The sequence below is a fragment of the Spirosoma montaniterrae genome, from assembly GCF_001988955.1.
GTDB lineage: Bacteria > Bacteroidota > Bacteroidia > Cytophagales > Spirosomataceae > Spirosoma > Spirosoma montaniterrae.
Map to the genome: position 1 here is coordinate 2,592,532 of NZ_CP014263.1, position 57,671 is coordinate 2,650,202.

47 protein-coding genes (2 of these 47 only partly in view) are annotated in these 57,671 nt (G+C 54.6%); 16 read left to right on the plus strand and 31 right to left on the minus strand.

The window, feature by feature from the left end; translation table 11 throughout:
• The 10 genes from AWR27_RS11320 to AWR27_RS11365 all read right to left on the minus strand — a co-directional run.
• Positions 1–581 carry the 5' end (the start) of an outer membrane protein assembly factor BamB family protein gene (locus tag AWR27_RS11320; protein ID WP_077131275.1) on the minus strand. 1,645 nt of this gene lie to the left of the window's left edge, so the window shows 581 of its 2,226 coding nt (coding positions 1–581); the start codon lies at positions 579–581; the stop codon falls past the left edge of the window.
• A gap of 38 nt (positions 582–619) precedes the next feature.
• Complete coding sequence (locus AWR27_RS11325) at positions 620–1,573, minus strand: hypothetical protein (RefSeq protein ID WP_077131276.1); 954 nt, start codon at positions 1,571–1,573, stop codon at positions 620–622.
• A 124-nt stretch (positions 1,574–1,697) separates the two neighbouring features.
• Positions 1,698–2,927, minus strand: a complete 1,230-nt coding sequence (gene dgoD, locus AWR27_RS11330) for a galactonate dehydratase (RefSeq protein ID WP_077131277.1) — start codon at positions 2,925–2,927, stop codon at positions 1,698–1,700.
• 164 nt (positions 2,928–3,091) lie between these two features.
• Positions 3,092–4,435, minus strand: a complete 1,344-nt coding sequence (locus AWR27_RS11335; RefSeq protein ID WP_077131278.1) for an enolase C-terminal domain-like protein — start codon at positions 4,433–4,435, stop codon at positions 3,092–3,094.
• Positions 4,436–4,627: 192 nt separating this feature from the next.
• Entirely contained in the window at positions 4,628–6,166 is a 1,539-nt protein-coding gene (locus AWR27_RS11340; protein ID WP_077131279.1) for a SusD/RagB family nutrient-binding outer membrane lipoprotein, read from the minus strand.
• A 108-nt stretch (positions 6,167–6,274) separates the two neighbouring features.
• Positions 6,275–9,406 (minus strand): SusC/RagA family TonB-linked outer membrane protein, encoded by a 3,132-nt coding sequence (locus AWR27_RS11345; RefSeq protein WP_077131280.1) that lies wholly within the window; start codon positions 9,404–9,406, stop codon positions 6,275–6,277.
• Positions 9,407–9,428: 22 nt separating this feature from the next.
• Positions 9,429–10,682 (minus strand): mandelate racemase/muconate lactonizing enzyme family protein, encoded by a 1,254-nt coding sequence (locus AWR27_RS11350; RefSeq protein WP_077131281.1) that lies wholly within the window; start codon positions 10,680–10,682, stop codon positions 9,429–9,431.
• 65 nt (positions 10,683–10,747) lie between these two features.
• Positions 10,748–11,779 carry a LacI family DNA-binding transcriptional regulator gene (locus AWR27_RS11355; protein WP_077131282.1) on the minus strand — a complete coding sequence of 344 codons (1,032 nt, stop codon included), beginning with the start codon at positions 11,777–11,779 and terminating at the stop codon, positions 10,748–10,750.
• A gap of 213 nt (positions 11,780–11,992) precedes the next feature.
• A complete protein-coding gene (locus AWR27_RS11360; RefSeq protein WP_077131283.1) occupies positions 11,993–12,445 on the minus strand; it encodes a YybH family protein in 453 nt (150 codons plus the stop codon).
• A gap of 27 nt (positions 12,446–12,472) precedes the next feature.
• Positions 12,473–13,042: a hypothetical protein gene (locus AWR27_RS11365; RefSeq protein ID WP_077131284.1), complete on the minus strand. Its 570-nt coding sequence runs from the start codon at positions 13,040–13,042 to the stop codon at positions 12,473–12,475.
• 215 nt (positions 13,043–13,257) lie between these two features.
• Here AWR27_RS11365 and AWR27_RS11370 point away from each other — a divergent pair, with 215 nt between their 5' ends.
• From AWR27_RS11370 to AWR27_RS11380, 3 genes are read left to right on the plus strand one after another with little or no spacing between them, the layout of a single operon-like run.
• On the plus strand, positions 13,258–14,358 hold the full coding sequence (locus tag AWR27_RS11370; RefSeq protein ID WP_077131285.1) for a Nif3-like dinuclear metal center hexameric protein: 1,101 nt from the start codon (positions 13,258–13,260) through the stop codon (positions 14,356–14,358).
• A gap of 19 nt (positions 14,359–14,377) precedes the next feature.
• Positions 14,378–15,133 (plus strand): zinc ribbon domain-containing protein, encoded by a 756-nt coding sequence (locus AWR27_RS11375; protein WP_077131286.1) that lies wholly within the window; start codon positions 14,378–14,380, stop codon positions 15,131–15,133.
• A 51-nt stretch (positions 15,134–15,184) separates the two neighbouring features.
• Complete coding sequence (locus tag AWR27_RS11380; RefSeq protein ID WP_083732998.1) at positions 15,185–16,669, plus strand: tetratricopeptide repeat protein; 1,485 nt, start codon at positions 15,185–15,187, stop codon at positions 16,667–16,669.
• A 208-nt stretch (positions 16,670–16,877) separates the two neighbouring features.
• Here AWR27_RS11380 and AWR27_RS11385 read toward each other — a convergent pair whose 3' ends face one another.
• A complete protein-coding gene (locus tag AWR27_RS11385) occupies positions 16,878–18,065 on the minus strand; it encodes a phosphoglycerate kinase (protein WP_077131288.1) in 1,188 nt (395 codons plus the stop codon).
• Between the two features lie 101 nt (positions 18,066–18,166).
• Between AWR27_RS11385 and AWR27_RS11390 the strand changes: the two genes are divergently transcribed.
• Positions 18,167–20,560: a M20/M25/M40 family metallo-hydrolase gene (locus AWR27_RS11390; protein WP_077131289.1), complete on the plus strand. Its 2,394-nt coding sequence runs from the start codon at positions 18,167–18,169 to the stop codon at positions 20,558–20,560.
• 2 nt (positions 20,561–20,562) lie between these two features.
• Here AWR27_RS11390 and vapC read toward each other — a convergent pair whose 3' ends face one another.
• Genes vapC through AWR27_RS11410 form a run of 4 tightly spaced genes read right to left on the minus strand, consistent with a single transcriptional unit; the run spans position 20,563 to position 23,396 of the window.
• Complete coding sequence (vapC, locus tag AWR27_RS11395; RefSeq protein ID WP_077131290.1) at positions 20,563–20,964, minus strand: type II toxin-antitoxin system VapC family toxin; 402 nt, start codon at positions 20,962–20,964, stop codon at positions 20,563–20,565.
• Positions 20,961–21,182 carry a type II toxin-antitoxin system VapB family antitoxin gene (locus tag AWR27_RS11400; protein ID WP_077131291.1) on the minus strand — a complete coding sequence of 74 codons (222 nt, stop codon included), beginning with the start codon at positions 21,180–21,182 and terminating at the stop codon, positions 20,961–20,963. The genes vapC and AWR27_RS11400 overlap by 4 nt, the downstream gene beginning before the upstream one ends.
• 41 nt (positions 21,183–21,223) lie before the next feature.
• The gene (locus AWR27_RS11405; protein ID WP_077131292.1) at positions 21,224–22,429 is read right to left on the minus strand and encodes a hypothetical protein; all 1,206 of its coding nucleotides are present in this window, start codon (positions 22,427–22,429) and stop codon (positions 21,224–21,226) included.
• Positions 22,416–23,396: a DUF2157 domain-containing protein gene (locus AWR27_RS11410; RefSeq protein ID WP_077131293.1), complete on the minus strand. Its 981-nt coding sequence runs from the start codon at positions 23,394–23,396 to the stop codon at positions 22,416–22,418. The genes AWR27_RS11405 and AWR27_RS11410 overlap by 14 nt, the downstream gene beginning before the upstream one ends.
• A 27-nt stretch (positions 23,397–23,423) precedes the next feature.
• Between AWR27_RS11410 and AWR27_RS11415 the strand changes: the two genes are divergently transcribed.
• Complete coding sequence (locus AWR27_RS11415; RefSeq protein WP_077131294.1) at positions 23,424–25,109, plus strand: VRR-NUC domain-containing protein; 1,686 nt, start codon at positions 23,424–23,426, stop codon at positions 25,107–25,109.
• A 32-nt stretch (positions 25,110–25,141) separates the two neighbouring features.
• Here the strand turns inward: AWR27_RS11415 and AWR27_RS11420 are convergent, their stop codons facing one another.
• The 4 genes from AWR27_RS11420 to AWR27_RS11435 all read right to left on the minus strand — a co-directional run bounded on the left by AWR27_RS11420 (position 25,142) and on the right by AWR27_RS11435 (position 32,071).
• A complete protein-coding gene (locus AWR27_RS11420) occupies positions 25,142–26,557 on the minus strand; it encodes a glucoamylase family protein (protein ID WP_077131295.1) in 1,416 nt (471 codons plus the stop codon).
• 123 nt (positions 26,558–26,680) lie between these two features.
• Entirely contained in the window at positions 26,681–28,198 is a 1,518-nt protein-coding gene (locus AWR27_RS11425; RefSeq protein WP_077131296.1) for a RagB/SusD family nutrient uptake outer membrane protein, read from the minus strand.
• A 20-nt stretch (positions 28,199–28,218) separates the two neighbouring features.
• Positions 28,219–31,209: a SusC/RagA family TonB-linked outer membrane protein gene (locus AWR27_RS11430; protein WP_077131297.1), complete on the minus strand. Its 2,991-nt coding sequence runs from the start codon at positions 31,207–31,209 to the stop codon at positions 28,219–28,221.
• A gap of 115 nt (positions 31,210–31,324) precedes the next feature.
• Positions 31,325–32,071 carry a class I SAM-dependent methyltransferase gene (locus tag AWR27_RS11435; RefSeq protein ID WP_077131298.1) on the minus strand — a complete coding sequence of 249 codons (747 nt, stop codon included), beginning with the start codon at positions 32,069–32,071 and terminating at the stop codon, positions 31,325–31,327.
• A gap of 163 nt (positions 32,072–32,234) precedes the next feature.
• Between AWR27_RS11435 and AWR27_RS11440 the strand changes: the two genes are divergently transcribed.
• Positions 32,235–32,621: a c-type cytochrome gene (locus AWR27_RS11440; RefSeq protein WP_077133934.1), complete on the plus strand. Its 387-nt coding sequence runs from the start codon at positions 32,235–32,237 to the stop codon at positions 32,619–32,621.
• Positions 32,622–32,857: 236 nt separating this feature from the next.
• Here AWR27_RS11440 and AWR27_RS11445 read toward each other — a convergent pair whose 3' ends face one another.
• The 4 genes from AWR27_RS11445 to AWR27_RS11460 all read right to left on the minus strand — a co-directional run bounded on the left by AWR27_RS11445 (position 32,858) and on the right by AWR27_RS11460 (position 36,777).
• Positions 32,858–33,502, minus strand: coding sequence for a YceI family protein (locus AWR27_RS11445; RefSeq protein WP_077131299.1), 645 nt, complete (start codon positions 33,500–33,502; stop codon positions 32,858–32,860).
• A gap of 86 nt (positions 33,503–33,588) precedes the next feature.
• The gene (locus AWR27_RS11450) at positions 33,589–34,044 is read right to left on the minus strand and encodes a MarR family winged helix-turn-helix transcriptional regulator (protein ID WP_077131300.1); all 456 of its coding nucleotides are present in this window, start codon (positions 34,042–34,044) and stop codon (positions 33,589–33,591) included.
• A 167-nt stretch (positions 34,045–34,211) separates the two neighbouring features.
• Entirely contained in the window at positions 34,212–36,170 is a 1,959-nt protein-coding gene (locus AWR27_RS11455) for a BamA/TamA family outer membrane protein (protein ID WP_077131301.1), read from the minus strand.
• A gap of 52 nt (positions 36,171–36,222) precedes the next feature.
• Positions 36,223–36,777, minus strand: a complete 555-nt coding sequence (locus AWR27_RS11460) for a GNAT family N-acetyltransferase (protein WP_077131302.1) — start codon at positions 36,775–36,777, stop codon at positions 36,223–36,225.
• A gap of 104 nt (positions 36,778–36,881) precedes the next feature.
• Here AWR27_RS11460 and AWR27_RS11465 point away from each other — a divergent pair, with 104 nt between their 5' ends.
• The gene (locus AWR27_RS11465) at positions 36,882–37,454 is read left to right on the plus strand and encodes a Maf family protein (RefSeq protein ID WP_077131303.1); all 573 of its coding nucleotides are present in this window, start codon (positions 36,882–36,884) and stop codon (positions 37,452–37,454) included.
• A 207-nt stretch (positions 37,455–37,661) separates the two neighbouring features.
• Here the strand turns inward: AWR27_RS11465 and AWR27_RS11470 are convergent, their stop codons facing one another.
• Positions 37,662–38,141: a hypothetical protein gene (locus AWR27_RS11470; RefSeq protein ID WP_077131304.1), complete on the minus strand. Its 480-nt coding sequence runs from the start codon at positions 38,139–38,141 to the stop codon at positions 37,662–37,664.
• 163 nt (positions 38,142–38,304) lie between these two features.
• On the opposite strand from AWR27_RS11470, the gene AWR27_RS11475 reads away from it, so the two are divergent.
• The 8 genes from AWR27_RS11475 to AWR27_RS11510 all read left to right on the plus strand — a co-directional run bounded on the left by AWR27_RS11475 (position 38,305) and on the right by AWR27_RS11510 (position 49,254).
• Positions 38,305–41,130: an alpha-amylase family glycosyl hydrolase gene (locus AWR27_RS11475; protein ID WP_077131305.1), complete on the plus strand. Its 2,826-nt coding sequence runs from the start codon at positions 38,305–38,307 to the stop codon at positions 41,128–41,130.
• A gap of 145 nt (positions 41,131–41,275) precedes the next feature.
• On the plus strand, positions 41,276–42,784 hold the full coding sequence (locus AWR27_RS11480) for an alpha-amylase family glycosyl hydrolase (protein WP_077131306.1): 1,509 nt from the start codon (positions 41,276–41,278) through the stop codon (positions 42,782–42,784).
• Positions 42,785–42,862: 78 nt separating this feature from the next.
• Entirely contained in the window at positions 42,863–43,801 is a 939-nt protein-coding gene (locus AWR27_RS11485; protein WP_077131307.1) for an aspartate carbamoyltransferase catalytic subunit, read from the plus strand.
• Positions 43,802–43,910: 109 nt separating this feature from the next.
• Positions 43,911–45,767 carry a CocE/NonD family hydrolase gene (locus AWR27_RS11490; protein WP_157579321.1) on the plus strand — a complete coding sequence of 619 codons (1,857 nt, stop codon included), beginning with the start codon at positions 43,911–43,913 and terminating at the stop codon, positions 45,765–45,767.
• Positions 45,768–45,834: 67 nt separating this feature from the next.
• Entirely contained in the window at positions 45,835–46,413 is a 579-nt protein-coding gene (locus AWR27_RS11495) for a Uma2 family endonuclease (protein WP_083732818.1), read from the plus strand.
• 159 nt (positions 46,414–46,572) lie between these two features.
• Positions 46,573–47,676 (plus strand): vWA domain-containing protein, encoded by a 1,104-nt coding sequence (locus tag AWR27_RS11500; protein ID WP_077131309.1) that lies wholly within the window; start codon positions 46,573–46,575, stop codon positions 47,674–47,676.
• Positions 47,677–47,758: 82 nt separating this feature from the next.
• Positions 47,759–48,565 carry a serine hydrolase gene (locus AWR27_RS11505; protein WP_077133936.1) on the plus strand — a complete coding sequence of 269 codons (807 nt, stop codon included), beginning with the start codon at positions 47,759–47,761 and terminating at the stop codon, positions 48,563–48,565.
• Positions 48,562–49,254 carry a uracil-DNA glycosylase family protein gene (locus tag AWR27_RS11510; RefSeq protein ID WP_077131310.1) on the plus strand — a complete coding sequence of 231 codons (693 nt, stop codon included), beginning with the start codon at positions 48,562–48,564 and terminating at the stop codon, positions 49,252–49,254. The genes AWR27_RS11505 and AWR27_RS11510 overlap by 4 nt, the downstream gene beginning before the upstream one ends.
• Positions 49,255–49,258: 4 nt before the next feature.
• On the opposite strand, the gene AWR27_RS11515 is transcribed toward AWR27_RS11510, so the two are convergent.
• Positions 49,259–49,783, minus strand: coding sequence for a lipocalin family protein (locus AWR27_RS11515; protein WP_077133937.1), 525 nt, complete (start codon positions 49,781–49,783; stop codon positions 49,259–49,261).
• A 169-nt stretch (positions 49,784–49,952) separates the two neighbouring features.
• On the opposite strand from AWR27_RS11515, the gene AWR27_RS11520 reads away from it, so the two are divergent.
• On the plus strand, positions 49,953–51,299 hold the full coding sequence (locus AWR27_RS11520; RefSeq protein WP_077131311.1) for an alpha-L-fucosidase: 1,347 nt from the start codon (positions 49,953–49,955) through the stop codon (positions 51,297–51,299).
• Between the two features lies 1 nt (position 51,300).
• Here AWR27_RS11520 and AWR27_RS11525 read toward each other — a convergent pair whose 3' ends face one another.
• The 6 genes from AWR27_RS11525 to AWR27_RS11550 form a co-directional block, all read right to left on the minus strand.
• Positions 51,301–52,617, minus strand: a complete 1,317-nt coding sequence (locus AWR27_RS11525; RefSeq protein ID WP_077131312.1) for an aspartate aminotransferase family protein — start codon at positions 52,615–52,617, stop codon at positions 51,301–51,303.
• 9 nt (positions 52,618–52,626) lie between these two features.
• Entirely contained in the window at positions 52,627–53,985 is a 1,359-nt protein-coding gene (locus AWR27_RS11530) for an NAD-dependent succinate-semialdehyde dehydrogenase (RefSeq protein ID WP_077131313.1), read from the minus strand.
• Positions 53,986–53,994: 9 nt separating this feature from the next.
• A complete protein-coding gene (locus AWR27_RS11535; protein WP_077131314.1) occupies positions 53,995–55,467 on the minus strand; it encodes an aldehyde dehydrogenase family protein in 1,473 nt (490 codons plus the stop codon).
• Positions 55,468–55,470: 3 nt separating this feature from the next.
• On the minus strand, positions 55,471–56,583 hold the full coding sequence (locus AWR27_RS11540; protein WP_269466605.1) for an ABC transporter ATP-binding protein: 1,113 nt from the start codon (positions 56,581–56,583) through the stop codon (positions 55,471–55,473).
• Positions 56,584–56,587: 4 nt separating this feature from the next.
• Positions 56,588–57,406 (minus strand): ABC transporter permease, encoded by an 819-nt coding sequence (locus AWR27_RS11545; protein WP_083732819.1) that lies wholly within the window; start codon positions 57,404–57,406, stop codon positions 56,588–56,590.
• A gap of 111 nt (positions 57,407–57,517) precedes the next feature.
• Positions 57,518–57,671 carry the 3' portion of an ABC transporter permease gene (locus AWR27_RS11550; protein WP_198045130.1) on the minus strand. Its footprint extends 701 nt past the window's final position, so 154 of the gene's 855 nt are visible here — the last part of the coding sequence; its start codon lies off the right edge, out of view; the stop codon is at positions 57,518–57,520.

Sequence of the window (57,671 nt, forward strand, 5' to 3'; positions counted from 1 at the left end):
GCGTATTCAGCCACGTCATGGCCGATGGTCTCGCGCGACCCCAGCCCCTCGTGTAAATCAACAGTCCCGTTCTGTCCGAAACTGTCGATAAGTCGGCCCGTTTGCGCGTCGATGGCGTACAGCGACGAACCCACCGAGTACAGAACGCGCTTATCGGCTCCGTCTTCCCAATAAACTACCCCCCGAATCGGATGAAAACGGGGCGGCTTGGCGGGGTCGGCAAAGGGGTCAAATCGCCAGCGTTCGCGTCCTGTAGCGGCATCTACGGCGAAGAGTTTCAGCCGGGGCGTGGTGCCATACAAAACGCCCCCAACCATAATCGGCTGGCATTGAATCTCCAGGCCCGGCTCAGCGGGATTGCTGTTTTCGCCCGTGTCGAACGTCCAGGCCACGCGCAGTTTCGCCACGTTACCCGCGTTGATCTGCGTTAATGGCGAATACCGATTCCCGGCTGCGTTGCCGCCATACTTCGGCCAGTCGGCATCGCCCACCGGCTCGTCGTGCGGTAGATGACCGGGCAACTGCAAGCCCACAAGGCTGAGCAGAATAGCGATGAGGAGCAGAAAAATAGTCGATTTCATTGAGGAGTTTTTAGACACCCTTCAGGCGGGGGGTGATTTTACTTATACAATTCATACCGTATGGTCCAGCTAATCTCCTGCCCCGGTGCGGCCCGCAGTTTGATGTAGGGTTCTGGACATGACGTGGTTGAGCAGGCCCAGAACACGAGTTTTTCCATTGGCTGATCGGCAGTAGCCCGCACACCGGCCCCGGTTTTTCGGTTTTCGATACGAATGTCGTAGTCAGCCGCTGTTGGTCGAAATCCCTGTAAACCTGCGCTGTAGACAAATTCATCGTTTGCCAGTTCACGACTGTAAACTAATCGATTACCGTCGGCATTGATGATACTTCCAAACCCTTTACCTTCGGCTTTTACGGGAAATGGAAACCGGATTTCTATGCCCGGCCCCGTTGGTTGGTTGTCGATTACGAAGAAATTATGGTTATACACGCTCGTTTCAATGGGTTTCTGACCTGTGTTTTTAAGCCGGTGCGTCAATACCAGTTCAGGTTTGTTTTCGGATAAGCCAACGGTTTTCGTGTACTGATAGGCATAGCCCGTTGAGTCGGTCAGGTCGTGGCGGAACATGACGCGGTCTTTGTGCCTGTCAACGGTCCACCGACCCGGATCGGCAAGAGCATAATCCGTGGCAAACGAATACGCTTTTTCGTCGGGTTTACGCAGCACACCTACACCAATTTTCACGAACGTTTCACCGGGTTTGGCGTCGTCGTAACCCAATGGTGTAAACTCCTCAACCGGGCCGTTGATGGCGTCGTGTTTGCGCGGGTTGCTGGCATCGAACCACACATCGACAAACCGATGCCCGGCATAGTCGAGACTTTTGAACGCGCCCGACCAGTCGAAGCGAACGCCCCGGTAGTAGCCATTCTGCACGTCGGGCAGGTAAAGCGCAGCCGTTACGCGCCCGTTGGAAATGGTGGCCTGTGGCGGTTCGGTGGCGTAGTTCAGGTACAGCAGCAGCCCTGCCGAAAGAAGGTGTATTTTCATAATAAAGGGTTGTGAAACAGAAGGGTTATGACACAGAGATTCGCGGAGTAAAAGGAGATACCCTGAGACCTCCGTGAATCTCTTTTTTCTCTGTGAATCTCTGTGTCATAACTTTTTTCGTTCCTCACCAGTCTACTACCGAACCATCGAGGGCGTTGTAGGTTTCGGGGTTTTTCCAGTCGTGACCAATTTTATCTTTCATCTGATCGTCGTCGAGTTCGATGCCTAATCCCGGCTTTGTCGGAATCAGCACGGTGCCATCTTTTTGCAGTTTGAACGGATTTTTGAGGTAGCCTTCCCCGAGCGTCACCTGTTCCTGCACCAGAAAGTTGGGGACAGATGCCGCCAATTGCAAACCCGTTGCCAGCGAAATTGGCCCCATCGGATTGTGCGGGGCAATGGGCGCGTAATAGGCTTCGGCCATGCCCGCAATCAGCCGCCCCTCGGTGATGCCTCCGGCGTGGCACAAATCAGGTTGCAGAATACTGGCCGCACCTTTTTCGAGAATCTCCCGAAAGCCCCACTTGGTAAAAATCCGCTCACCGGTAGCAATGGGCAGGTGCGTACCCCGCGCAATGTCGGCCATCACGTCCACATTCTGTGCCTGGCAGGGTTCTTCCACGAACATGGGCTGATACGGCTCTAATTCTTTGATGAGCACCTTCGCCAACTGGGGCGAAATGGCTCCGTGGAAATCGATGGCGATGTCCATGTCTGGCCCACCGGCATCGCGCAGCGACGCAAAATTATCGATAGCGTATTTCACAAATCGCGGATTCTCGACAATGTTGGCCGGATTTTTCTTCGCCACGCCCGTTTTAATGACCGTGAAACCCTCCTGCACCCGCTTCTTCATGTCGTCGGCGTTGGCAGCCCGGCCATACACGCGCACCCGGTCGCGGGTGGGACCACCGAGCAGTTCATAAATCGGCACGTTGAGCAGTTTGCCTTTAATGTCCCACAAAGCCTGATCGATGCCGCTGAGCGCACTCGTCAGAATTGGCCCGCCCCGGTAGAAGGCGTGCCGGTAAATGGCCTGCCAGTGATGCACCACCCGACGCGGGTCTTTCCCGATCAGGTACGGTTCCACTTCTTTGATAGCCGTTTGAATGGTCAATGCCCGCCCCTCAAGCAGCGGTTCGCCCAAACCTACGATGCCTGCATCGGTATGAATTTTCAGAAAAATCCAGCGCGGTTTCACCAGAAACGTTTCGAGCCGGGTAATTTTCACGTTGCCATAATCGCGAAACGGTTCGGGCTTTTCGGCATACGACGTTTCGGGCAGAAAGAAGCTTGTACCGGCCAGACCGAGTACCGATTGAATGGCGTTGCGCCGGGAGAGATTTGTTTTCATGGATTTACCCCACCCCTGCCCCTCGCGCAACGGCGCACCGCCGTTAGGGAGGGGTAAGTAGCAGGATCAGTGGTTTTAGAGTTCACTCAGTAAGCTTTCAACCTGGGCTTAGGTCTTGTCATTTCACCCCTCCCTAACGGGGAGGGGCAGGGGGTGGGGTAAACTCAAGGTCTGATAATGGTACCATCGGCTTTCCGTACCTGCCAGTTCGACTTGGTGGTGATGGGGTATTTGGCCGCTTCTTTCTCATCGATGTCCACACCTAATCCCGGTACTTCGTTGACCGACATATAGCCGTTTTTCATAGTTGGGCAACCCGAAAAAACAGCTTTCATCTTGTCTGAAAAATTTACGGCCTCCTGAATACCGAAGTTCCAGACGGCCAGATCGATGTGCGCGTGGGCCGCGTGACCAACGGGCGAGACATCGCCGGGGCCGTGCCAGGCCGTTCGGACGTTGAACCACTCGCCCAACCGCGCCACTTTCATGGCGGGCGTGATGCCACCAATCTGCGATACGTGGCAACGGATGAAGTCGAACATACGGTTTACCATCGGCTCCTTGAATTCGTTGATGTTGTTGAACAACTCACCCATAGCAATCGGCACGGTGGTCGATTGCCGCAGTTGCCGGAACCATTCCATGTTTTCGGGCGAAAACGGGTCTTCGATAAAAAACGGGCGGTATTGCTCCACGGCCTTAATCATGTTGATGGCGTCCATCGGCTGCACCCGCTCGTGAATATCGTGCAACAGTTCAATTTCGTCGCCACAGCGTTTGCGCACCACCTCGAACATGGCGGGCACTGATTTCAGGTACACGCGCTCGTTCATGTACTGGTCGGTTTCCATGCCGAAGCCCGCTTCCTTGAAATCGGGTTTCTGATTCAGCGCACCCACTGCCCCGTAGCCGCCCTGCTGAATACGAATGTACTTGAAGCCCAGCCCCATCAGCCGCTGTACGTCGTCGGCTACAGCTTCGGGCGTGGTGCCGCCTGCGTGACTGTAGCAGGGCACGGCAAACCGGGCTTTGCCACCCAGCAGTTTGTAAACGGGCATACCGGCGCGTTTTCCCTTAATGTCCCATAAGGCTTCGTCCAAACCGCTGAGTGCATTGTTCAGCACCGGACCGTTGCGCCAGTACGAACTGACATAAGCCGCCTGCCACATATCTTCGATATTATCGACGTCGCGACCCACGCAGAACTCGTTGAGGTAGGTGTTGATAGCCGTTACGACTGCCACGGCCCGTTGCGTGAAGGTAGCGCAGCCCAGCCCATAAAGCCCCGGCTCGGTGGTTTCAACTTTCACCACAATCAGGTTGGAGCCTTGCGGGGCGGTGGCGATGGCTTTCACGCTCTTCACGCGCACGGGGGCCATACCGTTGGCGTAGGCTGGTTTCGTCTGATTTTGCGCCTGCGCCGATACATCGGCAGTAAACAGTCCGCTCAGGCCGGTAGCTGCGCCGGTGCTGAGGAGTTTGAGGGTATTGCGTCGAGATTGATTCATATTAGTTATTCCCTCACCCCCGGCCCCTCTCCCGTTTTGGGAGAGGGGAGGGAGTAGATGGCATTGGCGTTTGTTTACGGTAATTGTTTGCTTGCCGTAGCAAGATAGCTGCACGATGCACCCCTCTCCCGTTTTGGGCGGTCCGCCGTTGCGGGAGGGGCCGGGGCCGGGCCGGCGTTCCGGTGAGGGACGCTACTTATCCCACCACACCCGCGTGTCCAGCGTATTCGGACCTTGTCGTTTGATGGCTTCGTTCAGGTTGCCGGAGTTAACCACGATTTCGCCATCGGGGTAGATGAGTCGACGGATGAAATCGCCCCGCACCTCGGAACCGGGATAGGGGTTCTTTTTGAGAGCCGGGAAACCGCTGCGCCGGAAATTGGCCCAGGCTTCGTTGCCATCCAAGAAGCTCGCCACCCAGTACTGCGTGTTAATCTGCTCCAGTGCCCGGCTGGCGGTGAACGCCTGACTATCGAGATACGCTTTGATACTGGCTTCGGGAATCGCCGAGGTCGGCCCATACTGCGCCATTTGCTCTAAATGCGCCCGAACACCCCGCGTGTAATAATCAGCCGCCGACCCCGACACCCAGCCGCGCACGGCAGCTTCGGCCAGCAACAGTTGCGTTTGGGCATACGTAATGTGAAAACCGGGCGAGTCGAGCCGCAGCACGGTGGTCAGGTTGGGCTGCGAGAAATCCCACAGGCTGGCTACGCCGTATTGCCCCAGCACCTGCGTGATGGTGACGTCGTTGAAACCCATCGGCATACCAATCTGCACGTTTGGGGCCGACGACGCCCGTGCGGCTGTTTGCTCCTGCCCGCCCCGCGCGCCAACGTGTCGCACCGCAAAAATGGGCAGGCGCGGGTCGTTGTTGGTTTTCAGGTAGTTCACAAAGGGTTCGGCAAGGTAGAAATTGGTACGCTCACGGGCGGCTAAGTGGTTGCCAACCTGATTGTTCCAGACCGCCGTATGGCGAATAATCGAGTTGTCGGCATTTGACTGAAACACCCCGCCTGCAACGGCCTTCGCTACGTAAGACTGCGCCGTAGCGGGATCAACTTTCGAGTGGCGCATGGCCGCCCGCAGCATGAACGAGTAGCCGAGTTTTTTCCAGTTCGTTACATTGCCCCCGTACAGAATGTCGGTTGTGATAGGAGCCTGCGCGATGGTAAGTGCGGCTGTGGCTTCTTCCAGTTCTTTCAGGATGTCTTTGTAGATAGCCTGCTGCGCGTCGTATTTGGGCGAAATGATTTCGTTGGTATAGCCCTGCCCAGCCTCGAAATACGGAATATCGCCGTAGGTATCGGTCAAAATCATGAAGACATACGCCTTCCAGATGCGGGCTGCGTTGTAGGTATTCACCTGCAACGGGTCGCTTTTGCTCTGGTCAATTACGGCCACCAACTGCTTCAGCACGTTGCGGTAGAAATTGTTCCAGACCACCGCCGTGTTGGCGTTGTTCACCTGGTCGTAGTTGGCCCCGGAGAGCGAACTACCGTAGGGCGTAATAATCTGCTGGACAATGCCGAAGTTGTAGGTCAGCATCCCCAGCGTCGAGAAACCATCGAGATAGGTCGTGGCAATAACGGCGCGGTTCAGCACCAACGGCGACGCCAGCGACGTAGGGTTTACCCGATTGACGTTCAGTTCGGTAAAGCCCTCATCGCAGCCGGTCAGCGAAGCCAGCAGGAGCGACAGGGCGAGGGTGTATTTGAGTAGCGTTTTCATTTGCTTTAGTGTTTTACCCCACCCCAACCCCTCCCCAGAAGGGAGGGGCTAAAAAAGCTTACGCAAGTAAGCCCCTCCCTTCTGGGGAGGGGTTGGGGTGGGGTTATTTCAAAACCGGGCATTCAGATTAAAGCCAACACTCCGCACGGGTGGCAGGCCGGGCCAGAAATCCAGCCCAACGGCGTTGTCCGACGATACCAGCACCTCTTCAGGGTCCATGTTCTCGGTCCACTTTTTGATGACCAGCACGTTGTTCGCCACGGCGTTCAGCCGAAGACCTTTGATAAAGAAGCGTTCGGGTAGCAGCTTCGTAAAATCATAGCCGAGCGAAATTTGCCGCAGCTTCCAGAATCCGGCGTTGTTTACGAAATCTTCGTTGATACCCAGCGGGTTAATCGATTCGTAGAACGGTTGCACCGCCACCTGCGTTTTGTTTACCTCGCCGTTGGGGTTCACGCCGTTGCCGATTACGTAGCCCACGTCGCGGCCCGGCAGCGTCCGTTTCGACAGCCCGTGCCGCACGTAGTTGATGTTGCGGCCCGCAATCATTTTGTGCCCCAGTTTGAAGTCGATGAGCGTAGACAGCGTGATACCTTTGAAGCTGAACGTATTGGTAATACCACCGAAATAGAGCGGCAATGCGCTGCCTACGTTTTGCAATACGTTATTGCGGATTGGCAACCCGCTGTTCCGGTCAAATACCTGCCGCCCCTGCGCATCGCGCAGGTACGTAAACGTATACAGTTGCCCAATCGGCTTGCCGACTACCTGATTCAGCACCCGGCCACCTCCCCCGCTCACGGTAATAACAGTATCGTTGGGCGACAGACCCAGCCGCAGTACTTTCGAGGTGTTATAAGCCACATTGGCACTTACGTTCCACTGAAACGAACGCGTATTGACGGGCGAAAACGTCAGCAGCATCTCAATTCCCTGGTTCATACTCCGCCCCACGTTAATGAGCTTGCTGGTATACGACGACGCATCGGAGATTTGAGCTGCCAGAATCTGGTCGTCGGTCAGTTTGTAGTAGTAGGTGAAGTCGAAGCCGACTTTATTCTGGAACAGCTTCAGTTCCAGCCCCACTTCCGATTCCTGAATCCTGAGCGGGCGCAGGTTTCGGTTGGGCACCTGACCGGTGTTGATCCCGCCCACCGGCACCAACTGCCCCGACGGGTTTGGAAACTGGTTGTTATCGACTGAGAAATACAGCGCGTTCGAGTACGGGTCAACATTGTCGGAACCTACCTGTGCGTAGGTAGCCCGCAGTTTACCGAAACTCAGCCAGGTCGGCAGGTTATCGAACGCTTGCGAGAATACAAAGCTGGTTCCGACCGATGGATACAAAATGCTGCGATTATCGGGGGCGAGCGTTGAAAACCAGTCGTTGCGGGCCGTGGCGTTGAAAAACAGAAACTCTTTGTACGACAGCGTAGCGGCCCCGAACAGCGAATTGATTTTTTTCTCGGCCAGTGCGTAGAGGGGGTCTTTGATGCGGCCATTCATGACCGTGTACAGGCCCGGCTGCACAAAATCCTGCACCGTCACGCTGTTGTAGTCATTGCGGGCGTAGCGGGCATTGCCGCCCAGCGTCAGGTCGACGCCGATGCTGCCGAAGGTTTTGTTAGCCCCGATAATCAGGTCGAGGTTACGCTCGATGTTCTGCCGCACGTCCTGCGTGTACGACCCGTTTACGAAACCCGTCGGGGCGCGGGGAATGGGCGCATAGCCGTTCGGAATATTGTAATCCTGATTACGGATATACGAGTCCTGTGCCAGTCGGCCCTGCACGTAGAGCCAGGGCGTAAACTGATATTTCAGTGCCAGATTGCCAAAAATCCGGTCGCGCTTCACGTTCTCGAACTTGTTGTTCATCGAGTAATACGGGTTGTTGCGTACCAGAAACCGCGAAAACACAAACTCGTCGCCGTTGGGCAGAGTCTGATTCTGTTGCAACGCTTCGAATGGCATCGAATTCGCCAGCGTAAAAATCACCGTCTGCACCGTCAGGTCCTGCGTGTTTAGCTGGGGCGGGTTCACATTGTCTTCTTTCGAGTAGTTGATGTTGCCCAGCGCGGTCAGTTTCGGGCTGATGTTCTGCGTGAAACCGAGGTTGATGACTTTCCGGTTGAAGGTGTTGTTGGGCATGATGCCCTTGCTGTCGGTGTTGCCAAACGACAGGCTGAAGCCGCCGTTCTGGCCGCTGTTCGACACCGTCACAGTGTTGGTAAAGTTGGTGCCAGTTCTGTAAAACTTGCGCACCCGGTTGCGCACCGGCTCGTAGGGCCAGGTCTCGTTGTCGAACAGAATCTGGGTCATGCCCGGCTGAAACTTCTCGCCAAAGCTCCACACACCCGACGTAGGGTTGGGCGTGGTAGGTCGTTTGCCGCCTTCGCCCTGCCCGTATTCGTACTGAAAATCAGTGAAATCAAGGGGCGTGTCAGCCGTGAAGTTGGTATTGTACGTAACGCCAAACCCTTTGCCCGAACCCCGGCTTTTGGTGGTAATCATCACCACACCGTCTTTGGCCCGCGAGCCATAGAGCGCGGCAGCAGTGGCCCCTTTCAGCACGGTCATCTCTTCGATGTCGTCGGGGTTGATGCTGCTCAGGCCATCGCCCCCATCCGAACTGTTCGACGCCCGTGTACCGAAATCGCCCCCCAGGGCAAAATTCGAGTTGTCGATGGGTACGCCATTGACCACAATGAGCGGGTTATTCTGCCCCGCAAACGACGACTGCCCCCGGATTCGGATTTTAGACGTACCAGCGGGGCCGCTACTCATCGGAATGATGTTCACGCCCGCCATTTTGCCTTGCAAGCCATTCATGAAATTGGGCGTGCGGTTCACCGAAATCTGATCAGAGTTGACCGTGGCGGTTGCGTAGCCGAGCGTCTTGGTTTCGCGCCGGATACCGAGGGCCGTTACCACTACTTCGTTCAGGCTTTGCGCGTCGCCAACCAATTCAATGTTGATGACGCTGCGGTTTTTCACATCGACGGTTTGGCTGACATAACCGATATACGACACCACCAGCGTGGCGTTGGGGCCAGCGTTAAGCGAAAAATTACCACTCGCATCCGACGTTGTTCCCTGCGACGTACCGCGCACCAGCACGTTCGCGCCCGGAATCGGCTCTCCGTTCGTGGCTGTAATCTTACCCGTTACCCGGTCGCCCTGCGCCAGAGCGATCTCCTGCCACAGCACAAGCAGCAGGAGTAAGCGTAGCATTCGTTTCATAGACTATTAGGATTTAGGAGTGTTACCAGTTATGAATCGACCCGTCGGGTGCCCGCAAAATTGGGTGCGGGTATTTGGTATTTTCTTTCACTTCCATAATGAACGTGGCCTTCTTCGGATCGAAGGTTACGCCCAGCCCCGGATTCGGGTTCAGGTAGAGCTTACCGTTTTTGAAATTCAGCAGGTCTTCGTTGAAGTAAGCCGGGCGTTCGGGTTCGCCCCCGGCCAGTTCCATCAGGCAGCGCACCGGACTGCTTGCGCCTAATACGTGTACCAAAGCCGCCACCGACAGCGGCCCCGTAAAGTGTGGAATCATGCCCACGTAATGCGTTTCGCAGATGGCCGCCAACTTCTGAAATTCGTGGATACCGCCCGTGTTGGGCAATGTAAACCGCGTATAATCAATCAGGTGGTCCTCAATGAGTTCGTTCGAGTCCCAGCGGTCGCCAAACTGCTCGCCCACGGCAATGGGTACTTTCAGCATAGGCCGCAGGGTGCGATAAATGCCCGGATTTTCGGACCGCACGATGTCTTCCACGAAATACGGTTCGAGTTCTTCGAGTGCCTGGCAGATTTTAATGGCCTCCTGCGTGTCGAAGCGCGTGTGCAGGTCGATAGCCCACTTGCCGCTCCCTCCCACGGCTTCGTTGACACGCCGACTGAGGTCAATAGTTTTCTTCGCGTTCTCATAGAAATCGAACGGAGTGTCACCGTTGCCGCCCGTTGGCCCGATGCGGTACGACCGGAAGCCCGCTTCGATGCAGTCGCGGGCGCGTTCTTCCTCGGTTTTGGCTTTTGAGGGCCGGTAGCCTGTGGCGTAACATTCCACATAATCGCGGGTAGCTCCGCCGAGCAATTCGTAGACGGGTACGCCAAGGGCTTTGCCTTTTAAGTCCCACAAAGCCATTTCGATGGCTCCGAGCGCGTGCAGTTTTTCGCGACCGGGCGGGTAGAACATGCCCCGGTAGAGGTACTGCCAAAGGTGTTCGATACGGAAGGGATTTTCACCGATAATCATTTGTGCGCATTGCTCGATTGTGTCTTTCGAGCCACCTTCACCAATGCCAATCAGCCCACCATCGGTCTCAACCTCCACAATGCCGCGTGCCTGATTAAACAGTGGTTTCGTATAACCCGGAGCGGCATAGTAGCGGATTTTAGTGATTTTTAGCTTTGGCGGCAAGGCATGACTACCAGCCGCCCGCGCCAACGGAACACCCGTCAGCGCAGTGGCAGAACCCAGCGCGAGCGATTGCAGAAAACGTCTTCGTTGCATAGAGTAATAGGCATAAGAGGGTAGTAAAAATGATTGCTTAAACGTTTAAGCAAATTGACAAAAAATTATTCTGGCTTCCTTTGCGACGATTCTCGTGCTATCAACTGCGCGTCAATCGTCACTTGTCGATGTGGGTTATCGGGTTGCTGTAATCGTTCCATGAGTACTTCTACGGCCCGTTTACCCAGTACATCAATCGGTTGTCGCATGAACGAAATCGGGCAGTAATACAGATCAAACACCTCGGCCTGCCCAAAACTGACCACGCCTACATCATCGGGTACGCGTACTTTTCGTTCGTTGAAATATTTCAATCCGTTCACAGCCAGGCCGTAGGTCGAGAAAATGATTGCGTCAATCGGCACCCTGCCCGACAACAGTTCATCGATAGCCGTGCGGATTTCGGTCGCCATATTATCAAACTGTACTTCTTTCAGCCAGTCGGCTTCGGCCACGATACCCCGGTCGCGCAGAGCGTCCTGATAGCCCCGAATCCGCTCTTTAACATGGAACATGACCGACCGATACGCTACAAACCCGATGCGCCGATAGCCGTTTTCCAGCAAATGAACGCCAGCTTCATACGACGCTTTAGCATTGTTCGTCACCACAAAATCGGTGTCAAAAGCCGGAAAGTGCCGGTCGAGTAACACAAATGGCATTCCAATGGTCTGCAAGTGCGTCACAATCCGCTCCGAATTTTCCGACGAAACGATGATAAACCCATCGACTTGCCGGTTAATAAGAACATTCATCAGGTCATAGGCTTTGTCGGCGTTTTCGTCTGAGCTACCTATGATTACCGTGTAGCCATTCCGGCGCGATTCATCTTCTACTTCTCGGGCTATGTTGGCAAAAAATGGGTTGGATATATCGGCAATAATTAAGCCAATGGTATATGTTCGGCCATCGCGCAGGCTCTTGGCAAGCAAATTGGGCTGATAGTTCAACTCCCTTGCGATGACCCTGATTCGTTGAGCGATCTCAGGCCCAACACGCCCTTCTTTCTCTTTGCCACTTAGTACATACGATACCAGCGCAATTGATACGCCAGCTTCTTTGGCAATATCACTAAGAGAAATTTTTTTGGGCTTCATACACGGCGGTTGCCAGCAAATATAATTGCTTAATCGGTTAAGCGCAATACCCACTATGAATTTTTTCTGAATATTTTATAAATAAATAAGAAGTAATCTCGGTATGTACCTCACTCCTAAAACCAGAAGAGGAGCCAAACCAGCCGGACCGCCGAACCGCCCTCTCCTGTTTTTGGGGAGGGCGGTTCGGCGGTCCGATTGGGGTGAGGTGTTTTAATTTCGTGCCCGAACAGGCAGTCCCTCTAACTGGGCATAACTGAGTTTCCAGTTGCCATCTGCACCTTTGCGCCAGAGCAGCATAAAATTACCTTCGCCAAAGCCACCCGGCTCCTGGGGCGATTCGGGTAGCACATCGACCGAGAAGGTGCCGCCCTCATAGGCCGTTTGCGCATCAACCGCCGAACTCACCACGTTGGTTTTCAGATCGCGGATGGTGGGTAACGTCTCGCGTACCCATTTCTGCGCCACTTCAGCCTTACCGGTAAAGTGCGTTTCGCCCTGCAAAAACTGCACGTCGTCGGCCAAATAATCAATAACTTTCGCGCTGTCTTTCGCATTCCAGGCGGCAATGAACTGCCGGTTCAGGTCGCTCACGTCGACTGAACTGGACGACGAGCAGGCCGATAAAAAGGCTACTGCCAGCCATCCGATAAGCATTCGTTTCATAGTGTGAAATTGGTATGGTTATGTCTATTACCAGCTCTTCCGGCGAAACTCAGAAGTCGGATACGCTGAGTTAGGATTGCCATAGCTGGGGTTGAGCAAGTAAGCTACCGCGTTATTGATGGGCATAGGGTCGGCGGTGTAGGCAGCGGCCATACCAGTAGCCGCTAATCCGGTAGCGGCAACAGCGGCTGCCGGAACGGCTCCTGCTGCCGCTACGCCCGTCTGACCCGGCGTTACCTTGCGGCCCGAAGCTTCCTGCCGGGCCAGTACGGCCTGTTCACGTGCTTCGGCAGCCTCCCGGCGAGCGGCTGCGGCTTCTCGTTCGGCGGCAGCAATGCGGGCGTTGGTTTTCCGGCGATTATCGACGCCTTTACCGATGGCATAGCCAGCAGCACCACCAGCGGCACCGCCAATCAAACCACCTACCACCCGGTTGCGTTTGTTGATAATGGCACCAGCCGCGCCCCCAACACCGACACCGATAGCGGTGCCTTTCGCCTGTGGACTCCACGGACGGCGGGTTTGGGCTTCAGTGGTTGTACTCAACACAAGGGCCGTCAATACAGCCAGGGCGGTCACTCTATGATTGCGTGTCATGATTCATCAAAGTTGGATAGTGGAACATCCTTTTTCCTAAGACATAGACGTAAAAGAAAAGTTTAACTGTCCAATCGGCTAACTTGTTTTTTGGTTAGTGGCAAAGTTGCTATGGTTTCTGTCGTAGTTTTATTTATGCGCTGTTTTCCTTGTTTCTTTGCGCGTAAAACAACTTTATCCTCAGTCGAACCACGACTAACTTTTGTAATCCCGCCATGACAACTATTCGTCAGCTAACCAGCTATCTTGAAGCCTTTGCCCCATTGGCCTATCAGGAATCATACGATAATGCCGGGCTGATTGTAGGCGACCCAAACGCCACCATCACGGGTGTTCTGGTCTCGCTCGACGCCACCGAAGCCGTTGTCGATGAAGCCATTGCGCGAGGCTGCAACCTCATCGTAGCCCACCACCCAATTGTGTTCAAAGGGCTGAAAAAGCTGAATGGTAAAAACTACGTGGAGCGCACGGTCATCAAAGCCATTAAACACGACGTCGCCATCTACGCCAGCCACACCAATTTAGACAACGTGACGGGGGGTGTTAGCTTTAAATTTGCCGAAACGCTCGGTCTGCAAAACGTCCGTATTCTGGCTCCCAAATCGCAGGTGTTGAGCAAGTTAGTAGCATTCGTCCCCGACGCCGATTTGCCTGCCGTACTAACTGCCATTTACGAAGCCGGAGCCGGTCGCATCGACACCTACGACCATTGTTCGTTCCGGGTGGGCGGTACTGGCACGTTCCGGCCCCTGACCGGCGCGACACCGGCGGTAGGCAGCGTGGGGCAAGACGAAACCGTGCAGGAGCAACGGCTCGAAGTGCTGCTGCCAGCGTACCTCGAACGCGCGGTAGTAGCGGCCATGCAGCGGGCGCATTCCTATGAAGTTCCGGCTTACGACCTCTACCCACTCAACAACGCCAATCAGACGGTTGGCTCCGGAGCCGTGGGCGATCTGCCCCAACCTATGAGTGGGCGCGAGTGGCTCAATTACCTGAAAACCAGCATGACACTAAACATAATCCGGCACACGGCCCTACCCGAACGCCCTATTCGGCGGGTGGCCGTTTGCGGAGGAGCCGGGAGCTTCCTGCTGCCCGACGCCATCGGGGCCGGGGCCGATGTGTTTGTGACCGCCGACTATAAATACCACGAGTTTTTCGACGCCGACGGGCGCATACTAATTTGCGACGTTGGGCATTATGAAAGCGAAGTCAGAACGAAAGAGTTGATTAGCCAGCATTTGGCAAAAAAATTCATTACTTTTGCGGTAATTTTATCGGATATTGACACCAACCCGGTGCAGTATTTCACATAGCACTTAATAACACTTCCGAATGGAACTGACGATTGCGCAAAAATTAGACGCTCTTCTGCAACTGCAATCCCTTGATTCTCAACTTGACGAACTCATAAAAATTCGCGGTGGCTTACCCGAAGAGGTGCGCGATCTGGAAGATGACATCGCTGGCTTCGAGACACGGATTGGCAAGTTTCAGTCTGAAATCAAAACGCTCGAAGAAGAAATTGAACGAAATCGAATCGCGAAGAAAGACGCCGAAAAGCTGATTGTCAAATACAAAGACCAGCAGATGAACGTGCGCAACAACCGCGAGTTCGACGCTATATCGAAAGAAATCGAACTTCAGTCGCTCGAAATCGAACTCGCCGAAAAGCGAATCAGCGAAGCACAATTCCGGGTGCGGGGCAAAGAAGAAGAGATTAAAACGACGCAGGAGGCTCTCAACGAACGTAAAGAAGACCTGAAAGCCAAAAAGCAGGAACTTGATCAGATTACGTCGGAGAGTCAGGAAGAAGAAAAAGAAATTATTAAACTCCGCGACAAACAGGCTACCAACGTTGAACCGCGTTTGCTGAATTCGTACAACAAAATTCGTGGCAACGCACTCAACGGTCTGGCGGTAGTGATGGTGAAGCGCGGTGCCTGTGGCGGCTGCTTCAACGTAGTACCTCCCCAACGGCAGGCAGACATCAAAGACAAAAAGAAAATTATTGTCTGCGAACATTGCGGGCGCATCTTCGCCGACGTTGAAGGTGTTCCCGAACCCGCTCCAACGGGTCGCGGCAAGTGATTTTCAAGGGGAACACGGATTTTACAGATGGGACGGATTTACACGGATAATATGAAAAATCTGTGTAAACCCGTCCTATCCGTTTTATCCGTGTTCCTCTTTTTTACCGCTTCGGCGCAGGATTTTGCCTGGACGCCCGGCCTGCAACGTGCTTACACTGACCTGCAAAAAGGCAAACTGGCAAACGCCCGGCAAATGCTGGCCCGCGAACCTGCCCAAAACGGCGTTCGGGTGTTTGTAGAAGACTACGCCGATATGCTCCTGCTCGTTACCACCGACGACGACCGGGCCTTTGCCAGCCTCAGCGACCGCGAAGACGAACGACTCGATGCGCTAAAATCGTTGACTGATGATTCGCCCTGGCAGCGGGTGTTGCAGGCCGAAGTGCGGTTACACTGGGCGTTTGTGAAACTCAAGTTTGGCAGGGAGATGAGCGCGAGCTGGGACGTTATCCGGGCGTATAGGCTCCTGGCTGAGAATCAGAAACGCTTTCCTGCTTTCCTGCCCACCTACAAGTCGCTCGGTACGCTGCACATCATGATCGGCTCCGTGCCGGAAAATTACGTGTGGGTAGCAAACCTGCTCGGTCTGCGCGGCAATATTCGGCAGGGGCAGCAGGAATTGCAACGGGCGCAGGCCGACCCTATTTTCAGTCTCGAAGCCCGGCTTGTCGACCTGATGGTGCGGGCCTACGTCCTTAACTTCACCGACGCCGACGGTCAATCGCTCCGGCAATTAGTTACGGCCAACTCCGATAATCTGCTGCTGCATTTTTTCGGCGCAACCATCGAGCAGAAAAACGGACACGGCGAACAGGCACTGGCGTATTTGAATACCCGCCCCACCGGCGCGGCTTATCAGCCGATGCCCATTATCGAAAACATTCTGGGCGATGTCTACTTACAAAAAGGACAATATAACACGGCAACAGCACATTTCCGGCAATTTCTGGCAAGCTACCGAGGCCGTAATTTCCTAAAAGACACGCATTACAAACTGTTTCTGTGCCACTGGCTGGCGAACCGCCCCGAGTCTGAAGCCCGCCCGTTGCTCGAAATGGTACTGCGCGTTGGCCGAACGGCGGTAGAGTCCGACAAGGCGGCTCAGAAATTTGCCGAAGCGTATTTGAAACGGGGGGCATCGGCCAATCAAAAAGTGCTGATGCGGGCGCGGCTGGCATCGGACGGTGGTTTTACCGATAGTGCGCTGGCCTACCTCCGCCCCTACCCCGAAACCCGGTTTGCTACGCTGGCCGAACGCGCCGAATTTAACTACCGGATGGGCCGCATCTACCAACGCCAAAACGCACCCGACGCGGCCATTCCGTATCTCAGCCGCGCTCTCGCCCTCGCCGATACACCCGACGGTCGGCGCGACCAACTCTCGTTCGGTGCGTCGGCAGCTTTGCAGTTAGGCTACATTTACCAACAAAAAAACGACCGGATCCGCGCCCGGTCATTTTTCCAGAAAGCCCTCAGTTTCAAGCACCACGAATACAAAAACAGCGTCGATAACAAGGCGAAGGCCCAGTTGTAGAGACGCAACCCTTTGCGTCTCACCTGCGTCAGCCCTTTTGCTATATCCTCCTATGCGTCAGCCCTTTTGCAGCGTCTCCTGTGTAGCAACCCTGTGCGTCTCAGGAGCCGGATGGTTTTGCTGACGCACAGGAGACGCAGTAAAAGGGCTGACGCATAGTAGACATAGTAAAAGGGCTGACGCAGAGGAGACGCAAAATCTTGCGTCTCTACGAGAGGGCCGCTACACCCGGTAGCACTTTCCCTTCCATGTATTCCAGCAGCGCACCGCCACCTGTTGAGACGTAGCTGACGCGGTCGCCGTAACCGGCCTGATTGACTGCCGAGGCAGAATCGCCCCCGCCGATGAGCGAAAACGCGCCGTTCTCTTCGGTCGCTTTTACCACCGCTTCGGCAATGGCGTTGGTGCCGGTGGCGAAGTTCTCGAACTCGAATACGCCCATTGGTCCGTTCCAGAGAATGGTTTTCGAGTTCAACACCACATCGGTGAACAGTTTAACTGTTTCAGGACCAATGTCTAAGCCCTCCCACCCGTCGGGAATATGGCCGGTAGCAACGATTTGGCGGTTGGCGTCGTTCGAGAAACTATCGGCGCAAACGTTATCGACAGGCATGTAGATTTTCACCCCTTTGGCTTCGGCTTTTTTCAGGATGTCGAGCGCGAGGTCCTGCTTGTCGGCTTCGAGCAGCGATTTACCGATTTGCCCGCCCTGCGCTTTGGTAAACGTGTAGGTCATGCCGCCCCCGATGATGAGGTTATCGACCGTATCGAGCAGGCGTTCGATAATCAGGATTTTATCGGAGATTTTGGCCCCGCCCATGATAGCCGTGAACGGGCGTTCGGCATCTTCCAGAATCTTTTTGGCGTTGTCGAGTTCGGCCTGCATCACGTAGCCGCATACCCGGTCGGCGAAAAACTGACCGATTACCGCCGTGCTGGCGTGGGCACGGTGGGCCGTTCCGAAGGCATCATTCACCCATACGTCGCCAAGTTTCGATAGTTTCTCGGCAAACTCAACGTTGCCTTTTTCTTCTTCTTTGTAGAAACGAAGGTTTTCGAGCAGCAGAATCTCGCCGGGTTGCAGGCTTGCCGCCAGGTCAGTGGCCGATTGGCCGATACAATCGTCGGCAAATTTCACCTCCCGGCCAAACGCTTCGTTGAGCGCGGGGATGATGTGTTTAAGCGAATATTTTTCTTCCGGCCCACCCTTCGGACGACCTAAGTGCGACATGAGAATGGCCGAGCCGCCATCGTTCACGATTTTTAGCACGGTTGGGATAGTCGCTTTAATGCGGGTGTCGTCGGTGATTTCGTACTGGTCGTTGAGCGGCACGTTGAAATCGACGCGAACGAGGGCTTTTTTACCGGCAAAGTTGTAGGAATCTACAGTTTTCATGAAGTACTTAAAGAATGAGTGAACAAATGAATGAGCAGACGTGCGTTATGTTCTGATTTTCGGGCGTAAAATTGGTAGAAAAAACCCGTTGACCCAACCTTATGACCCGCCGACCGCAAATTTCCGCCTTGTTGACCCTATTGCTGCTCATCGGCCTTGCCCTCTGGTCCATCTGGATGATGGAGCCGCCCGCACCCAAACCCGCCACCGCCCCACCCACCGACTTCTCGGCGGAACGGGCTTTCCGGCACATCCGCCAAATTGGGCGAGAACCACACGCGATGGGTACGCCCGGCCATGCCCGACTGCGAACCTATCTGCTGGGGCAACTGCGGGCGTTGGGGCTGGAGGTGCAGGTGCAGGAAACGCCCGTCTCGTATCGGCGGGGCGGCAGCGTGGGGTATGTGTATAACCTGCTGGGGCGGCTACGCGGCAAACAATCAAGTGACACCGGGTCGCGTAAGGCGGTGCTGATGCTGGCGCATTACGACTCGCAGCCTAACGCACGGGGTGCCGCCGACGATGGCGCGGGCGTGGCAGCCATGCTGGAAACCGTCCGCGCTCTGCAACAAAGCGAGCCGCTTCAACACGACGTTATTGTGCTGATTTCCGATGGCGAAGAATATGGCCTATATGGGGCACAGGCATTTTTGCGGCATCCGTGGGCTAAAGACGTTGGGTTTGTGATGAACCTTGAAGCGCGGGGTGTGCGGGGCGCGGCCATGACGTTCGAGATTAGTCCCGAAAACGGCTGGGCGGTAGAGGCCCTGGCGAAGGGCGCACCCTATCCGGTAGCGTCGTCGCTGATGTACGAAGTGTACCGGAGTCTGCCCAATAGCAGCGATTTCACGATTTTCAGGAATGCGGGCTACACAGGCATCAATACGGCGTTTATCGACGGCTTCGTGCATTACCACAAACTGACCGACGCGCCCCAGACCCTTAACCTCAGTAGTCTGCAACACCACGGCAGCAACCTGCTCGGCATGACCCGCTATGTTGGCAATCAGGCACTTGAGAACACCAAAGCCACCGACAAAGTCTTTTTCAACACGGTCGGTTTTCACCTTGTGCAGTACCCTATGTGGCTGAACGGCTGGTTCGTGGGCTTGCTGACCCTGCTGCTCGTGGGCGTATTTGTGTTGGGTCTTCGCCAACGGGTGCTGACGATTTGGCAAAGTCTGGCCGGGCTGGGCCTGTTTCTGCTGATTCTGTTGCTTACTACGGCTCTGTTCTGGCCCATCACGGTATTCGTGCGTGACCTGATGCCACCGGCGTTCAAACTACGCATTGCCGAAGACAGCCGGTTTGCGTTCGATTACTACATCAACGGCATCTATGGCTCCGACCGTTTTTTTGTTGCCTATATACTACTGACGGTTGGGCTGGTGGGGTTACTGATTCGGCTCGTGCTGCGCTGGATTCGCCCGTTTTCGCTGCTGATGGGCGTTTACCTGCTGTTATACCTGCTGATTGTTGTTCAGGCTATCTGGTTGCCGGCGGCCACGTTTCTGTTACTGTTTCCATGTCTGTTCAGCCTGGTTGGCACACTGCTGCTCTTTAGCCGAAACCTTGTCCGGCGTGACGAAACGCTGGCCTATAGGCTGATAGCAGGCGTTTCGGCACTCCCCGCGCTGCTGTTATTGAGTCCGCTGGTGCGAATGCTGTTCGTTACGTTCGATTTGCAAATGCCGTTTATAGCGTCTATGCTGCTGTTTATTCTACTGCTGAGCTTGCTGTTGCCGCTGGTATTTGGTCTCGAACAGGCGTTGCGCTGGCGTAGCTGGCCTACGGCGGCTTTAGTCTCGCTTGGGTTGGGGCTGCTGCTGACCATCTGGGCCATTCGCGCCGAACAGCCAAGTGCCGAACAGCCGCTGCATAGTCAGGTTAGCTACTACCTCGATAGCGACTCAGGCAAGGCGCACTGGTCGTCGGTTTCGCCCCATCTTGACCACTGGAAGGCGCAGTTTTTTCCTGATAAATGGATGGACTCGTTCCGCCGTTTTTACCCCGCCGGGCAGGGGAATCGTCTGCTCAATCAACGGAGACGGTTGGTGCAGGAAACCACCGCGCTCGCCCTGCCCGCCCCAACCGCCACCATCATCAGCGACAGCAACACCACCACAGGCCGAACGTTGCGGCTCCGGCTGCATTCGCCACGTGGGGCAGCGGGGTTTGTAGTGGGGTTTATGGTAAGCGACACCGCCGATGTGCGGAACATGCACATCAACAACGAGCCAGTACAGACCGACCGGTGGCCGCTCTCAGACCAGAAAGGTTATTGGCTGCAATTGGTCTGCAACGGCCTGCCGACAAGCAAAGAACTAACGCTGACGATGAAGACCCGGCCAAAAACGCCGTTCCGGTTGTTTTTGTACGATCAGTCGATGAGTTTACCCGAATCATTGGTGCGCGTTCCCCGGCCTGCCGACGTGGTGTATGAGCAGGGCGCAGGCAGCAATCAAACTATCGTACGGAAGGTGTATGCGTTTTAACGTTACGCCACGCGCAAGGTAGTGTGCCGGGCGATTTGGTCGAAGTCAGCGTCATTGTGTAGAATAGGCAGGTCGTAGAAAAGGGCGTAATGGGCAATCAGGCAGTCGTTTGGTTTGCGGATAGTAACGCCTTTTTTGCGGAGGGAGCGGTATAACTGAGCTGCTCCTATTGCGGCTTTTATAGCATCCGCACGAAGAATTTTACAAGCCAGCAGATTGGTTCTGGCCCGTTGCCATTCGTTATCCTCCCGAAACCCCTGCAAAGTTTCCTGCAAAATAGTCGGCGTAATTGCAATCAATCCAGGCGTGAGCAATCGGTCGATAACAATCTTTGTCTGGTTAGTGCTAATTCCCCGGAAACAGTCAATCCAAACCGACGTGTCAACAATAATTGGCTCTGTCATGGTTTGTCATCCCACTCTTCAGGACGCACAACTGTACGCATTTGTTCGAGGTCACCTTCCCAGGTAACGTTACCAAACATAGCAAGCAGATCCCTACGACGCAACGTTTTCAAAAATTCATCGAGGGCCAGATTAACAGCTTCGCGTTTGGTTTTGATGCGGGTAAGCTCCATGATTTCCTGCAACAGTTCATCATTGATGTCAATGTTCGTTCGCATAGCCGTCGTTTTTTACACAAAAATACATATTTTTATACACATCAGTATCGCCCCTCGCCACCGCCACCACCGAAGTTGCCATCTCCAAACCGGAGGTTGTCTTTGGAACCGTGCGACGCGCCCGAAGCCGCCTGAATAGCCGCGATGGTTTGCAGATTCGCCAGCAGCGTATCGGGCGAATCATCGTTGGGCGTATCTACGAACCCGGCGTTGGAACGGCCCGGTACGTCGGTTCGCAGGTAGCGGATACCGGCCACGGCCAGCGTCACCAACACCAGCCCGCCAAGTGTCAGGGCTACGTTGAGTGGCAACAGAGCCACGTATTCGTGAAGCGTCATAACGGCGGCAATGAGACCCAGTGCGCCCAGAATAATGCGGATACGATCTTTACGAAGCAGTCCGCGCCAGCCGTAAAAAACAGGCAATGCGAATGTCAGAAACCAGAATAGCGCGGGCAGGGCAATTTCGGGAGTCGATTCAGGGGCAAACTGACCGGGCGGCACATCGAGCAACAGACCGTTCAGTTCGCGGACTACGAAATAATTGCCCGCAGCCGCCAGCACAATCAGCGAAATCCACTGCGCCAGCAATACCGAGTCGAGGTAGTACAGCTTCTGGAACGGCATCTGCGGTCGGCGGGCCAGCCAATACAGCAGACCCGATACGCCCATCATCACAAATGGCAGCGCGGCTTTTCCCCAACTCACCTGCAACATGCCGTCGAATACGGCTACGTAAAAAGTAGTTAAAGTGGCAAAAGCCAGCAGCGTATCCCCATAATACCACAGAGCGAGTAGCAGCAACGGCAACGTCAGCAGGCAATACGATGCTACCGTCAATCCTTCGGGCAGGAGCAGATTTAGCCCAAACGCCAGATAACTCGTGGTCATTACGGCAAACGCGTTGTCGGTGCCATTGCGATATAGCTGCCCCTGCTGAATGTAATACCGGCCAATAAAACCGAGGCCAACGCCAATACCGATATTAATGACACCGAACGCCACCCGGTTGTCGTAGAGTCCGGTTAACAGCGTAGTCATCAACAGCAGGTAAACGCCTGTAATGACCAGTACCGTAAACAGAAAAAGGCCAATCTCAACGAAGCCGTTGGTTTGCCGAAATTCAAATGGATACGCTGGTCGAATGGCAGCTAACTGGCTATCGGTCAGCAAGCGTTGCCGGTGCCAGCGTTCGGCCTGTTCGACCACGGCCCGGTTCTCAATCCATTGTTCATTATATGCCTTCATTCGCTTTCCTTTTGCGGGGTAATTGCTTCAATAAGTACGTCACGGCCACGGCCCCCGTCACGACCACGTACCAATAGCCCAACACGCCCAAATCATCGAATGGCATGTAGTGGAAGAATAAATACGACAGCCCAATGTAGCCATATACCGTACTCATAAGCAGGTATAAAAACGACTGCTGCCGCCGGGCAAAACGGTCGAAGGCCACGCAGGCTACCAGCAGCCCCAGCGCAAAGCCGAGCCGCAGGTTCTCAAAGTTGAAGAGTCCGCCCAGCAGGGCCACTAACAGCAGATTTCCGGCAATGGTCAGGTAAGTGTCCGTAAAATGGGCTTTGATGCGCCGTTGTTGCAGCCATAGAGCCGCGCCAATCAGTATCAACGCCAGCACAATAGCCGAAATCGTGGTTTCCTGGTTGAAGAAGTTGGTTTTGACATACAGCTCGAGCGGGCGCACCGTAACGCCTACCCACGAGATAAGCGCGGTCAGGCCCATGCCCAACACGCCCCGATGATCGAACCGGTACGCCAGCGGCAGAAACAGGGCGGCAGGCAGCAACGTTACGAGTCCGTAGCGGGTGCCGAACACGTTGTATGCATACTGCGCATAGCCTTCCAGCGTCAGAAACAACAGACAGCCGAGCAGCAGCGCGTAATCACCAAAGGCCGAGCGCGACTGCGTTTGGTGGGTTGACCAGACCGGGCGGTGTTGCCAGGCAAACCAGAAGCAGCCCGCACACGCCACGGCCATAACGGCCAGCAACGCACCATGCCCTATGCGGTCGAAATTATCGTACACCAAAAGCCCCAGCCCCGTACTCAGCAGCACAATACCTATGTACAGCATGGCCCGCAGTTCCCAGTGTAGCGAAAAGGGGCGTAGTTGCTCTATTTCGGCGATTTTCGCCCGTTGTTCGGGTGGTACAATGCCTTGTTTTGCCAGGTGTTCGAGTACGTCGTTTGGGGACATTATGCGTGATTTTGGTGTTATAGTACTATGGTCGGACGCCAAAAAGTTATTCTTACGCCCCGGTATTATTTAGACAATTTCCGCTACGTGCTGGACTTTGTCAAACGGCTGTACGGCAATCTGTTGAACGAAGCCGAATGGAACTTTATTCGTCAGTTTGAGGCTCTCGGCATTGATGCCCAGTGCCTGTATGTTCGGTTCAGCAATCGCAAAGGACTATTTTTTCGGGTCAACAAGCTACAATATAACGAAATAAATGACCTTCCGGCGGCTGTGGGTGAGTTACTGGCGGCTGGATTCATCGAACGGCTATCGGCCCGGCACGAACCGGTTGGCACCGACGCGCTGGGCGTTTTCACCAAACCCGAACTGCTCGATCTGCTACCGCTGGAGCCGGAAGAACGACAGCCGCTGGGCAAAGAAAAGAAAGAAGGCGTTATCCGGTACGCGCTTAACGAACTGAATTTCGCTGAGATTGTCACGAGTCTGACCACGCACGAAACGGTTGTGAAGGTGAATTTCGAGGTCGAAGACATGATGGTGAAGTACCTGTTTTTCGGCAATCGGGGCGGCAGCATGACCGAGTTTGTGGTGCGCGACCTCGGCATGATTAACTTCGAGCGATATGACGACAGTAAAATGACCGCCCGCTTCCGCAGCCGCAAAGAAGTGGAAGATAAGCTGTTAATCTCGCTGACGAACGAACAATTTTACGATCTGAAAGAAGCCGAAGCCCCCGCCGAAACCATTTACAACTGGTTTCTGAACTGGAACGAAACCCGCCCCGACCTCACCGAAATTGCCATTCCGGGTTATCAGAAACTCGTATGCCGCGTGGGCGCGTACCTCGAACGGCAGAAACTGCCCGATCAGGCGTTGGCCGTATATGAATTGAGCGACCGCGTTCCGGCCCGCGAACGGCGCGTGCGGCTGCTCTACCGCAACGGGTCCGTCGACGAAGCCCTCGCCCTCTGCGACGAAATTGCCGTAGCTCCGCTCAACGCCGAAGAACGCTACTTCGCCAACGATTTCAAGGAGAAAATCCTGAGCACGGGCGCAAAGAAACGCAGCCGCAAAGCCACGACCCGCTTTTTGTCGGATGCCGAGAGCGTAAACATTCCGGCGGCCTATCGGCATCACGTCGAAGCGGGCGTAATGAATTATTATCTGGAGCAGGACTACGACGCGGCTTTCACCGAGAATTACCCCTGGCGCGGGCTGTTTGGACTGGTGTTCTGGGATATTATTTACGACGCCAACGTGTCGGCCATTCACCACCCGCTGCAACGCGCTCCGTCGGATTTTTACCTGCCCGAATTTTACCACAAACGCGAAGACCTACTCAAAAAACGCCTGACCGAACTAACGTCCAAAGACGACTGGCGACGGCATACGGGCCGAACCTTCAACGCCAAGTATGGCATCACCAACGTGCTGGTCGACTGGTCCGACGAGTTGCTGGGGCTGGTACATCGCCTGATTGAACTGCTTGACGTAGAGCAACTCCGGCTGATATTGCTTGAGATGGCCCGCAACGTTCGCGAACACACTCGCGGCTTCCCCGACCTGCTTGTCTGGAACGACGCCGGGCAGTATGAGTTTGTGGAAGTAAAATCGCCGACCGACCATCTCGGCCCGCAGCAATTGCACTGGTTAGAGTTTTTTCAGACCATTGGTGTCCACGGCAAAGTGGTGCGGGTAGTGTGGGAGTAGAGACGCAAGATTTTGCGTCTCGGCCATGCCCGCTACTGCCCCAGCCAGCCACCCGTAAACCCTGCCCGCTGTAAACCACGCCGGATGTGCGGGTTCTTCTTCATCAGGTTCCAGATAAAACCCGTTCGCAGGTTTTCGGCCATCAGCAAAATAGGCCCCTGATCGATGCCGAGGTAATCCCGGTCGAACCAGCCATTCGTCGTTGAGCCCGGCGTGGACGCGCCGTTGGCCGATGCCGATGGGTAACGATAGGTTGGGTTGAAGGCGTCGCGGAATCCGTATTCGCCGTAGAGTTTTGCGCCGTATTTTGTTTTCATCGCCCGCAAGGCCGGTACGCAGATTTCGGGCGCGAACGGCAACGACCCGCCAGCAGCAGTCGGCGCAATGGTGCCATCATCGACAATGCCGGTCGAAGCGGCTCCACGGGCGCGATACGAGAAAAATTTGCGCCCATTAGCCGTCGTGTCTTTCGGACCGTCGCAGGCGGTAAGGCCCCAGATAGTTAGGCCGTAGTCCTGCCACTTGCCGGGGTTTGCTACGCAATAGGCGCGGTTGGCGTAGGTAGCCCGGCGCGAATTTTCGGCATAGTCGATACCTTTACCACGCATGTACTCGTCGCGGATACCCCGAAAATCAATCCAGACGTGCGAGTACTGATGGCCAAACAGCGGGTCGAAATTAACGTGCGGCTGCTCGTAAAACGTGGTCCATGGATACGATTTCGTCCAGGCCGCCCACACGTCGGTGCCAACCGGGTGCGTGGGCGAACCGAGGGCCAGCACGTAGAGCAGCATCGCTTCGTTGTAGCCCGTCCAGTCACTTTTAATGAAGCCTTTTTCGGGATGCCAGCCCATGCTTACAAACGGTTGGCGGGCCTGAAACCATGTCCAGTCGGCACGGGTGTAGATGGTTTCGGCCAACTGCCGTATTTCGTTTTCGGCGGGCGTATTATGATCGAAATAGGTCTGTGCGCTCAGAACGCCACCCAGCAGCAGGGCCGTGTCGATGGTCGACAGTTCGACCTGCTTGAACCGCTCGCCGGTTTTCATATCCAGAAAATGGTAGAAAAAGCCTTTGTAGCCCGCCACGCCCGTTGCTTTGTCGGACTGGGGCGTATTGGCAAAAAAACGAAGCGTGTTCAGAGTTCGCTCTGCTGCCTGCGCCCGCGTTATGTAGCCGCGCTCAACGCCTACCAGATACGCCGTTAGCCCGAAGCCAACGGCGGCAATACTGGCAAACGAGGGTGTTGGGGCGCGGTCGGGTACAAGACCATTGGCGGGGTTAGTTGTTTCCCAGAAATACCGGAACGTATCGCGCTGAAGACTATCCAAAAACGCCTGATCGGGAGCGGAAAGCGTAGTCGTTGCTCCCGACAACGGGGCCGTTGGCTGGCTACAGGCCCCGCAGAACGCTCCGCAGAGTAGCCAAAGAGTGAGGATTTGTTTCATCGTATTACAAGGGGAACACGGATTAGACGGATACCACGGATGAACACAGATTTTTGATCTCTTAATGGCTGAAATCCGTTTTAATCCGTAGCATCGGTCCAATCCGTGTTCCCCTTAAAAAAATTAATAGCCTGGGTTTTGCGTCAGTACGCCCCCACTTAACTGGATTTGCGTCTGCGGAATGGGGAACACTTCGCTTTTGCCTTTCACGAAGGTTTTGCCATGTGCGGTAAATGCCTGAGCGGCCCGGCCCGGCTGCAACTCTTCCTGCCGGATAAGATCGAAAAAGCGGTCGTGTTCCATAGCGAGTTCAACCCGCCGTTCGCGCCATATTTTGGCCTGGTCGATGGTGGTATGAGCGGGCAAACCGGCCCGCGCCCGCAGCCGGTTGATGTCGGCCAGCGCATCGGCGGTTCGGCCCAGTGCCAGCGCGGCTTCAGCATGCATCAACACAACTTCGCCCAAGCGCAGAATCCGCAGATTTTTAGGTAGCCGGTCGTTGTTGCCACAATTCCGCTCAGACGTGCGGCTATGATACGACTTGTAGTTGTAACGGTCGTTCTCGACCGAGTCGCGGCTGGGTATCCGGTAGCCATCCCACAGCACCGTACCAAGCGGAGCCGGGTTGATAAAAATAATGGTAGCCGCCCGGCGACGGTCGTTCGGTTCGTATTCGTCGAGCAGGCTCTGCGACGGCGTTCCAAAACCAAAGCCCAAATCCGACCAGCCCCGTTTGCCACCCGCACGCGGCCCCTGACAAACGCTGTAGAGAGGAATGGCGGCATTACAGGCCAGATTGATACCAGTCTGCACTTCAAACAACGACTCATTGCTATTGGCCCCCACTTCGCGCCAAATGTTGGCGTAGTTAGGCAGCAGGTCATACGTACCCGCCTGATTTTTGAGTATCGAATCGCTCAGGGCATAGGCTTGCTGCCAGTTTTTCTGATACATATAGACTTTTGCCAGCAGGCCCATAGCAGCGGCTTTGGTGGCCCGGCCCGTTTGGGTTTGTCCTTTTATGGGCAAACCATTCACCGCAAAGCGCAAGTCGCTGACAATAAGGGCGTATATCTGTTCTTTACTGGCCCGTGCCTGCAACGCTGTGTTATTGATTTCTTCAACTGGCGGTACGCGGTCAATAAGCGGCACTCCGCCAAAAAAGCGCACTAAAGTGAAATAAAAATAGGCCCGCAAAAACCGCACTTCGCCCTCAAGCTGATTCCGGGTAGCCTGATTTGCCGGGCTGCTTGGAATCAGAGCCAGTGCCTGATTGGCCCGCGCAATGGCCCGGAAATAGGTTGCCCACACGTTGTTGAGGTTGCCCACGCCGGGCGTTGGGTTCAGGTTGTCGAGCGTACCAAACGAGTTGGCTCCGTCGGCAGGCGAACTGCCCTTGTCGGCATCGTCGGACGCGATGTTGGTCATACCCACATAATCGAAGCCGTGCATACCGCCCTCCCACATAGTGTTATACACGCCCGTCACCAAGTTCTGGGCGGCTGCGGGGTCGCTGCTGACGGCGGCAACGCCAATTTGGCCCTGCGGGGGCGCATTTAAAAATTCGTTACAAGCTGTCAGGCCCACTCCCAGCAAGATGGATAGCACCGCCAGCCGAGCGATTTTTTTTGTATGATTCATGATAGCTGAGTCTTTTTGAGTTAGAAACCTACGTTAAGCCCAACGGCAAACGTGCGGGTGGTGGGATACGAGTTAAGTTCGATCCCGGAGTCTAACGGCCCACCCGGCAGTTCGGGACTGAAACCGCTGTACTGCTGAATGGTGAACAGGTTCTGCGACGTCACGTAGAGCCGGGCCGTGCGGAGCTTGGCCTTGTCGCGCCAAGCCGTCGGAATGGTGTAGCCGAGCGTCAGGTTGTTGAGCCGCACAAACGACCCCGACTCCACAAAGTAGGTAGAAGCGGGCGTAGCTGCGGTAATCAGGCGCGGGTCGGTTTGCGAGGGGCGGTTAGGTTGCCAGCGGGCGTCGGCATAAGCGGCTTCGATATTGTCGGTATTTTCAAAACGAAACGCCTTCTTGCCGTTATAAATCTGGTTGCCCGCGTTGCCGTACACGTCGGCGGTAAGGTCGAAACCTTTGAATGTCAGCCCCAGATTGATGCCGTAATACAACTTTGGCTGATACGACCCGGCATAAATCCGGTCGTTGTTGTCGATGACCCCGTTTCGGTCAACGTCTTCGTATTTGAGATTGCCGGGCCGAACGTTGGCGCGGTTGCCAAACACGGGCGACCCGTCGATTTCGGCCTGATTCTGAAATACGCCGATAGCATTCAGCACGTGGAAACTGCCTACGGGTTGCCCATTGTCGCTGCGGGTAACGAAGCCCTGCTGCCCCACACCACCGGCCAGCAATGCCTGCCCTCCGTTAAGACCAACAAGCTGGTTTTGGTTAAGCGTCAGGTTGCCGCCGATGCTATAGCCCAGGCCACTTTTCAGCGTTTCGCGCCAGTTCAAAATAAACTCGAAACCCCGGTTGCGAAACGATGCGATATTGGTCAGAAACTGATTGTCGGGGTCGCCGAAAATGGCCGGAATAATCTGAAACGCCAGCGCGTCGCGGGTGGTTTTGCTGTAATAATCAACTTCGCCAGTCAGCCGACTATCGAAGAAGGCGAACTCCAGCCCGGCATCAATTTGTTCGGTACGTTCCCATTTCAGTTGCTGGTTTTTTATATCCTGAATGGCCGTACCGAGCGTTAGGCCATTGTTGTAGAAGTACGGAATATTGACAGCCGCCGTCAGGATATAGGCGTTACTGGCAATGTTGTCGTTCCCCAGAATACCCCAGCTTGCCCGAAATTTCAGAAAATCGAACACCGACTGGCTTTTCATAAACGCTTCATCGGAGATAACCCAGCCCGCACCCACGGTTGGGAAATAGCCCCAGCGTTCGCTGAATTTGGAACTGCCATCGGCCCGCAGCGACGCGTTGAAAAGATACCGGTTGGCGAAGCTGTACGTCAGCCGCGACACAAACGACTGGCGGGTTTGCAAATCCCCTTCGCTGTTGTTCGACAGTTGCTGGTCGGGATTGCCCAGCCCCAGATACCACAAATCAGGGTCGTTGGGTACGTTGATACGGGCACCTTCAATGAAATCGGATGTGAACCGCTCCGTTACGGCTCCCAGCAGCAGCGTTGCGTTGTGCTGCCCAAACGTGCGGTCGATAGTAGCGGTATTGTCGATGATATACCGGAGCGATTTGCCCTCTTTGAGCGTAAGCTGACTGTTTTGCTGCCGCTGATTGCCCCCCGCCGTAATAAACGTGATGGCATCGTTCTGAAACTGCCGCAGATAGGTCTGGTCGCGGTTGAAAATCAGGTCGGTATTAAAGGCCGAGCGCAATGTGAGCCACTCAACGGGTTTATAGTTAAGGGCCAGATTACCCTGCAACCGATTGTTGATGATGCGATTGGTGCGGGCGTCTAAACTCAGAATGGGATTACCCACGTTGCCAAAAGCCGAAAGGTTGCCATACCGCCCATCGATTATTGCCGGCACAATAGGCGCGGCCCGGTACAGATTCTGGTAAACGCCATCTAAGTTCACGCTCCGCTCATTACCCCGCGCAAACGAAAGCTGGTTGCTGAAGGTGAGCTTGTCATTGATTTTCACTTCGTTGTTGGCCCGAATCGTCAGTCGCCGGAAGTCGTTGGTTTTTACCACGCCCACATCGGTAAAATAGCCCGCGCTGAAGAAGAACGTGTTGCGTTCGCCACCACCCGAAATCGACAGGTTATGGTTCGACTGGGGGCCATTTCGCAGGGCTTCGTCGTACCAGTTGGTGGTCTGGGTTGAGGTTAGGGGCGGGTTGTTAACGTTCTGATTGGGGGCGGCATCGGCCAGATACGCTACATACTGGTCGCGGTTTGCCATCCGTACCAGATTGGCGGGCTGGCGCAGGCTGATGTTGGCATCGTACTGTACCTGCGTAGCTCCCGACTTTCCCCGGCGCGTAGTCACAATCACCACGCCATTGGCGGCCCGCACACCATAAATAGCCGCCGATGCATCTTTCAGGACTTCGATGCTCAGGATGTCATTGTTGCTGATGTTGCGAATATCGTCGGTGAGTACACCATCGACCACGTAGAGCGGATTAACGCCTGCTAATGCCGAGCCAACGCCCCGCACCCGAATCTGCGGTTGTTCGTTGGGCCTGCCCGACGCAATGATCTGAACCCCGGCCATGCGGCTCTGCAACGCCTGGGTGGGCGTCTGCACCGGGTACTTCACAATTTCTTCACCTTTCAACTGCGCCACAGCACCCGTGAGGTCGCGTTTGCGCTGCGTACCGTAGCCCACTACCACCACCTCTTCGAGTGCCTGTGCATCGTCGGACAGCACCACATTGATGGTTGTCTGATTACCCACCAGCACCTCCTGCGGTTTCATGCCAATCATGCTGAATTGAAGAACGGCTCCTTCGGTCACGGCAATCGAATAGTTGCCCTCTGCGTCGGTGGTGGTGCCGGTAGTAGTGCCTTTGATGACCACACTGGCCCCCGGCAACCCGCTCTGGTCGGTTTGCGACGTAACCCGACCGGTAATCCGCTGATTTTGAGCCTGCGCCGACACGCAAACGACAAGCCAACCCAGCAACCATAGCCAGTAGCGATATTGTTTCATAGAATTGTTGAGTTTTAAGACTATTGAACAAATATACTACCAACATCTACCAATGCAATTTGTTCCTTATAAAGTCATAAGAAACCAATTAGTTACACCATTGACCATCAGGCGTCTACAGCACGTAACCGATACGCATAAAAATTGGGAAACGCACCTCGCGTTCGGCATTGCCCCACAACGGCTCCAGCGTTTCGCCCAACGCCGTTACGGGGTCGTGACCATTTTCGTGCATGTATTGCCGCACGGCAGACCAGGTACGTAAATAATTCAGAAATCGCTCCACTGTCCAGTTACGGTAGGCCGTAAACGTCTGCCGTTGCGCGTCGGCGAAAGGGAAGGGCAGTGTGGTGTAGGCGTCGTCGATGTATTTGCGCTGTGGGTCCCAGTACGGGCCGATACGGTTGCGGTAAAAATCGAGCAGCAACGGGTCCAGGTCGTCGCCGATTTTCACCAGACCGTAGCCCCACTCAGCCAGCACCGCCCCCGGTTTGGCAACGCGCCGGACTTCCTCATGAAACGCTGGCAGGTTGAACCAGTGTAGTGCCTGCGCCACCGTAATCAGATCGAACAAGTGGTCATCAAAAGGAGTTTTCTCGGCAGGACTGACCTGATAGCGAATGTTGGGACGTTGCACAGCCCGGTCGAGTTGCGTATCGCTTATGTCGGTGGCTTCGACCTGCGCGAACAAATCGGCCAATGCGCTGGCTACCTGCCCGTTGCCCGTAGCACAATCCCAGGCCGTGTGGCGTTCGCGAACAAACGAGAGAACGTATTCATACAAATCGGCGGGGTAATCGATGCGATATTGAGCATACAAATCGGCGTGGCCGGAGAAGCGGTCGAGGGGTGTAGCTGGCATAGTTAACAGGCTTGTTTTAAACCATTGTAGGTAATTTTTGTCTTATAGTGGCTTTGGTGGTAAAATGCAACGTCTGGATTGGCTTATCGGGCTAAACCGTCTATTTTTGTGTGGCTTTTTTACCATCTATATTTCGTTTGTTTTAACCGTTTACCTGATTCCCATGAAAAAATCGTTTGGATTCTTCCTTGCTGCGGCTTCGCTTGCCGTCGCATCTCTCGACGTTATGGCACAGGCCCCCGCTGGCGAAATTCCAGCCGATATGCAGGCCCTGATGAGCAAATATACCTGTATTGCCTGCCATCGTCCTAACCAGAGGTTAGTCGGTCCGGCTTACATCGACGTTGCCAAGAAAAATTACACCAATGAGCAAATTGTAGAACTGATCTACAATCCAAAGCCTGCCAACTGGCCGGGCTATCCGCCAATGGCTGCCATGAAGCAGGTCCCGAAAGACGATGCGCTGAAGTTAGCGGCCTGGATCAACTCGCTCGATGGGGGTGCCAAAAAAGGTGCAGCCAAGAAAAAGCCAGCCGGTAAAAAAGCTTAACGTGTAGAGTTAGCATCTCAAATCAATAAAAAAGCCGGTAGCACCTGAAGAGGTTTAGCTACCGGCTTTTTCTGTTTATACCAATTGTTGTCGTTGTGTGGCTGACGCAGATGGCTGGCGCAAATGAGACGCAAAGGGTTGCGTCTCTACAATTGACCATCCGGTGTAGAGACGCAACCCTTTGCGTCTCCTTTCGCGCCAGCCACCTGCGCCAGCCAATACGATGCAACGTCGTATTATTTAGCCGCTACTAATTTCATGTCGACCGAGAAATCGTCGTAGATAGCCTTATCGCCAATGTTCTCGAAGAACGATTTCGAGCCGTAACGAATGTCGTATTTGGTGCGGTCGAGGGTAGCTTTTCCTTCGGCTTCAATGCCATTGGCCGTAGTTTTGATCGTAGCCGGGAACGTCACCTTGTTGGTGATGCCTTTGATGGTCATGTCGCCCGTGATGTCATAAGCGTTACCGCCCTTCGGTGTCACTTTCGTGATTTTGAACGTTGACGTCGGGAATTTTGCCGTGTTGAAAAAATCCTCTGACTTCATGTGGCCGATGAACTTCGCGTTGTATCCGGCGTCGGTCAGGTCTGTGCAGGCAATGCTGTTCATATCGAACGTAAACGTGCCGCCAGTCAGTTTGCCACCGTCAACGGTTAGGGCACCGTCGGCCAGTTTTACGGTGCCAAAATGTTGGCCCGTAACTTTTTTACCGTTCCATTTCATAATGCTTTTTTCAGCATCCACTTTGTAGGCGGTTGGCTTTGCTTTTTTACCGGGCGCATCCACGCCGGGCGCATCAATACCAGATGCAACGAAGGCCGACGAGCTGGTCAGTACCGCTACGGCTACCAGACCTGTTAAAATTTGACGTGTTTTCATGGGATTTTAATTAATTGGTTGTATTTATTTAAAAGAATGAATGCATTTAGAAAAAATTGTTGTTGAATTAGCTTCTCTAATTCAATTTACTGACGCAGCCGGTCGAGCAGATGACTAAGCTGAACAGCCTCATCTTCCGTCAGTTTGTCGCGGTGGATGGTATCCCATTCGCCCTGATACACATCTAACCGCTTGAGCAGGGCCAAACCGGCGTCGGTTATGACCACGTCAACGGCCCGACGGTCGCTGGGGCATTCGGTGCGCAACACTAATTTTTTGGCAACGAGCTTATCAACCAGACGGGATGCATTGGACATTTTATCGAGCATTCGCTCAGTGATGTCACTCACCTTCACCGGATTTGGAAATTGCCCGCGCAGAATCCGCAACACATTATACTGTTGTAGCGTCAGACCAAACGGTTTCAGCATGCGCGTCTGGCTGTCGGCTACCCAGTTGCTGGTGTATATCAAATTCACCATAACCCGGTGGTATGGCGATTTGAACGGGATTGTTTGTTTAATGTCAGCTTCAATAGACATGCTGCAAAGCTACTACGATTGTATTAAATGTCGATACATTTAATACAATTATTTTTTTCACAAAGTTCCGCCCTGCTCGTTTTAGTTGGATCTGCTGCCTGACTTGAAAAACTGACGGGAGATTAGATGGTGAATAGCAACCGATTAGAGGAAGCCTATCGGAAGACTCAGCGATAGGGTATGATGGCGGGGGCCGACAGATCGAAATCCCGGAAACGCAGCGTTGGGACGCCTTCGAAAGCCTGGCGAAAGGGTAGCCTATTGCCGGGAATGTTCGGATAATACGCCAGTCGAATCTGAAAGCTATTGAAGGTCAGGTTCTCGTTTCGCAGCCGAAACCCGATGCCATATCCCTGATACAACGGCCCCCGCAACAATGCCCGATCCTGAAAACTGACTAAGCCTATATTGGCAAACGTAATAAAAGCGACCCGAAAGCCAACCAGACTGAACCGCCCGAATAGTATATTTTCATAACTAAGCAACAGTCGTTTCGTGCCGCGCAGCGCATCGCTCGAAATGCCGATTCCATCGGTTTGGATACCACTGCCGTTACTGTTGAGCGTAATGTATTCGTTCAAAAACCGACCAATACCCGTGGTGTATCGAACATTGAAAAAGTGCCGAATATTGCCCCAGCGGGTATCGAGCAACGGACTGAAATAATTACTCTCCATCGACAATACCCCCTGTTCAAAGCCCGTGCTTCGAGTAAAGCTGCCGAGGTTGATCAGGCCGTAGAGATAGCCCGCCTTTCGGATGTATTTGCCCTGCGAGAAATTGATACCCATGTAGCCACGTGGACCAAACTCAGCATTATCGACACCCGTTGTAACGGCAAACGTTTCACCAATGGGTACGTCTTCGGTGCGGCCAAATCCGTAAATCAGTACGTCGCGAATGTATTTTCGCCGGGAAAAGCCGACGCTGAACAGCACAGTACGACTATCCTGGTAAAACTGATTGGTGTCTGCCCTGACAGCGGGACGTCGCATGTAATCGTAATTTGAATAGCGCAGAGCCACAATCAACCGCGACCGGCCCACTTCTTCCGAGTTTTGCGGCTTGTAAAACAACCGAAACGAGCGGCCAACCCAGACGTCGGTATAATTATAACTGACCGGCACCAGCAGCACACTATCATCGCGGGTGATGATTCGGTTGTTCACCTGTGTATGGTTCAACTCAATGGCACCGGCATATTTGGTGTCGGGTGTGATAAATGGCCGGAAAAGCCGCACTGACCCTTGTTTCAGGTTCCGAAGGAGCAGCAGTTCGGCCTGAGCGGTCAAAAAGGTTTTACCAATAAATGGTATCGTATAACGCGTCTGAAACTCAGCCTTCTGGCGTGGGTCGGTTCCATTGTGTGCAAATTGTACAAAAAGCTGATGCCCCAGCCCCTGAAAGTTTCGCTGCTCAAAACCAACGCTATAGTTGTTGAATCCCCCAAATCCGCCTAAGGGTAACAGCGACCAGACATCCTGCGTAATCACGTATACCTCAACAAACTGCCGACTGCCTTCACGCGGCACGATCAGAATACGGGCATCGGTAAAAATGGGAATCGTTCGCAGGAGCCGCTCATTGTCGCGCAGCACGTTCGGATTCACGGCGTCGCCCTCCCGAAACAGCAGATACGACCGCCGGATTACATTCTCTTTAGTATTGGTATGCAGCCGGTTACCCACCCGTTCGGCCCAGTTGCCGGGTTTTCGCAATGTGTCGTATACGGTTTGCCCGAATACGCCCAATCGCCGAAAATGAATGGAACCGATGATGCGCCCTTCATACCTTTTGAACGGATTGATTTCGATTTGATTGACCTCGCCCGTTTGCCGACGGCTATTATACACATCGCGAAATACAGCATCATAAAGCTGACGCGTGAGTCGGCGTTTATACATACTGGTTTTCAGGCGCGTATAAAACACACTATCGCGTTGCATCAGCACACTATCGGCTACGGCGGTCGAGAGCGGAGTTGCCAATGAATCGGTCGCCCCGCGTTTAGTGCGCGACGTATCCGTTTGGGCAATTGCAACATGAATCAGCCCCACGCATAGCAGCAGACTCATCCAGACCGGATGTAGCCGCAACGTATACCTGTTTCGGTGTGGGTAGTTCATGATAAAAAATTATTGTTATGTACGTCGTTTGAAGACGAACTACTGCATTGGTTTAACTTTGGGGCATAAAGTACGTCGTCAAAGGTTTATAAAGCCAAAAATCACGCTGCCGTTCGGAGCCAAACTGAAAATAATGAAACCCGAATCGCTCAAAACCATATCGGTAATAAAAAGCCAATGCCCGTTCATTACGCTCCCACACGCCGAGCCACACAGCCGCGTAACCCTGTTGCCGCGCCCAGTCTAAACAGTGCTGCATCAGCAGGCGACCCTGCCCCTGCCCTATCTGACTCTGTAACAAATAAATACGCTGAATTTCTATTGACATACCTTTCCGGCGATACGGCGCGGGCATCCGGCGCGGTGGCGTTTGCCGACGCAGTTTAGCATATCCAACGAGTTTATTGTCAGTGGTTTCCAGTACAAAAAACGTAGCATTTGAATCAGTCAGTTCAGCGTCAATTTGAGGTAATGTAATGGCTGAACTGATGTATTCGTCAACTAACTCAGCAGGATTATAAGGCGGCCCAAAAGCCTCGCGCATAGTAATGGCCGCCAAACTGGTAAGCTGGGCGGCATCGGCGGGAGTAGCAAAACGGATATGCAAAGAGTATGAGTGATCAGTGATGAGTTGCGAATATAAAGCGAGATTTGCAAGGCTGTTATTAAAAAGCTATTTATCACTCATCGTTCATCCCTCATCTCTAATTCATGCTTTCTCTGCCTTTCCCCCTTATACTGGCGTCCGGGTCGCCCCGCCGAAAACAACTCATGACCGACGCCGGGTTTACGTTCACTATCGAAACGCGCCCGACCGATGAAACTTTTCCCGACACTATGCCCGCCGATGCTGTGGCTGAATACCTCGCCTGCCAGAAAGCCGATCAGTTTCGGCCCGATCTCGGCCAGCGGATTGTGCTTTGCGCCGATACCGTGGTGATTGTCGATGAGCAGATTCTGAACAAACCGCAGAACGAAGCCGACGCTCACCGAATGTTGCGGCTGCTGTCGGGCCGAACGCATCGGGTTCGCACGGGCGTTGCCATTCTGTCGCCCGGTGGCTTAACCTCGTTCACCGACGAAACGCTGGTGCAGTTCGCGCACCTGACCGACGACGAAATCAGCTACTACATCCGCCAATGCAAACCCTTCGACAAAGCCGGTTCATATGGCGCACAGGATTTTATCGGGCTGGTCGGCATCGAGCGGCTCGACGGTTCGTTTTACACCGTTATGGGCCTACCCACGCACCGGGTATATCAGGCATTGAAGGGTTTGTTGTAGAGACGCGACCCTTCGCGTCTCAGCACCCGGCAGGTATTGTAAGCGACCCTGTCCGGCAGGTATGGCAAGTGACCTCTTCGCGTCTCAGCGTCTGGTAGGCCCGTACTCAAATGGGTTTACAATAACCTGCCGGGTGCCGAGACGCGAAGGGGGTGCTTGCCATGCCTGCCGGGTGCCGAGACGCGAAGGGTCGCGTCTCTACGGGGGTCAATCCCCGCACGTTCCGGTGTTGCGGAAATTCTGGATGGTGATTTTGAATTCTTTGCCAGCAGCTTCACTTACCGTAATGGTGCGGTTGGTGGGCAATTCTTCACATTTATCGTTTTTTTCGACGTATTTCCACCCATCGGCGTTATCGCTCGCGCTGGCGTTGCGAACTACTTTGTATTCGAGATTGCCGGTCGTGGGCAGGGCCGACACGGGCACGTCGGCTACGTAGGCCCCGCTGCTGTTTTTCTTCAGTTCAAACGAACTGCTCTTTTTGGGGTCCCAACTGGCGGTGCTGAAGTTGCCCGCTAAACTTAGTTTGTCATCGGCTTTGACCGACGACGGCACCGTGGCCGTGATGCGCACGTTGGTTGTGGCAATGGCGTTGGGATCGGTGGCAGGCGTTGGATCACTCGAACTTTTGGTGCAGCCAACCAGCACGACGGCTGTCAGCGCAATCATAGAGAAGACCTGTTTCATTGATAATCAACTTTTTAACGTTACTGTAATTCCAAAAATACGAACAAAATCAGCTTTATTCAACGAAACGTTCAATTCTTTCTAACATATAAAATATTATTATGGAAAGTGATACATCTACGCACAAACCTGTTACTTTGTGGCTTAGCATTTTCAGTAACCAATGACACGTCGCTACATCCTTCTCTATTGTTTGCTGGGTTTCATGTCGGAGCTTCTGGCTCAGGCTGTTACAACCTTGCCCGCTTTTCCAACCGCCGACGCCGAGATCACGCTGGTCTTCGACGTCAAGCAAGCTAAAGACACGCGTGCTCAGGGACTGCTGGGCAAAACCAGCGACGTATTTCTCTGGTCGGGAGCGGGGTCTACCGCTACGGGCGATGCCTTCCAGTTTCAACCGGCGGGGCAAACCAACTTTAGCGCACCATTTGAGCCGGGCCGCATGACATCGCTTGGCAACGACCGCTGGCAGATTAAACTTGTGCCGCGCACGTACTTTGGCGTACCGGCCAACACGCCCATTCGGCGGCTGGGCGTGCTGCTCAAAAGTGGCGATGGCCGGGCGCAAACCGAAGACTTTTTTGTGACCATTTACGATGCCGGTCTGAACATAACCCGGCTGGCTCCGGCGCAGAAAAACCTATTCGTTGAACCTAATGCCACGTTGCCGGTTCGCTACCGGGTGTCGCAGCGGGCAACTCTCTCGCTTACTGTCGATGGGCAGGCCGTTAACCCAACCACCGAAAGTGATACCATCCGGGCCGACCTGCCCACGGGTAGTGAGCCGGGCGTTCGCAAAACGGTTATTTTACGAGCTACCACGTCATCGCTACCGATACAGTCGGTTGCTGACACGTTTTTCTTTACCGTTCGGCCCCAGCCAACCATTGCGCCATTACCTAATGGCGTGCGCGATGGCGTCAACTACGTGGGCGGCACCCGCAACGACGCCACGACAACACTGGTGCTCTATGCACCGAAGAAGAACTTTGTGTATGCAATTGGTGAGTTCAATAACTGGACACCCGGCCCGCAGTATTTGATGAACCGCACCCCCGACGGCGACCGCTACTGGCTGACACTGACGGGATTGCAACCGGGCCGCGAGGTGGCCTATCAGTACTGGGTCGATGGTAGCCTTGCCGTGGCCGACCCCTACGCCGAGAAAATTCTGGACCCCAACAACGACAAATTTATTCCGGCCACGACCTATCCAAACCTGAAACCGTATCCAGCGGGAGCCACGGGGATTGTGTCGGTATTCCAGCCAAACCAATCGTCTTACGTCTGGCAAAGCAATGTGCTGCCTGCCCGGCCCACCACGGGCGAGATTGTGTATGAACTGTTGGTACGCGATTTCTCAGCCGCCCGTACTTATCAGGCCGTTATCGACAGTTTGCCCTACCTGAAACGACTCGGCGTTACGACCATCGAACTGATGCCGATTATGGAGTTTGCAGGTAACGATTCGTGGGGCTACAACCCGATTTTTTTCTTTGCGCCCGACAAAGCTTACGGTACCAAAAACGACCTGAAGCGATTCATCGACGTCTGCCATCAGAACAATATCAAGGTTGTTCTCGACATGGTGCTGAACCAGGCCGACTTTGAGTTTCCCTACGTAAAACTTTACTGGGATGGCACAAAACCCACTGCCGACAGCCCGTTTTTCAACCCGCAGGCCACGCACCCGTTCAGCGTTTTTTTCGATTTCAACCACGAAAGCCCAGCCACGCAGGCATTTGTTGAACGCGTAAACCGCTACTGGCTGACCGAATACCGCTTCGATGGCTTCCGGTTCGACCTGTCTAAAGGCTTCACGCAGAAAAATACGGGTGGTGACGTATCGGCCTGGAGTGCCTACGACGCCAGCCGAATCGCTATCTGGAAACGAATTTATGGGCAGTTAACGGCTGTAAACCCCAACGGCCTGTACATACTCGAACACTTTGCCGAGAATCGCGAAGAGCAGGAATTAGCCGAATTAGGGTTCCTGATGTGGGGCAACGAGAACGGCGGTTTCCGTAATTCGATCAAAGGCTTTACGGCCAACATTGGCGGTATTTCGTACAAACAGCGGGGCTGGAGCAAGCCCAATTTGCTGGGCTATGCCGAGAGTCACGACGAAGAACGGTTGGTCTATGACGCCGTAACGAATGGCCGCACAGAAGGGTCGTACAACGTAAAATCGCTACCTACGGCTCTCGAACGGGCCAAACTGGCTGCGGCATTTTTACTGGCTGTACCCGGCCCCCGGCTCATCTGGCAGTTTGGCGAATTAGGCTACGATATTTCTATCAACCAGAACGGGCGCACGGGCGCGAAACCCATCAAGTGGGACTATTATCAGGATGCCAATCGGCTGAAACTGTTCAACGTATATAAAAACCTGATCGAGTTAAAGAAGACCGTTCCGGCATTCAGCACAGCCAATTTCACGGCGGATATGAGTGGTATTGTGAAGCAGCTAACGCTAACCGATGCCAGCAATACAATCTATTTGATTGGTAATTTCGACGCCGTTGCTCAATTGGTAGAAGCGGCTTTTCCTACGCCGGGGACGTGGTACGATTATTTTACCGGTCAGCCCGTTACGGTCGCGAATCCGAAAGCGCGGATTGTTCTGCAACCGGGCGAATTTCACCTGTTTTCGAGCCAGAAACTCCCCATCCCCGAAGCCAATTTAGTGCCGTGGACAGCCGCAATTACACTCGTTACGGCCAACGAGCCACACGCAGCGGGTCAACTGATCGTATCGCCGAATCCGGCTGATTCTGAACTTCATATCGACCTGCGAAGCGCGTACCGGGGCGCGGTTCTATTCAGCTTGCGCGACGGTAACGGGCGTAGCATCCGCAGCCTGCGCGTTCAGAAAAACACTGACCAACTCAGGCACACGCTCGATGTGGCCGAATTAGCTACAGGACTATACATTCTGCACGTACAGCAGGGCAACCAGCAAACCACAGCCAAAGTGCTGAAACGATAATGGAACACGGATTGTACCGGTACGCCGGAGCGGGATGTTACGGATTAACACAGATTCTGTGTAAAACCCACAGCAAAAAATCTGTGTTAATCCGTAACATCCGTATAATCTGTCCGGGCCGACGCTTCGGTTCCCCTTTAAATCCGTGTTCAATCCAGTATTACCCCTCGGCCACACTGGCGTTCATTATGAAATTTTTGTCCGCTCCTTTGCCGACTCCAACGGCGACGGTATCGGCGATCTCAACGGCGTCACCAATAATCTTGATTATTTACAGGATTTGGGCATTTCGGCCATTTGGCTCATGCCCATTAACCCCTCACCCAGCTACCACAAATACGACATCACCGACTACTACGGCATCGACCCCGAATACGGTACACTCGATGATTTTCGGCGGTTGGTGAACGAAGCCCACAAGCGCGGCATTGCGGTTTTGATGGATTTGGTACTGCACCACACCAGCATCGAACACCCGTGGTTCAAAGACGCCAGCCGGGGGCCGCAAAGCCAGTACTGGAACTACTACAAATGGCTCACACCCGCCGAAATCAAAGCCCGTAACCTCGCAACCCGCGACATTACGGCTGATTCCAGCGAACGCAATCCGTGGCATGAGGTGCCGGGCAGCACGTTCCCCGAACGCTACTACGGCATGTTCTGGAAAGGTATGCCCGACCTTAATTTCGACCACCCGCCCGTGCGCGATGCGTTCGTAGACGTCGCCAGATTCTGGCTGACCGATGTGGGCGTCGATGGGTTCCGGCTCGATGCGGCCCGGCACCTCTACCGCGAATCTGAAGAGCCCAAAAACCATCAGTTCTGGGAAGAATTCCGGCAACGCATCAAAGCATTCAAGCCCGACGTTCACCTGATTGGCGAAGTCTGGACCCGCCCGACAAAGGTGGCTCCGTATTACCGGGGGCTGCACGCTACGTTTAATTTCGACTTCGCGCTGTCGTTGTACGAGGTGATTCGGCGGGAAGACGATACCGAAGATTTGATTGAGTTGCTCGCCTTCGTGCAGGGAACTTATGGGCAGGTGAACCCCAACTTCGTGGATGCGCTGATTCTGTCGAACCACGATCAGGAACGTATCGGCAGCATTTTGAAAGGCAACACTGACAAGCTGAAAGTGGCCGCTAACCTGCTGCTAACGCTACCCGGCAATCCGTATCTGTACTACGGCGAGGAAATCGGAATGCTTGGCCGCAAACCCGACGAACACATCCGTGAGCCGTTTCTCTGGCACATCCGCGACAAAGACAAACAGCGCACCCGCTGGCAACGGGGCCGGTACAGCACCAGCCGCAGCATTCGTCCGCTGGCCTTACAACAGCAGGATAATGATTCGCTCTTCTGCCATTACAAACGCCTGATTCAGTTCCGCAACGGCCACCCCGTGCTGAACGATAACCTCAGCCGTATCGAACAAACGGGCATCCGGCAGCGGGGCATCCTATCGTTCATCCGGCAGTCGGCCAGTGGGCAGCGTGTGCTGGTGGTGCAGAACCTGACGGCGCAACCCATCACGGTTGTGTTCTCTCCCGACGAAAGCTGGTGTCGCTGTATCGTGTTCTCCACCGTCGAGGGGGCCGTTTACGAAGATGGTCAGGTGACAGTGCCGGGCTTTGCGGGTGTGGTGGTGGAGTAAATTTCGATAAGGGGCCGAATTAATTCGGCCCCTTATCGAAACGCCCTATCTTTGCCCAATCTTTCTGCGTTCGCACACATGGCCCAACCGACCCCTCGTACTGCCCTCAGTGTCCGCCATCTGGTGGGCATTAAAGACCTGACCGAGACCGATATTAACCTGATTCTCGACACGGCTACTCAGTTTAAAGAAGTCATCAACCGGCCCATCAAAAAAGTCCCGTCACTACGCGACGTGACCATTGCCAACGTTTTTTTCGAGAATTCGACCCGCACCCGGCTTTCGTTTGAACTGGCCGAAAAACGACTTTCTGCTGACGTGGTGAACTTCTCGGCGTCGGGATCATCGGTGAAAAAAGGCGAAACGCTGCTCGATACCGTCAATAACATTCTGGCAATGAAGGTCGATATGGTGGTGATGCGGCACAGCAGTCCCGGTGCACCCCACTACCTGACAAAGCATATCAAAGCCAACGTGGTCAACGCGGGCGACGGCACCCATGAACACCCCACGCAAGCCCTTTTGGACTCGTTCTCTATCCGCGAAAAACTCGGCGACATAGCGGGTAAACGCATCGCGATCATCGGCGACATTACCCACTCACGGGTGGCTTTGTCGAACATTTTCTGTCTGCAAAAACAGGGGGCCGAGGTGATGGTTTGCGGCCCTAAAACGCTGATACCGAAATACATCGAGAGCCTCGGTGTACGCGTGGGCCACAACGTCCGCGAAGCCCTCGCCTGGTGCGACGTTGCCAACGTATTGCGGATTCAGTTAGAGCGGCAGCAGATCAAGTATTTTCCGTCGCTGCGGGAGTATTCGCTGTATTTCGGTATCTCGAAGCAGATGCTCGACGAGTTGGACCGGCCCATTGTGCTGATGCACCCCGGCCCCATCAACCGGGGCGTTGAGCTAACCTCCGATGCCGCCGACTCGCCCCACAGCATCATTCTCGATCAGGTCGAAAACGGCGTAGCGGTCCGTATGGCCGTGTTGTATCTGCTGGCGCAGTTGTAGCGTAGCTTTCGCCCTCCTTTTGCTTTTCTGCGTAACGAATTCCCTAACACATTTCCGTTGTATGAAAAACCGTTACGCAGGCGCGTTCGCGCTGTTTTTACTGTTGGGTATGGCCCGTTTCGCCCACGCCCAAACCCCGCTCAATGCTGCCGAGGTGCTGCAACAGCTTGAGCAAATTGCCATTATCGAACAAAAAGTGATGATGCCGATGCGCGATGGCGTTCGGCTTGCAACCGATATTTACCGGCCTAAGACCGACGGGCGCGTACCGATTATCTTCTCCAAAACGCCTTACAACTTCAACAACTGGGGCGATGGTGAACAACGCGCCAACAACTACCAAACCGCGCTCGATGCCGTGAAACGGGGCTATGCCTACGTGGTGCAGAACGAACGCGGCAAATTCTTCTCCGAAGGCGAGTGGGACATTCTCGGCTCGCCAACCACCGACGGCTACGACGCGTTTTCGTGGATGGCGAAGCAACCCTGGAGCAACGGCAAAATCGGAACACTGGGCTGTTCGTCAACGGCTGAGTGGCAGATGGCCGTAGCCGCGCTCGACCATCCGGCCCATGCCGCGATGGTGGCGCAGGGTTTTGGCGCAGGCGTTGGGCGCGTGGGTGGGTTTATGGAACAGGGCAACTGGTATCGGGGCGGGGCGCAGCAGATGCTGTTCACAGCCTGGCTCTACGGTACGCAGGTCGATGCGATGGCTCGGCCTGTTTTCCCGAAAGCCGCTACGTCGGAAGACCTGGCGCGGGTGTCGCGCTTCTACGACCTCGCCCCCGAAATGCCCAAAGTCGATTGGGCGCAGGGCTTGCGGCATCTGCCCGTGCAGGACATTATCAAGAACGCGAACGGCCAACGTGGGGTGTACGACAAAATGATTGTCCGCAAGCCCAACGACCCCGACTGGTATAAAGGGGGGCTGTATCACGACAACATGCCGTTTGGTGTACCGAGTTTCTGGTTCGCGTCGTGGTACGACGTTTCGACCGGCCCCAACCTCGCGCTGTTCAATCACGTTCGGAAAAATGCGGTCGATGAAGCCACCCGCAACGCCCAGTACCTTGTGATTGCGCCCACGCTGCACTGTGCCTACAAACGCGCTACGGCCAACACCGTCGTGGGCGAACGTAGCGTGGGCGATGCGCGGCTGAACTACGACGACCTGACCTACGGCTGGTTCGACTATTTTCTGAAAGGCGAAACGGCTAAAGACCCCGCCAAAATGCCCCGCGTTCGGTACTATACGATGGGTAGCAACAAGTGGCAAACGTCGGAGACCTGGCCCCCCGCCAACGCACAGATGACCACGTATTACCTCAGTAGCGGAGGCCGCGCCAATAGTCTCTACGGCGACGGTAAATTACTCGCCACACCCCCCGCTGCCACCGAAAAACCCGACGCCTTTACCTATGACCCGGCCTTTCCGGTCCCGTCGTATGGCGGCAACGTTTGCTGTACGGGCAATGCCGTGCAGGGCGGAGCCTTCGATCAGCATCAGATGGAAACCCGGCAGGATATTTTAGTCTATACCACCGAGCCGTTTGCCGAGGGCGTTGAACTGTCGGGCAATATTGAAACTACGCTTTACGTAGCGTCCGACGCTAAAGACACCGACTTTACGGTGAAGTTGGTGGACGTCTATCCCGACGGACGGGCGTATAATTTGGATGAAACCATCCTCCGCGCCCGCTATCGCGAAGGGTTCGACAAAGCGGTGATGATGGAGAAAGGCAAGGTTTATAAGCTGACACTCAGCCCAATGGCGACGAGCAACTTCTTCGCGCCCGGCCACCGCATTCGCATCGAAGTGTCGAGCAGCAACTTCCCGCGTTTCGAGCGCAACCTCAACACGGGCGGCAACAACTACGACGAAACCAAAGGCATAGTGGCGCACAATCAGGTGTTTCACACGGCCAAATACCCGTCGCAGGTGCGGTTGCCGCTTGTCAGGAAGTAGTATTGTTTACTGGATAAAGAACCGTAAACCACCCAATTTTCGTTATATTTGAGAAAACGACAGTAAGATGGAACTGCAACTCCGCACGATGCATCCGCCCCGTCAGCGTTCGTTCGATGATGATTTTTTCTTTGACCTCTGCCAGGCCAACGAAGCCCTCAAACTCGAACGCGATGCTGAGGGAAACATCATTTTTATGCCACTTACCGGAACCGACACAGGAAATTACAACTTTGAAGTAGCAGGCGAACTCTGGAACTGGAATCGCCGAACCAAACTGGGCTATGCCTACGATTCGTCAACCGGGTTTAAACTGCCTAACTCAGCCGTGCGCTCACCCGACGTGGCGTGGGTGCAGAAAGAACGTATTGATAGTTTGTCAGACGAAGAACGCAGGGGATTTGCCTCTATTTGCCCCGATTTTGTGGTAGAAATACGGTCGGCGAGCGACGACCTGAATGTGCTGAAAGACAAAATGGAAGAATACCGCGACAATGGTGTTCGGCTGGGCTGGCTCATCGACCGGGCCGGGAAGCAGGTATTTATCTACCGCCAAAACGGTTCTATTGAAATCAAACAGGGCGAGACCGTCACGCTGTCGGGCGAAGACGTACTGCCTGAATTAACCTTAACCCTCTTGCTCTGAAACCGAACAAATCGCGAAACCACGCTGTTCTGCACTTGTAGAGACGCGACCCTTCGCGTCTCCTCAGGCGTCAGCAAAAACCACTCCTCAGGCGTCAGCAAAACCGTCCGGTGCAGGAGACGCGAAGGGTCGCGTCTCTACACAATACCCCGAACACTCATGAAAGGCTTCAAATTCTCCGATTATATTCCGCCTGAGCAGAAGGACGGCTCTAAATTCGATCAACTGCTCAATATTTTCCAGCAACTGCTGCTGCTGACTTCCGGCGACGTGGAGCAGGCGATGGCCTGGATGAGTCAGCTCGACCGGCAATATGGCCTGACCGACGATAAATACGGCATCGGTAACTTCTTCGACGACCTGAAAGAAAAAGGCTACATCACCGAAGAAAATCAGGAGGGCAAAATTGTGATGACGCCCAAAAGTGAACAGACCATTCGGCGGTCGGCACTCGAAGAAATCTTTGGCAAGCTGAAACGCTCAAAGTCGGGCGGGAACCACAACACGCCTTACACTGGCACTGGCGACGAACTGAGCAGCGACCTCCGCACCTACCAGTTTGGCGATACGCTCGAACAGATTTCGATGACCGAATCGATCCGTAACGCGCAGATCAACAGTGGCGTAGAAGAGTTCACGCTGATGGAGCGCGACCTCGAAGTGACCGAGAAAGAGCAGAAAACGCAGACCAGCACGGTGCTGATGATTGACATCAGCCACTCGATGATTCTGTATGGCGAAGACCGCATCACGCCCGCCAAGAAAGTGGCCCTCGCGCTGGTTGAACTTATAAAGCTGAAGTACCCGAAGGACACGCTCGACATTGTGGTGTTTGGCAACGATGCCTGGCAGATTCAGGCCAAAGATTTACCCTATCTGGAGGTCGGGCCGTATCACACCAACACCGTGGCCGGGCTGGAACTGGCAATGGATTTGCTGCGTCGGCGGAAGAATAAGAACAAGCAGATTTTTATGATTACCGACGGCAAGCCAACTTGTTTGAAAGAAGGCATTCGGTACTATAAAAACTCGTTTGGTCTTGACCGCAAGGTAGTTAGTAAAACGCTGACGCTGGCCGCACAAGCCCGACGGCTCGATATTCCGATTACCACGTTTATGATTGCCACTGACCCGTATCTGAAACAGTTTGTGCAGGAGTTTACGAAAGTAAACAACGGGCGGGCCTATTACAGCGGCTTGCAGGGTCTCGGCAATATGATGTTCGAGGACTTCCAGCGCAACCGCCGGAAGAATATTAAGTAATCTGTCAGCAGTGAACAGCAAGCCGCCAACCGCATTAACCAAAGTCAGAGCCACCGCTCTGGCTTTGTTTTTTCTCCTCATCATGCCCGCTATCCTTTTCGCTCAGCAAACTACTCTAAGCGGCTCCCTTACTACGCACCTGCGCCGGTTGCCGCCTTCGGCGCGGGTAAGCGTAGCCGTAGAGTCGCTGATGGATAGCAGCGTGGCGTTTGCGTACCGGGCTGATGAGCGCGTACCTTCGGCGAGCGTAATTAAGCTATCGATTCTGCTCGAAGCGATGGAACGTGTAAAAGCCGGAACGCTTGATCCCGACGAAATTCATATTCTGCTTGACTCCGAAAAAACAGGGGGCGATGGCGTCCTGAAAACGTATTCGCATCGCAGCCGCATTGCCTACCGCGACCTGCTCCGGCTGATGCTCATCAACAGCGACAATACGGCTACCAACATCTTTATCAACGAGTTGGGCATGGATGCTATCAACGCCCGAAGCCAGGCTGTGGGTCTGACGCAAACCCGCCTGAACCGCCTGATGATGGACACGCTGGCGGTGCAACAGGGCCGACAGAACTACGTCACGGCCCGGGAGATGAACGTGCTGCTGAAAAAAATATACCGGCACGAAGTAGCGACGCCCGCTCTGTGTGAACAGATGCTCGACATACTGAAACAGACCGAAGATACCGCCACTATTCCGCGCTTGTTGCCACCCGGCACCGTTGTGGCGCACAAAACCGGCATTCTCAACTATGTGCGGGGCGACGTGGGCATCGTGTATGCGAAAAACCCGTTTCTGCTATCGGTATTTGTGGAGGGCACCACTACGCCCGAAGCCGAAAAAATTATTGGCGAAGTCGCATCAACGTGCTATCACTTTTTTAGTAAATGACCTTCGCCGACCGCGCCATCCCGTATTACAACACACTTCGGGCACCTACAAACCTGCCGCCGGGCGTGGGCGTGATGAATCCGTATGAGCGGCCCGACGTGCAACGTATCATTACGGAATTTTACGGCAAATTTTACAGCGATAGCCGCCCGCGTGTATTTGTGCTGGGTATTAACCCCGGTCGGTTTGGAGCGGGTGTTACGGGTATTTCGTTTACGACGCCCCAGAACCTGCGTCGATACTGCGGCATCGCCAATACGCTTCCCGATACCCCTGAACTGTCGAGCCGGTTTATTTATCAGGTAGTCGAAGCGTTTGGCGGAGCGCGTGAATTTTATGGGCGTTTTTTTCTAACATCGATGTTTCCGCTGGCCCTGACCAAAGACGGCCGCAACGGCGGACCGCTCAATTACAATTTCTATGACGACCGCGCCACGACCGGCGCACTCTGGCCCGCCATCACCGAAACCGTTCGAACGCAAACCGGCTTCGGACACGACCGACGCGTGGCGGTTTGTTTAGGCCGCAAAAACGAAACTTATCTGCAACGCCTGAACGAGCAACAGCACTTTTTCGACCGAATCGTTACGCTCGATCATCCGCGCTACATCCTCCAATACAAAGCCAAAAGCGTGGCAACGTACCTCGATCAGTACATTGCCACGCTGCACGATTGTTTGGCTAACTGACAAACTATTGCTTCGTTAGTTGCAAGGTTGTGGTGTAGGTTTTTGTGCCTTCGCCATAATCTTCTGTTTCCGTTTGCGCCATCGTCATCGTGTTGCCGTTACGTGTTACATCATACACCTCCACACCGCTGCCGCTGCTGATTGTCAACTTATTACCGTCGAGTTTCCAGGTCGAGTTTGCATCAAAATCAGTCGGGTCCACTGTCGACACATCACATTTCTGCCCTGCTTTCGACGCCAGTTTACCACCACTGTTAAACGTGATGGTTGTGGTTGTCAGGCAAGTAACTACGTCGTTGCCAAGTCCATTAGGCAACCCCCGAAAAAAGGCAAGCAGGTCGGTAGTTCTCTGGCCTGTTTGGAAGAAATCGACGCCGGGGTTGATAGTCATGCCGGAGATCACATACGTGCCTTCAATTGTGTTGGGCGTTACTGAATCGCTGCCGCTTTTGCTACAACTGCCAAACCAGACGGGCAAGGCTACAACGAGCGTCCAGGCCAGCAGGCGGACGGCATTTTGTGTTTTCATATTGATTAAGTGTTCGTTTTTGGCTTCTGTCGTAAAAGTGAAACCAATCATAACATAGCTGGCAAATCCTTGATTAAACGGACGTTATCGTTCACGAACGGTTTTGATTACCTCCCGAAAGTAAATGAGCCTTTGCTTGTACTTTTGCCTGTAACAACCCTCCCCTGCTATGCGTCTGCTTTTAGCTACCCTATTACTGAGTCTATCGCTTACGGCTACGGCCCAAACCACCTATACACCCGCGCCCGAAAACCTCGCGGCCCGCAAAGCTTTCCAGGATGATAAGTTTGGGCTGTTTATTCACTGGGGCGTTTATAGCCTGCTCGGCGATGGCGAGTGGGTGATGAACAACCGGCAGATTCCAGTGAAAGACTACGAGAAACTACCCGCTTTTTTTAACCCCATCGACTTCAACGCCAAAGAATGGGTGTCGATGGCGAAAAATGCCGGGATGAAATACATTACCATTACCAGCAAACACCACGACGGTTTCGCTATCTACGACTCGAAAGTGTCTGATTATGACATTATGGATCGAACGCCGTACAAAAAAGACGTGCTGAAGCTGTTGGCCGACGAATGCCGGGCGCAGGGCATTAAACTGTTTTTTTACCACTCCCACCTCGACTGGCACCACCCCGATTATTTTCCACGCGGCAAAACCGGCAACCACACGGGTCGGCCCGAAAGCGGTAACTTCGACAACTACCTGAAATACATGGATACGCAGTTGACTGAACTGTTGACCAACTACGGCCCCATCGGAGGCATCTGGTTCGATGGCTGGTGGGATCAGGCCAAAGACGAACTGAACAAAAGCACCCGCGACACTAAAGTCGACTGGCAGCTACGACGCACCTACGACCTGATTCACAAACTGCAACCGGCCTGCCTGATTGGCAACAATCACCACGTGGCCCCGTTTGAAGGCGAAGATTTCCAGATGTTCGAGCGCGACCTGCCCGGCCAGAATACTTTCGGGTATAACACCGGCGAAATCAGTCAGTTGCCGCTCGAAACCTGTGAGACCATGAACGGTGCGTGGGGTTTCAATATCAAAGATACAAACTACAAAAGCGCAAAAGCCCTCGTACATTATTTAGTAAAAGCCGCTGGACACAACGCCAATTTTCTGCTGAACGTGGGGCCGATGCCCAATGGAAAGATACAGCCCGAATTTGTAAAAGCCCTGAGCGAAGTGGGCCAATGGACACAACAAAATGGCGAAACCATTTATGGCACACGCGGTGGACCGGTTTCGGCCCGCAACTGGGGTATTACAACCGCCAAAGACAACCGCGTGTTTGTACACATCCTCGACTGGAGCGACCGCCAACTGACGCTACCCGCCCTGCCCGGCAAAATTCGCTCAGCTAAATTATTTGCCGACAAATCACCCGTCAAAGTCATACAATCGACCGAGGGCGTTGTACTGACTATGTCCAATGCACCGAGTGCCAATACAATCGACACAATTATTGAGTTGGAGATGACATCAGAGACCGCCAAGAAGTGATTTATACCGCTGCAACTTCTTCGCTCACCGTCAGCCGAAGCAACTCCTCCCGCATAATCGTCAGCCCTTTTTGCAATAGGTCGTCTTCGATAACGAGCGGAGATAGCACCCGAATCACATTGCTATAGATTCCCGCGCTGATGAGAAACAGCCCGCGAGCCGCGCAGGCCGCTACGAGTTGCTGCGTTAAGACCGTGTCGGGTTGGTTGGGATCGCCGTTTTTGACGAGTTCGATGGCAACCATGGCTCCCAGCCCACGCACGTCGCCAATGGCGGAACAGTCGGTTTGAAGGTTGCGGAAGAACGAATAGACCATTTCGCCAACGCGCTCGCCCAACCGGTTGATGTCGATGTCCTCCATATAACGGATGGTTGCCAGCGATGCCGCACAGGCCACCGGATTGCCCGCATACGTACCGCCCAGAGTGCCCGGCCTTGCTTTGTCCATGACCTCGGCCTTGCCCATCACGCAGGCAATCGGAATGCCCGACCCCATCGATTTGGCCCAGGTCGAGATGTCGGGTACTATATCGTAATGCTCATAGGCAGCCCACCGGCCCGTTCGACCAAAACCGCTTTGCACCTCGTCGAGTATGAGTAAAATGCCGTATTCGTCGCAAAGTTGGCGCAAACCCTGAAGGTATCGTTTGGGCGTGACGTAGAAACCGCCTTCGCCCAGCACTGGCTCCAGAATCACTGCCGCTACGTTCTCCGGGGCCACCACGCTGCTCAGGTACTTACGGAAGTTGGCTAATTCCTGCTCTACAAACGCGTCGAAGTCCTGCCCATGCCCATTGTGATAATAGTCAGGAAACGGAATCCGGTAAACCTCCGGCGCAAACGGCCCACAGCCGAGTTTGTAGCTCACTTTCGAGGTCAGCGTCATGCCCATCGTGGTGCGTCCGTGGAACCCGCCCGTGTAACAGATAATCCCCTGCCGACCGGTTGCCTGCCGTGCAATCTTGATAGCGTTCTCGACCGCTTCGGCCCCGGTGCTGACCATCATCACCTTCGTAGCCTCGCCGTGCGGAAGAATGTCGACCAGTTTTTCGGCCAGCAGCACAAAGGGTTCGTGGGTGAGCAGGTTGAAGAAGGTATGCATCAGTTTCCCAGCCTGTTCACGAATGGCCTCCACCACCGGTTCGGGGCAATGGCCGGCATTGAGTACGCCAATGCCGCCCGAAAAGTCGATGTATTCGCGACCGTCGTGGCTAACGAACGTAGCCCCGTGCGCGTAAGCGGCATCGAGCGTCTGACTCATGACCATCGCCTTTGGCACCACCGCGTTCCGTCGCTGTAAAAGTTCCTGTGAGTTCATGGTATATACTTATCCAATGTAAATTGTCTTCGACTGACAAAAATCCTTGATACCAGCTTCAGACAGTTCGCGACCGTAGCCGGATTTTTTGACCCCGCCAATGGGCAACCGCGAGTCGGAGCGCACCACGGCATTCACGAACACGCTGCCCGCTTCGAGTTGGTGGCTTAGGCGTTCGGCGCGGGCTACGTCGTGCGTCCAGATGGCAGCACTCAGCCCGTAGCGCGACTGATTGGCGAGTCGGATGGCTTCGGCTTCGTCGGCCACTTCGGTAATGACCGCAACGGGACCGAACGTTTCCTCCCGGAACACCACCGAGTCGGGCGTTACGTTGTCGAGCAGCGTAGGCGCGAAATGGCAGTCGTGCCGGGTGCCGCCGACGAGTAACGTAGCACCTTCCTGCACGGCGGTCTGCACCTGACGTTCGAGGGTTTCGGCTAAGTCAATCCGGGCCAGCGGGCCGAGTTTGGTATCCGGCTCGGTCGGGTCGCCCTGTTTCAGATGTTCGACAAGCGTTTTCACCTTCTCCGTAAAAGCCGCCTTCACCGACGACTCCACCAGAAACCGTTTGGCGGCAATGCAAACCTGCCCGGCGTTCATCATGCGCGACTGCACAGCCGCCTGCGCGGCCCGGTCGAGGTCGGCGTCGGCCAGCACAATGAGCGCGTCGGAGCCACCGAGTTCGAGTACCGATTTTTTGATGTGCTGCCCCGCCAGCGCGGCTACCGACGCCCCGGCGCGTTCGCTGCCCGTAAGCGTGACCATACCCACGCGGTCATCGGCCAGCAGATTCGCCACGGCGTCTGTATCGGCCACGATTGCCTGGAAAACGCCTTCGGGGAAACCAGCCGTTCGGTATGCCTGCTCAATCGCCAGCGCGCAGCCAAAGACATTGGGCGCATGTTTGAGTAGCGTTACGTTACCCGCCATCAGAGCCGGAACCGCATAGCGAAACACCTGCCACAACGGGAAATTCCAGGGCATAATGGCCAGCACTACGCCCACCGGTTCATAAACCACTAAGCTCTTTTGCGCGTCGGTCGGGATGATGTCGGGGTGCAGTAACCGCTCGGCCTGTTCGGCGTAATAGTCGCACTGCCCGGCGCACTTCTCCACTTCGGCCATCGCTTCGGCCTTGATTTTGCCCATCTCAGCCGTGATGAGATCAGCGAGGTCAGCTTGTTGTACCCGTAACGTAGCGGCTAACTGTCGGAACAAATCGCCCCGTTCGGCAAAGGATTGCCCAGCCCATGTCCGCTGCGTTTCGGCTGCCCGCGCCAGTTTAGTTTCTATCTGTTCGGGCGTTTCGGCAGTGTAATCTTGCAGGACCTGCCCCGTATTGGGATTGATGCTCTGGAATGTTTTCATAACGGTTGCCTATACGTACCAGCCCAGCGGAGCTTCGTCGAGATAGACGTTGATTTGTTTGGTTTCGAGATATGACTCGATGCCGTATTTACCCAGTTCGCGGCCAATACCGCTTTTCTTGTAGCCGCCCCACGGCAGTTCGTTGAAGGTTGGGTGGTAGTTGTTGACCCACGTAATACCTGCCCGAATCTGCCTGACAACCCGGTGTGCCCGGTTGATGTCTTTCGTGAATACGCCAGCAGCCAGACCGTATTCGGTATCGTTGGCGAGTCGCACAGCCTCTTCTTCGGTCCTGAATGGAATTACAGCCAGCACCGGCCCAAAAATCTCTTCGCGGGCAATGGTCATGTCGGGCGTTACGTTAGTGAAAATGGTTGGCTCTACGAAGTTACCCTTCGCAAATTCGTCGCCTTCGGGTCGTTTGCCGCCGGTTAGCACCGTAGCTCCCTCGGCCTTGCCTACGTTGATGTAATGTTCAACTTTCTGCCGATGTTCAGCAGACACCAGCGGCCCCATCCGAACGCCCTCGCCCAGCCCGTGACCGAGTTTGATGGTACGGGCAATGTCGGCCACGCGGTTTACAAAGACGTCGTGAACCGACTCTTCGACCAATAGCCGCGACCCTGCCGAACACACCTCGCCCTGATTGGCAAAGGCGGCAAAGGCTACCCATTCAGCCGCCGTTTCCATATCGCAGTCGGCAAATACGACCACGGGGTTTTTGCCGCCCAGTTCGAGCGTCACGCGCTTGATATTTTTGGCTGCAGCCTGCATAATCAGGCTTCCCGTGTCGGTGCCGCCCGTGAACGCAATCTTGTCCACGTCGGGGTGCGACGACAGCGCGGCACCGGCTACCTCGCCCGCGCCCGTCACAAAGTTCACCACGCCCGGCGGAAAGTCGAGGTCGATGGTCATCTGCCCCAGTTCCAGCACTGAGAGGGGCGTCAGTTCGGAGGGTTTCAGCACCACCGTGCAGCCAGCCGCCAGCGCGGGGGCCAGTTTCCACGTAGCCATAAGCAGCGGATAGTTCCACGGCACAATCTGAGCCGCTACGCCCACCGGTTCGCGCACCACCATGCTGAGCATGTTCATGGGTACAGGCACGGTCTCACCCATGATTTTCGTCGCCTGCCCGGCGTAGTACTCGAAACAGGCGGCTGCATCGCTCACGTCGGCTTCGGCCTCGGCCAGCGGTTTACCACAGTTGCGCGTGTCGAGTTCGGCCAGCATAGCCGCATATTCTCGGATTCTGGCCGCCAGTGCCAGCAACAGCCGCGCCCGGTTCTGGGCATTGTCAGACGCGGCCCACGAGCCTTCGTCAAACGCCTGCCGTGCTGCCGCTACGGCCCGATTCACATCATCCGGCGTGGCTTCGGCCACAGTTGCCAACATCTCGCCGTTGGCGGGGTCGGTGAGGGTGCGGGTGCCGCCATCCGAAGCCGCCATCCACGCACCGTTGATAAGCATTTTGTATGATTTCATGTCTTATTGGTCATTCGCCAGCGTAGCTTTCGCTACGGGCCAGTTCAGGTACACGGTTTCGTAGCCATCGAGCGCGCTGAGTTCGTCGGGGCGGACCGCTACGTCGATGCGTTCGCCGGAATCGGTCAGGGTGCAGTGGATTTTCCATTGGTTGCCAAGAAACGTCCGGCCAGTCAGTTGGGCCGGGAGCGCGAACGTATCGGCGGGGCGTTGGCGATTGATAACTACGTGTTCGGGCCGGATAAACAGGAACGCCCGGCCCGGTGCTACGTTGGGCGTATCGACCACGGGAATCACCACCTCACCCCGGCGGAACGTCTGTCCGTCGAAGGTGCCGGGCAACGTGTTGTTTTCGCCGATGAAGTCGGCCACGAAGCGGGTGCGGGGGTGGTTATAAACCGTCTGCGGTGCGTCGAGCTGGTCGATAACGCCCCGGTTCATCACCGCAATCCGATCCGACATGGTCAGGGCTTCTTCCTGATCGTGCGTCACAAACACGAACGTAATGCCGAGTTGCTCGTGCAGATTTTTTAGCTCCTGCTGCATCTGTTTTCGCAGTTTCAGGTCGAGTGCGGCCAGCGGCTCATCAAGCAGCAGCACCTTCGGTCGGTTCACAATTGCCCGGGCCAGTGCCACCCGCTGCTGCTGCCCGCCCGACAACTCCTTCGGCTTACGACTGGCAAAGACATCCATCTGCACCATCGCCAGAGCCTGTTGCACCTGTTCGGTCCGGTCGGCTTTCGCTACGCCATGCTGTTTCAGCCCAAATGCTACGTTGTCGGACACGTTCAGGTGCGGAAACAGGGCATAGTTCTGAAACACCGTATTGACGTTCCGGCGATAGGGCGGCAGGCTGGTTATGTCTTCGCCGTCGAGCAGCACGCGCCCCGCCGATGGAGTCTCAAAACCCGCAATCATACGTAGCAACGTGGTTTTGCCGCAGCCGCTCGGACCCAGCAGAGTCAGAAACTCGCCCCGCCGAATAGCAAGGTTAAGCAACGGAATCACCCGGTTGCTACCGAACGATTTTTCGATTCGTTCGAGCCGCACAAGAGGTCGCTCAGTCGCAGTTATCGTGGGCGGAGGGGTAAGCATCGTGTCAGAACTAATTTTCATTGGACTATTGAATGGGCCTTGTTTCGCGTTCGCCGTATTTCACCGTCAGGACAAGCGCGATGAGCGACAGGGCGAAAATGACGGTCGAAATGGCGTTTACTTCGGGCGTAATGCCCCGGCGCATCATCGTGTAGATTTCGATGGGTAGCGTGTTGTCGCGGGCAATCAGGAAGAACGTAACGGGTATCTCATCGAGCGAAAGCGTGAACGAGAGCAGGGCCGCGCTAATCAAAGCCGTGCGAATGTTGGGCAAAACCACCCGGCTGAATGCCTGCCAGGGCGTTGCGCCGAGGTCGGCAGCGGCTTCTTCGAGGTACGGATCGAGTCGTTTCAGGCGGGCATAGACCTGCGTCAGCACAATGCAAATGAGGAACGTCGTATGCCCGATAGACACCGCCGTAAGCGAAATCGGAATACCCAGCAACGGAAAAAATGACAGCATCGCTACGCCTGTCAGTATGCCCGGCAGCGTAATAGGCAGCAGCACCACCCGCTCGAAGAATCGTTTCAGCCGAAACTCGTACTTGTGCATGGCCAACGCACCCATAACACCGATGACCAACGCCAGCGACGTACCGACTATTGCGACCAGTGCGCTAATCCGCAACGACTGTAGCAGCGACTCGTTTTGCAGCATGGTGCCATACCACTTCAGCGAGAAACCCCGCATCGGAAACGAGTTAACCGTATCGGCATTGAACGAGTACAGCACCACCATCGCCATCGGGAAGTAGATGAACGTCATCACCGCCAGTGCCGACGCGCCGATCAGCCCGTTTAGCCAGTCGATAGCAGGGCGTTTTTTTACAGAAGTATGTTGCATGACACGTTTTTTAACCGCAAAGGCGCGAAGGATAACGCAAAGGGCGCGAAGAAAAATTATTGAAACTTTGCGGACTTTGCGCCACCTTAGCGTCTTTGCGGTTAGGCATAATTAAGCAGATTCAAGGCTTGAGTACCGTTTCTCGGCGCGTCCCGACAGTTCGAGAATCAGGAGTACCACCACCAGCAGCACAATTCCCACCGCCGACCCCAGCGGCTTGTCGTTCGACGTACCGAACATGTTCTGGAAAATGTTCGAGATGAAC

What these genes read in the sequence shown, in the direction of transcription:
- AWR27_RS11325 (WP_077131276.1), bottom strand. Translation starts at nt 1,573, where the DNA reads ATGAAAATACACCTTCTTTCGGCAGGGCTGCTGCTGTACCTGAACTAC.
- dgoD (WP_077131277.1), bottom strand. Translation starts at nt 2,927, where the DNA reads ATGAAAACAAATCTCTCCCGGCGCAACGCCATTCAATCGGTACTCGGT.
- AWR27_RS11335 (WP_077131278.1), bottom strand. Translation starts at nt 4,435, where the DNA reads ATGAATCAATCTCGACGCAATACCCTCAAACTCCTCAGCACCGGCGCA.
- AWR27_RS11340 (WP_077131279.1), bottom strand. Translation starts at nt 6,166, where the DNA reads ATGAAAACGCTACTCAAATACACCCTCGCCCTGTCGCTCCTGCTGGCT.
- AWR27_RS11345 (WP_077131280.1), bottom strand. Translation starts at nt 9,406, where the DNA reads ATGAAACGAATGCTACGCTTACTCCTGCTGCTTGTGCTGTGGCAGGAG.
- AWR27_RS11350 (WP_077131281.1), bottom strand. Translation starts at nt 10,682, where the DNA reads ATGCAACGAAGACGTTTTCTGCAATCGCTCGCGCTGGGTTCTGCCACT.
- AWR27_RS11355 (WP_077131282.1), bottom strand. Translation starts at nt 11,779, where the DNA reads ATGAAGCCCAAAAAAATTTCTCTTAGTGATATTGCCAAAGAAGCTGGC.
- AWR27_RS11360 (WP_077131283.1), bottom strand. Translation starts at nt 12,445, where the DNA reads ATGAAACGAATGCTTATCGGATGGCTGGCAGTAGCCTTTTTATCGGCC.
- AWR27_RS11365 (WP_077131284.1), bottom strand. Translation starts at nt 13,042, where the DNA reads ATGACACGCAATCATAGAGTGACCGCCCTGGCTGTATTGACGGCCCTT.
- AWR27_RS11370 (WP_077131285.1), top strand. Translation starts at nt 13,258, where the DNA reads ATGACAACTATTCGTCAGCTAACCAGCTATCTTGAAGCCTTTGCCCCA.
- AWR27_RS11375 (WP_077131286.1), top strand. Translation starts at nt 14,378, where the DNA reads ATGGAACTGACGATTGCGCAAAAATTAGACGCTCTTCTGCAACTGCAA.
- AWR27_RS11380 (WP_083732998.1), top strand. Translation starts at nt 15,185, where the DNA reads ATGAAAAATCTGTGTAAACCCGTCCTATCCGTTTTATCCGTGTTCCTC.
- AWR27_RS11385 (WP_077131288.1), bottom strand. Translation starts at nt 18,065, where the DNA reads ATGAAAACTGTAGATTCCTACAACTTTGCCGGTAAAAAAGCCCTCGTT.
- AWR27_RS11390 (WP_077131289.1), top strand. Translation starts at nt 18,167, where the DNA reads ATGACCCGCCGACCGCAAATTTCCGCCTTGTTGACCCTATTGCTGCTC.
- vapC (WP_077131290.1), bottom strand. Translation starts at nt 20,964, where the DNA reads ATGACAGAGCCAATTATTGTTGACACGTCGGTTTGGATTGACTGTTTC.
- AWR27_RS11400 (WP_077131291.1), bottom strand. Translation starts at nt 21,182, where the DNA reads ATGCGAACGAACATTGACATCAATGATGAACTGTTGCAGGAAATCATG.
- AWR27_RS11405 (WP_077131292.1), bottom strand. Translation starts at nt 22,429, where the DNA reads ATGAAGGCATATAATGAACAATGGATTGAGAACCGGGCCGTGGTCGAA.
- AWR27_RS11410 (WP_077131293.1), bottom strand. Translation starts at nt 23,396, where the DNA reads ATGTCCCCAAACGACGTACTCGAACACCTGGCAAAACAAGGCATTGTA.
- AWR27_RS11415 (WP_077131294.1), top strand. Translation starts at nt 23,424, where the DNA reads ATGGTCGGACGCCAAAAAGTTATTCTTACGCCCCGGTATTATTTAGAC.
- AWR27_RS11420 (WP_077131295.1), bottom strand. Translation starts at nt 26,557, where the DNA reads ATGAAACAAATCCTCACTCTTTGGCTACTCTGCGGAGCGTTCTGCGGG.
- AWR27_RS11425 (WP_077131296.1), bottom strand. Translation starts at nt 28,198, where the DNA reads ATGAATCATACAAAAAAAATCGCTCGGCTGGCGGTGCTATCCATCTTG.
- AWR27_RS11430 (WP_077131297.1), bottom strand. Translation starts at nt 31,209, where the DNA reads ATGAAACAATATCGCTACTGGCTATGGTTGCTGGGTTGGCTTGTCGTT.
- AWR27_RS11435 (WP_077131298.1), bottom strand. Translation starts at nt 32,071, where the DNA reads ATGCCAGCTACACCCCTCGACCGCTTCTCCGGCCACGCCGATTTGTAT.
- AWR27_RS11440 (WP_077133934.1), top strand. Translation starts at nt 32,235, where the DNA reads ATGAAAAAATCGTTTGGATTCTTCCTTGCTGCGGCTTCGCTTGCCGTC.
- AWR27_RS11445 (WP_077131299.1), bottom strand. Translation starts at nt 33,502, where the DNA reads ATGAAAACACGTCAAATTTTAACAGGTCTGGTAGCCGTAGCGGTACTG.
- AWR27_RS11450 (WP_077131300.1), bottom strand. Translation starts at nt 34,044, where the DNA reads ATGTCTATTGAAGCTGACATTAAACAAACAATCCCGTTCAAATCGCCA.
- AWR27_RS11455 (WP_077131301.1), bottom strand. Translation starts at nt 36,170, where the DNA reads ATGAACTACCCACACCGAAACAGGTATACGTTGCGGCTACATCCGGTC.
- AWR27_RS11465 (WP_077131303.1), top strand. Translation starts at nt 36,882, where the DNA reads ATGCTTTCTCTGCCTTTCCCCCTTATACTGGCGTCCGGGTCGCCCCGC.
- AWR27_RS11470 (WP_077131304.1), bottom strand. Translation starts at nt 38,141, where the DNA reads ATGAAACAGGTCTTCTCTATGATTGCGCTGACAGCCGTCGTGCTGGTT.
- AWR27_RS11475 (WP_077131305.1), top strand. Translation starts at nt 38,305, where the DNA reads ATGACACGTCGCTACATCCTTCTCTATTGTTTGCTGGGTTTCATGTCG.
- AWR27_RS11485 (WP_077131307.1), top strand. Translation starts at nt 42,863, where the DNA reads ATGGCCCAACCGACCCCTCGTACTGCCCTCAGTGTCCGCCATCTGGTG.
- AWR27_RS11490 (WP_157579321.1), top strand. Translation starts at nt 43,911, where the DNA reads ATGGCCCGTTTCGCCCACGCCCAAACCCCGCTCAATGCTGCCGAGGTG.
- AWR27_RS11495 (WP_083732818.1), top strand. Translation starts at nt 45,835, where the DNA reads ATGGAACTGCAACTCCGCACGATGCATCCGCCCCGTCAGCGTTCGTTC.
- AWR27_RS11500 (WP_077131309.1), top strand. Translation starts at nt 46,573, where the DNA reads ATGAAAGGCTTCAAATTCTCCGATTATATTCCGCCTGAGCAGAAGGAC.
- AWR27_RS11505 (WP_077133936.1), top strand. Translation starts at nt 47,759, where the DNA reads ATGCCCGCTATCCTTTTCGCTCAGCAAACTACTCTAAGCGGCTCCCTT.
- AWR27_RS11510 (WP_077131310.1), top strand. Translation starts at nt 48,562, where the DNA reads ATGACCTTCGCCGACCGCGCCATCCCGTATTACAACACACTTCGGGCA.
- AWR27_RS11515 (WP_077133937.1), bottom strand. Translation starts at nt 49,783, where the DNA reads ATGAAAACACAAAATGCCGTCCGCCTGCTGGCCTGGACGCTCGTTGTA.
- AWR27_RS11520 (WP_077131311.1), top strand. Translation starts at nt 49,953, where the DNA reads ATGCGTCTGCTTTTAGCTACCCTATTACTGAGTCTATCGCTTACGGCT.
- AWR27_RS11525 (WP_077131312.1), bottom strand. Translation starts at nt 52,617, where the DNA reads ATGAACTCACAGGAACTTTTACAGCGACGGAACGCGGTGGTGCCAAAG.
- AWR27_RS11530 (WP_077131313.1), bottom strand. Translation starts at nt 53,985, where the DNA reads ATGAAAACATTCCAGAGCATCAATCCCAATACGGGGCAGGTCCTGCAA.
- AWR27_RS11535 (WP_077131314.1), bottom strand. Translation starts at nt 55,467, where the DNA reads ATGAAATCATACAAAATGCTTATCAACGGTGCGTGGATGGCGGCTTCG.
- AWR27_RS11540 (WP_269466605.1), bottom strand. Translation starts at nt 56,583, where the DNA reads ATGAAAATTAGTTCTGACACGATGCTTACCCCTCCGCCCACGATAACT.
- AWR27_RS11545 (WP_083732819.1), bottom strand. Translation starts at nt 57,406, where the DNA reads ATGCAACATACTTCTGTAAAAAAACGCCCTGCTATCGACTGGCTAAAC.